Origin of the sequence: Paenibacillus germinis (assembly GCF_013141785.1) — a bacterium.
GTDB lineage: Bacteria > Bacillota > Bacilli > Paenibacillales > NBRC-103111 > Paenibacillus_E > Paenibacillus_E phytorum.
This window is the reverse complement of record NZ_WHOC01000058.1, coordinates 1-57,671: the sequence shown is the minus strand read 5'-3', so window position 1 is coordinate 57,671 and position 57,671 is coordinate 1. Positions and strand designations below refer to the sequence as shown.

The 57,671-nt window shown below is 43.3% G+C and carries 53 protein-coding genes and 2 pseudogenes (1 of these 55 running past the window's edge); 5 read left to right on the top strand and 50 right to left on the bottom strand.

Translation table 11 applies throughout. The annotated features are described in order from the left end of the window. The 13 genes from GC102_RS11180 to GC102_RS11120 all read right to left on the bottom strand — a co-directional run. Positions 1 to 110, bottom strand: partial view of a sialidase family protein gene (locus GC102_RS11180; protein WP_171689595.1) — the start only. The gene continues 910 nt to the left of window position 1, outside the view; 110 of the gene's 1,020 nt are visible here — the first part of the coding sequence; it begins with the start codon at positions 108 to 110; its stop codon lies off the left edge, out of view. Between the two features lie 19 nt (positions 111 to 129). Next, positions 130 to 1,014 (bottom strand): carbohydrate ABC transporter permease, encoded by an 885-nt coding sequence (locus tag GC102_RS11175; RefSeq protein WP_171689594.1) that lies wholly within the window; start codon positions 1,012 to 1,014, stop codon positions 130 to 132. Between the two features lie 14 nt (positions 1,015 to 1,028). After that, positions 1,029 to 1,997, bottom strand: a complete 969-nt coding sequence (locus GC102_RS11170) for an ABC transporter permease (protein WP_312883232.1) — start codon at positions 1,995 to 1,997, stop codon at positions 1,029 to 1,031. Between the two features lie 88 nt (positions 1,998 to 2,085). After that, on the bottom strand, positions 2,086 to 3,630 hold the full coding sequence (locus GC102_RS11165) for an extracellular solute-binding protein (RefSeq protein ID WP_171689593.1): 1,545 nt from the start codon (positions 3,628 to 3,630) through the stop codon (positions 2,086 to 2,088). Between the two features lie 200 nt (positions 3,631 to 3,830). Further along, on the bottom strand, positions 3,831 to 6,203 hold the full coding sequence (locus GC102_RS11160; RefSeq protein ID WP_171689592.1) for a helix-turn-helix domain-containing protein: 2,373 nt from the start codon (positions 6,201 to 6,203) through the stop codon (positions 3,831 to 3,833). A gap of 124 nt (positions 6,204 to 6,327) precedes the next feature. Beyond that, positions 6,328 to 9,276, bottom strand: coding sequence for a sialidase family protein (locus GC102_RS11155; RefSeq protein WP_171689591.1), 2,949 nt, complete (start codon positions 9,274 to 9,276; stop codon positions 6,328 to 6,330). 62 nt (positions 9,277 to 9,338) lie between these two features. Further along, positions 9,339 to 10,355, bottom strand: coding sequence for a sialidase family protein (locus GC102_RS11150; RefSeq protein ID WP_171689590.1), 1,017 nt, complete (start codon positions 10,353 to 10,355; stop codon positions 9,339 to 9,341). A gap of 75 nt (positions 10,356 to 10,430) precedes the next feature. Beyond that, positions 10,431 to 12,074: an extracellular solute-binding protein gene (locus tag GC102_RS11145; RefSeq protein ID WP_171689589.1), complete on the bottom strand. Its 1,644-nt coding sequence runs from the start codon at positions 12,072 to 12,074 to the stop codon at positions 10,431 to 10,433. Between the two features lie 77 nt (positions 12,075 to 12,151). Then, entirely contained in the window at positions 12,152 to 13,018 is an 867-nt protein-coding gene (locus GC102_RS11140; RefSeq protein WP_171689588.1) for a carbohydrate ABC transporter permease, read from the bottom strand. Positions 13,019 to 13,038: 20 nt separating this feature from the next. Beyond that, positions 13,039 to 13,803 carry an ABC transporter permease gene (locus GC102_RS11135; RefSeq protein WP_216628024.1) on the bottom strand — a complete coding sequence of 255 codons (765 nt, stop codon included), beginning with the start codon at positions 13,801 to 13,803 and terminating at the stop codon, positions 13,039 to 13,041. A 354-nt stretch (positions 13,804 to 14,157) separates the two neighbouring features. Further along, entirely contained in the window at positions 14,158 to 16,902 is a 2,745-nt protein-coding gene (locus GC102_RS11130; RefSeq protein WP_171689586.1) for a sensor histidine kinase, read from the bottom strand. Positions 16,903 to 16,926: 24 nt separating this feature from the next. Beyond that, complete coding sequence (locus GC102_RS11125) at positions 16,927 to 18,531, bottom strand: response regulator transcription factor (RefSeq protein WP_171689585.1); 1,605 nt, start codon at positions 18,529 to 18,531, stop codon at positions 16,927 to 16,929. Positions 18,532 to 18,629: 98 nt separating this feature from the next. Beyond that, complete coding sequence (locus GC102_RS11120) at positions 18,630 to 19,697, bottom strand: GntR family transcriptional regulator (RefSeq protein WP_171689584.1); 1,068 nt, start codon at positions 19,695 to 19,697, stop codon at positions 18,630 to 18,632. A gap of 206 nt (positions 19,698 to 19,903) precedes the next feature. On the opposite strand from GC102_RS11120, the gene GC102_RS11115 reads away from it, so the two are divergent. Together GC102_RS11115 and GC102_RS11110 are read left to right on the top strand one after the other, a co-directional pair. Next, positions 19,904 to 21,076 (top strand): CapA family protein, encoded by a 1,173-nt coding sequence (locus GC102_RS11115; RefSeq protein ID WP_171689583.1) that lies wholly within the window; start codon positions 19,904 to 19,906, stop codon positions 21,074 to 21,076. A gap of 150 nt (positions 21,077 to 21,226) precedes the next feature. Next, complete coding sequence (locus GC102_RS11110) at positions 21,227 to 22,033, top strand: hypothetical protein (RefSeq protein ID WP_312883231.1); 807 nt, start codon at positions 21,227 to 21,229, stop codon at positions 22,031 to 22,033. 115 nt (positions 22,034 to 22,148) lie between these two features. Here the strand turns inward: GC102_RS11110 and GC102_RS11105 are convergent, their stop codons facing one another. Together GC102_RS11105 and GC102_RS11100 are read right to left on the bottom strand one after the other, a co-directional pair. Then, complete coding sequence (locus GC102_RS11105) at positions 22,149 to 22,535, bottom strand: VOC family protein (protein ID WP_312883230.1); 387 nt, start codon at positions 22,533 to 22,535, stop codon at positions 22,149 to 22,151. An 18-nt stretch (positions 22,536 to 22,553) separates the two neighbouring features. Beyond that, entirely contained in the window at positions 22,554 to 23,033 is a 480-nt protein-coding gene (locus GC102_RS11100; protein ID WP_312883229.1) for a DinB family protein, read from the bottom strand. A 424-nt stretch (positions 23,034 to 23,457) separates the two neighbouring features. Between GC102_RS11100 and GC102_RS11095 the strand changes: the two genes are divergently transcribed. Beyond that, positions 23,458 to 24,324: an EcsC family protein gene (locus GC102_RS11095; RefSeq protein ID WP_171689581.1), complete on the top strand. Its 867-nt coding sequence runs from the start codon at positions 23,458 to 23,460 to the stop codon at positions 24,322 to 24,324. A 280-nt stretch (positions 24,325 to 24,604) separates the two neighbouring features. On the opposite strand, the gene GC102_RS11090 is transcribed toward GC102_RS11095, so the two are convergent. The 20 genes and pseudogenes from GC102_RS11090 to GC102_RS10995 form a co-directional block, all read right to left on the bottom strand. Continuing rightward, positions 24,605 to 25,408, bottom strand: coding sequence for a serine/threonine protein kinase (locus GC102_RS11090; protein WP_171689580.1), 804 nt, complete (start codon positions 25,406 to 25,408; stop codon positions 24,605 to 24,607). A 114-nt stretch (positions 25,409 to 25,522) separates the two neighbouring features. Then, on the bottom strand, positions 25,523 to 26,128 hold the full coding sequence (locus tag GC102_RS11085; protein WP_376769361.1) for a hypothetical protein: 606 nt from the start codon (positions 26,126 to 26,128) through the stop codon (positions 25,523 to 25,525). A gap of 29 nt (positions 26,129 to 26,157) precedes the next feature. Continuing rightward, the gene (locus tag GC102_RS11080; protein ID WP_171689579.1) at positions 26,158 to 26,742 is read right to left on the bottom strand and encodes a TetR/AcrR family transcriptional regulator; all 585 of its coding nucleotides are present in this window, start codon (positions 26,740 to 26,742) and stop codon (positions 26,158 to 26,160) included. Positions 26,743 to 26,960: 218 nt separating this feature from the next. Continuing rightward, entirely contained in the window at positions 26,961 to 28,178 is a 1,218-nt protein-coding gene (locus GC102_RS11075; RefSeq protein WP_171689578.1) for a M24 family metallopeptidase, read from the bottom strand. A 42-nt stretch (positions 28,179 to 28,220) separates the two neighbouring features. After that, the gene (locus GC102_RS11070) at positions 28,221 to 28,973 is read right to left on the bottom strand and encodes an amino acid ABC transporter ATP-binding protein (protein ID WP_171689577.1); all 753 of its coding nucleotides are present in this window, start codon (positions 28,971 to 28,973) and stop codon (positions 28,221 to 28,223) included. 14 nt (positions 28,974 to 28,987) lie between these two features. After that, the gene (locus tag GC102_RS11065; protein ID WP_057302250.1) at positions 28,988 to 29,632 is read right to left on the bottom strand and encodes an amino acid ABC transporter permease; all 645 of its coding nucleotides are present in this window, start codon (positions 29,630 to 29,632) and stop codon (positions 28,988 to 28,990) included. Positions 29,633 to 29,813: 181 nt separating this feature from the next. After that, the gene (locus GC102_RS11060) at positions 29,814 to 30,683 is read right to left on the bottom strand and encodes a transporter substrate-binding domain-containing protein (protein ID WP_171689576.1); all 870 of its coding nucleotides are present in this window, start codon (positions 30,681 to 30,683) and stop codon (positions 29,814 to 29,816) included. A gap of 32 nt (positions 30,684 to 30,715) precedes the next feature. After that, complete coding sequence (locus GC102_RS11055) at positions 30,716 to 31,297, bottom strand: TetR/AcrR family transcriptional regulator (protein WP_171689624.1); 582 nt, start codon at positions 31,295 to 31,297, stop codon at positions 30,716 to 30,718. Positions 31,298 to 31,632: 335 nt separating this feature from the next. Continuing rightward, on the bottom strand, positions 31,633 to 31,869 hold the full coding sequence (locus GC102_RS11050) for a tautomerase family protein (protein WP_171647210.1): 237 nt from the start codon (positions 31,867 to 31,869) through the stop codon (positions 31,633 to 31,635). Positions 31,870 to 31,922: 53 nt separating this feature from the next. Then, positions 31,923 to 32,660 (bottom strand): SDR family NAD(P)-dependent oxidoreductase, encoded by a 738-nt coding sequence (locus GC102_RS11045; RefSeq protein ID WP_171689575.1) that lies wholly within the window; start codon positions 32,658 to 32,660, stop codon positions 31,923 to 31,925. Between the two features lie 3 nt (positions 32,661 to 32,663). Beyond that, positions 32,664 to 33,341, bottom strand: coding sequence for an NAD(P)H:quinone oxidoreductase (gene wrbA, locus GC102_RS11040; RefSeq protein WP_171689574.1), 678 nt, complete (start codon positions 33,339 to 33,341; stop codon positions 32,664 to 32,666). A gap of 97 nt (positions 33,342 to 33,438) precedes the next feature. Further along, positions 33,439 to 34,071 carry a DsbA family oxidoreductase gene (locus tag GC102_RS11035; RefSeq protein ID WP_171689573.1) on the bottom strand — a complete coding sequence of 211 codons (633 nt, stop codon included), beginning with the start codon at positions 34,069 to 34,071 and terminating at the stop codon, positions 33,439 to 33,441. Beyond that, complete coding sequence (locus GC102_RS11030) at positions 34,068 to 34,610, bottom strand: NAD(P)H-dependent oxidoreductase (RefSeq protein ID WP_171689572.1); 543 nt, start codon at positions 34,608 to 34,610, stop codon at positions 34,068 to 34,070. Before GC102_RS11030 ends, GC102_RS11035 begins: the two co-directional genes overlap by 4 nt. 66 nt (positions 34,611 to 34,676) lie before the next feature. Continuing rightward, a complete protein-coding gene (locus tag GC102_RS11025; protein ID WP_171689571.1) occupies positions 34,677 to 34,997 on the bottom strand; it encodes an NIPSNAP family protein in 321 nt (106 codons plus the stop codon). Positions 34,998 to 35,047: 50 nt separating this feature from the next. Then, complete coding sequence (locus GC102_RS11020; RefSeq protein WP_171689570.1) at positions 35,048 to 35,371, bottom strand: NIPSNAP family protein; 324 nt, start codon at positions 35,369 to 35,371, stop codon at positions 35,048 to 35,050. Positions 35,372 to 35,431: 60 nt separating this feature from the next. After that, positions 35,432 to 36,175: pseudogene (locus tag GC102_RS11015) on the bottom strand (SDR family NAD(P)-dependent oxidoreductase). Positions 36,176 to 36,244: 69 nt separating this feature from the next. Next, positions 36,245 to 36,814, bottom strand: a complete 570-nt coding sequence (locus GC102_RS11010; protein WP_171689569.1) for a TetR/AcrR family transcriptional regulator — start codon at positions 36,812 to 36,814, stop codon at positions 36,245 to 36,247. Between the two features lie 367 nt (positions 36,815 to 37,181). Beyond that, positions 37,182 to 38,153, bottom strand: coding sequence for an oxidoreductase (locus GC102_RS11005; protein ID WP_171689568.1), 972 nt, complete (start codon positions 38,151 to 38,153; stop codon positions 37,182 to 37,184). A gap of 3 nt (positions 38,154 to 38,156) precedes the next feature. Beyond that, positions 38,157 to 38,537, bottom strand: a complete 381-nt coding sequence (locus GC102_RS11000) for a MerR family transcriptional regulator (protein WP_171689567.1) — start codon at positions 38,535 to 38,537, stop codon at positions 38,157 to 38,159. A 205-nt stretch (positions 38,538 to 38,742) separates the two neighbouring features. Next, complete coding sequence (locus tag GC102_RS10995) at positions 38,743 to 39,906, bottom strand: YbfB/YjiJ family MFS transporter (RefSeq protein ID WP_171689566.1); 1,164 nt, start codon at positions 39,904 to 39,906, stop codon at positions 38,743 to 38,745. 133 nt (positions 39,907 to 40,039) lie between these two features. On the opposite strand from GC102_RS10995, the gene GC102_RS10990 reads away from it, so the two are divergent. After that, positions 40,040 to 40,909 carry a LysR family transcriptional regulator gene (locus GC102_RS10990; protein ID WP_171689565.1) on the top strand — a complete coding sequence of 290 codons (870 nt, stop codon included), beginning with the start codon at positions 40,040 to 40,042 and terminating at the stop codon, positions 40,907 to 40,909. Positions 40,910 to 40,965: 56 nt separating this feature from the next. Here the strand turns inward: GC102_RS10990 and GC102_RS10985 are convergent, their stop codons facing one another. The 5 genes and pseudogenes from GC102_RS10985 to GC102_RS39420 form a co-directional block, all read right to left on the bottom strand. Then, positions 40,966 to 41,463 (bottom strand): spore germination protein, encoded by a 498-nt coding sequence (locus GC102_RS10985; RefSeq protein WP_171689564.1) that lies wholly within the window; start codon positions 41,461 to 41,463, stop codon positions 40,966 to 40,968. A 194-nt stretch (positions 41,464 to 41,657) separates the two neighbouring features. Then, complete coding sequence (locus GC102_RS10980) at positions 41,658 to 42,335, bottom strand: DUF7002 family protein (protein ID WP_171689563.1); 678 nt, start codon at positions 42,333 to 42,335, stop codon at positions 41,658 to 41,660. A 66-nt stretch (positions 42,336 to 42,401) separates the two neighbouring features. Then, positions 42,402 to 43,328 (bottom strand): LysR family transcriptional regulator, encoded by a 927-nt coding sequence (locus GC102_RS10975; RefSeq protein WP_171689562.1) that lies wholly within the window; start codon positions 43,326 to 43,328, stop codon positions 42,402 to 42,404. 556 nt (positions 43,329 to 43,884) lie between these two features. Then, positions 43,885 to 44,868, bottom strand: a complete 984-nt coding sequence (locus tag GC102_RS10970) for an SLAC1 anion channel family protein (RefSeq protein WP_171689561.1) — start codon at positions 44,866 to 44,868, stop codon at positions 43,885 to 43,887. Between the two features lie 302 nt (positions 44,869 to 45,170). After that, a pseudogene (locus GC102_RS39420) lies at positions 45,171 to 45,293 on the bottom strand (acetolactate synthase small subunit); the annotation flags it as partial. Between the two features lie 293 nt (positions 45,294 to 45,586). On the opposite strand from GC102_RS39420, the gene GC102_RS10965 reads away from it, so the two are divergent. Then, on the top strand, positions 45,587 to 46,153 hold the full coding sequence (locus GC102_RS10965; protein WP_171689560.1) for a TetR/AcrR family transcriptional regulator: 567 nt from the start codon (positions 45,587 to 45,589) through the stop codon (positions 46,151 to 46,153). Between the two features lie 194 nt (positions 46,154 to 46,347). On the opposite strand, the gene GC102_RS10960 is transcribed toward GC102_RS10965, so the two are convergent. The 10 genes from GC102_RS10960 to GC102_RS10915 all read right to left on the bottom strand — a co-directional run. After that, positions 46,348 to 47,244, bottom strand: a complete 897-nt coding sequence (locus GC102_RS10960; protein ID WP_171689559.1) for an ROK family protein — start codon at positions 47,242 to 47,244, stop codon at positions 46,348 to 46,350. Between the two features lie 5 nt (positions 47,245 to 47,249). Further along, positions 47,250 to 47,948 (bottom strand): N-acetylmannosamine-6-phosphate 2-epimerase, encoded by a 699-nt coding sequence (locus GC102_RS10955; RefSeq protein ID WP_171689558.1) that lies wholly within the window; start codon positions 47,946 to 47,948, stop codon positions 47,250 to 47,252. A 33-nt stretch (positions 47,949 to 47,981) separates the two neighbouring features. Continuing rightward, a complete protein-coding gene (locus GC102_RS10950; protein ID WP_171689557.1) occupies positions 47,982 to 49,652 on the bottom strand; it encodes a response regulator transcription factor in 1,671 nt (556 codons plus the stop codon). A 38-nt stretch (positions 49,653 to 49,690) separates the two neighbouring features. After that, positions 49,691 to 51,424 (bottom strand): sensor histidine kinase, encoded by a 1,734-nt coding sequence (locus tag GC102_RS10945; protein ID WP_171689623.1) that lies wholly within the window; start codon positions 51,422 to 51,424, stop codon positions 49,691 to 49,693. A 42-nt stretch (positions 51,425 to 51,466) separates the two neighbouring features. Further along, on the bottom strand, positions 51,467 to 52,351 hold the full coding sequence (locus tag GC102_RS10940; protein ID WP_171689556.1) for a carbohydrate ABC transporter permease: 885 nt from the start codon (positions 52,349 to 52,351) through the stop codon (positions 51,467 to 51,469). A 30-nt stretch (positions 52,352 to 52,381) separates the two neighbouring features. Next, positions 52,382 to 53,287, bottom strand: a complete 906-nt coding sequence (locus tag GC102_RS10935; protein ID WP_171689555.1) for an ABC transporter permease — start codon at positions 53,285 to 53,287, stop codon at positions 52,382 to 52,384. An 82-nt stretch (positions 53,288 to 53,369) separates the two neighbouring features. Continuing rightward, positions 53,370 to 55,058, bottom strand: coding sequence for an extracellular solute-binding protein (locus GC102_RS10930; RefSeq protein WP_171689554.1), 1,689 nt, complete (start codon positions 55,056 to 55,058; stop codon positions 53,370 to 53,372). Between the two features lie 339 nt (positions 55,059 to 55,397). Beyond that, entirely contained in the window at positions 55,398 to 55,820 is a 423-nt protein-coding gene (locus tag GC102_RS10925) for an SMI1/KNR4 family protein (RefSeq protein WP_171689553.1), read from the bottom strand. 48 nt (positions 55,821 to 55,868) lie between these two features. Next, on the bottom strand, positions 55,869 to 56,543 hold the full coding sequence (lepB, locus tag GC102_RS10920; protein WP_171689552.1) for a signal peptidase I: 675 nt from the start codon (positions 56,541 to 56,543) through the stop codon (positions 55,869 to 55,871). A 926-nt stretch (positions 56,544 to 57,469) separates the two neighbouring features. Beyond that, positions 57,470 to 57,671, bottom strand: a 202-nt coding sequence (locus GC102_RS10915) for a hypothetical protein (protein WP_171689551.1), incomplete at its 5' end; no start/stop codon positions are given.

Sequence of the window (57,671 nt, the reverse complement as noted above, 5' to 3'; positions counted from 1 at the left end):
GCCTCACAGAAGGCAAGCACCGTTCCCTCCCGTGTAACAAGCAAGGATGGAATGCGGAAAGTATGATATCCGTACTCTCCCGATGTGAATAGATTTTGTTTATCAAGCACCTTATGCGCTCCTCTCAAACTAGCCTTTAATGGAACCAACCATCATGCCTTTGACGAAAAATCTTTGGATAAATGGATACACAAACAAGATAGGAAGCGTGCTTATGATAACGACAGCCGACTTCAAAGACGCCGCCGGCGGCGGGTCTCGGATGTACTCCACCTGCGTTTCATCCTGTAAAAGTCCAGTTAGCAGGATATTGCGCATCACTACTTGGATCGGAAGTTTACTCTGACTATTGATGTAAATAGAAGCGCCGAACCAATCGTTCCAATGATGAACCGTGTAGAAGAGGCCGATGGTGGCAATGGCCGGCATGGAAAGCGGAATGATGATTTTCCATAGAATCACCGCCGGAGTAGCGCCGTCAATGATCGCAGACTCCTCCAATTCTTCCGGCAGCGCCAAGAAGAAATTTCGCATAATAAATAAGTTCCATGCGCTGATAAGTCCAGGAATGACCAGCACCCATAACGTATCCTTCAAACCTAATTTATCAATCAACATATAGGTTGGAATGAGACCGCCATGAAAAATCATCGTGATAAAAATAATCAGCACAAACACGTTGCGGCCAGGAAGCGTTCTTCGCGACAATCCGTATGCCAAAGTCGCGGTAAACAACAAGTTGAGGAGCGTGCCGACTGTAATCCGAAACAATGTCACTTTATAAGCGTTGTATATGATCATGCCGCGGTTCAGCAGCATGTCGTAAGCACCAAAATCAATCTTTTCCGGAATTAGGACGAACGCTCCCCTTCTCATCGATTCTTCGGCGCTGATGAAAGAAGTAGAAAACACGGCCAAAAAAGGGATTAGAAACAACAAAGACAAGACAGCTAGGATTATGATATTAAACACATCGAATGTGCGTTCGCCGATGGTAGGTTTGATAGCGCTCATTGCCCCGTCACCCCCTACCAGATTCCTGTCTGGTTCATTTTTTTAGCCATATAGTTTGCACCAAGAATGAGGAACATCGCCAGAACATTTTTGAACAAACCGACCGCCGTAGCGAAAGAGTAGTCTAACTTCGACAATCCTTCCCGGTACACATAGGTGTCGATAATGTCTGCCACTTCGTAAACGGCTGGAGAATACAGCAGCAGTACCTTCTCGAACCCGGCATTCAGCAGACCGCCGATCGAAAGAATGAGCAAAATGACGATTACCGGAGCAATTCCTGGGAGCGTAATATGCCAAGCTTGCCTCGTGCGACCAGCGCCGTCCATCTTCGCCGCTTCATAAAGCCCAGGATCGATCCCCGTCATGGCGGCCAAATACAAAATGCTTCCCCATCCGATCGTCTGCCACACATGAGAAATAATCAAAACACTACGAAAGTAAGTAGGATCCCCTAGAAAATGAATCGGCTGTCCGCCGAATTGAACGATTATCGCATTCACCATACCACCGTCGGTGGACAACACCATCATCGCCAAACCAGCTACGACGACCGTGGAAATGAAGTGCGGAAGATACGAGATCGTCTGCACGATTCTTTTGTAGACTGCATGTCTCAATTCATTCAAAAGCAGCGCAAGAAGAATAGAAGCGGGAAAACCGAACAGCAGCTTATAACCGCTGATCAATAATGTGTTCCGCATCACATTCCAAAAATAATAGGAGTTCCAAAAACGGATGAAATGTTTAAAGCCGACCCATTCGCTTGTGAAAATCGCACTTACGCCCTCAAACGGAGAGATATCCTTAAAAGCGACAATGATACCAAACATAGGAATATAGTCGAAAATCAAAAAATAAAGCATGCCGGGTATGATCAAATAATAATAAAATCGATGCATCTTGATAGCCGACCATCGCCTCTTTTTGGCAGCGCGTAGGCGGCTAGAGGATTTTAATATCGCTGCATTTGTTGATGTCAAAAGCGCTCCTCCTTCTAGAACGTTAACGGCAGCCTACACACGAAAACGATAGCCGCAGGCTGCCATACAACGATCTCTTCTGACGTTTTTACTTCTTCTTTTCGTTAAACTGCCGCGTATATTCAGCAATCCACTTTTCAAGCCCCGCTTTATTCAGCTGGTCGATGAATTTATCAAACTCGCTGAGCGGTCTAGCTCCCGTCACGAATTTAACCAATTCTTCGTTTCTCAAGCGTTCAATATCCCCAAGCGTCGGTATGTTTTCCTGCAGCTTTTTCTTGTCGTACAAAATGGTGGCGTCTACCGCTATTTTCGCAACATCGAGCTTTAATGCTTCTTTGGTTAAATAATCGGCGTGCATTTTCTTTACTGGGTCCTGGAACGCATATTTCAACTCCGTGGCCGTGCCCAGAGAAACGAAATATTCACCTCCGTACTGAATGTCTTTGCTTTTCAATTCGATATCAAACTTGCTGTTTCCGATATAGCCCCAGTTCGTACCGAATGCCGCCGTAAGTGAATTAGTCGGGATGTCTTGATATTGATGGTTAATAAATTTCATGACCGCTTCTGGATTCTTTGCCTTTTTCGTAATCACCATGGAGGCGGTGTTTCCCGAGGTAGCTGTCATCAGTTTCCCTTTAGGGCCTTGAATACCCCGGATCATTTCATAGTTGGCGTCGGCTGGCAAATTCGGCTTAATTTGCGGGAACAAGAGCGTAACCCGCGAATACCACATGGATGAAGTGCCGACTCGATTCGTTTTCAGCAATTCCATTGGATCGAACTTGGCGAATGCTTCTTTATAGATGTAGCCTTTCTGGTACCAATCGGCCAGCTTCGCGACATAATCTTTGAAACCGGGAGCGAGCTCTACAGGCTTTAGCTTTTGATCCGCGGGATCGACCCAGTTGCTGTTTCCGTGCTCGACGAATCCGCCCATAAGAGCGTTCCTAATACCGGCCAAATCCGTCATCATCGGAATCGTATCGTCTTTCCCGTTCCCATCAGGATCCTTTTCTTTAAATGCTTTCAAAACGGCTTCCAATTCATCGATCGTTTGCGGCATTTTCAGATCCAGCTTCTTCAACCAATCCGAACGGATCCAGATCGGATAGTGTACGGCTGGTTCTCCCCTCGGAATGCCCCATATTTTCCCATCTTTATCCTTCATATACTCCCAGGCTTTCTCGCCCCATGCCTTCTTGATGTCCTGTCCGTATTTATCTAACAAATCATTAAGCGGAATGATCGCTCCTTTCGAGGCATAATCGTCCCAATTTGCTTGGAAAGTATCGACTTCGTCGCTGGAGCCGCCCAAGAGCAGGTTAAGCTTTTCCTTTGAGGCATCACCACCTTGGGGTGGAATGATGGCGATGGGCTCGATACCCAGCTTTTCTATATACATTTTTTTCATTTCCTCAAGCTTTTCCGGCACACTCCCTTCCGGCTTCTGGTTCAATGCCCCCGTGTTCTGGTAAATGTAGATTTTAGGAGTTACCTTTGACGTAGCCCCCTTTGGAGTTTCATTCGCAGACCCCTTTGTGTCAGTGGTAGTGCCACTTGAGCATGCCGCCAGTGTGAACGCGGATAGCACTACGATTGCGGTAGCGCTGACAACTTTTCTAACCATTCCTGTTCCTCCCTTGTAATCCTGCGATCCCCAGGTCCGATCATCTAAACCTTGAGTCAGAGCTAACGATAGCAGTGAATGTAAGCGTTTTAAATAATAATGTTTCTACATTCATACAACAATTTATACATGTCAAAAATATATAATACGAAGATATCCCAGCTACCGCAGATCCGCTACGGTTACCTGGTTATCGCTAATTAGCTGTTCATTTTTTTGTATTCGCCAGGCGTTAAGCCCATCATATCTTTAAACACTTTGATAAAATAATACGAATTGCTATAGCCGACCTGTTTACTGATCTCATTGATTTTCAAATCGCTTTGGACTAAAAGCTCTTTGCTTCTTTCGATCCTCACTTTTTTTAGAACATCAACAAAAGGTTGTCCGGTTATTTGTTTGAAAAGCCGGCTGATGTAGGCCGGGTTCAAATTTAATTCCTCCGCTACCGAATTCAAGGAAATGTCTTGGCAGTAATTCCGTCCAATGATATCAATCACTCTGGTAATATGATGGTTACCTTTGGCATTCATCTCTCGTTCGATATATGCCGTCGTTAAATAAATGAGCCTGTGAAACCACTTCCCGATTTTATCCATGGAATCTTGATCCAGAAGCTCCCGGTAAGGGTCCGTTTCCCCACCCAATACAGCCCTCATATCTGCTCCCAACTGGGTGTATGCGTTCATAATTCCTGTTAGAAGCTGCATGAACAGCGGCCTAATCTGATTGTAGTGCAGCTTGTTTTTATGCATATTGATTTCGGACACAAACTCGTCGAACGCTTGGAGCGCTTCTTCCGTACGGGCTGTTTTAAGGTGGCCTAGCAGAAGCTCTTCTTTTTGCTTTGGGTAATGAAACCCAGTCTTATTGTCGATACGGATATCGTCGATGGAAATGACATAGCCATTCCCGTACAAGATTCGATACTTCAATGCTTCTAGAGCGTCCTCATAGGCTTGGGGTAAATCAAGGATAGAACTGCAAACCCTGCCAATCCCGATGGTGCAAGTACTCCGCAGCTTCAAACTCATTTCGTCAAGAAGCTGCTGCCCGATCAGGAACAACTGTTGTTGGTCCATCCCACCGCGACCCATCACGATTGCGATGATATCCTTTTCGGCATCAACGAGATAATAGGGGGTTTGGATAACTGGACTTTGGATGATTTGATCCATGATCCGAAGCTTAAAGAGATCGTTCGTAAAATTCGTAATCATCCCCCTCTCCATACCACTGATATTGTGGTCGTCCAATGAGAGTGCGAGAACAACAAGATCGCCCAGATCGATATGAACGCCTAAATAGTCTTTCTTACTCCCGATTTCCTCCAAATTCATGGAATGCTGACGCAGAAGCGAATACTTGAATTGCTCCCGTTGAAAAGGCAAACTTTCATCAAGTTTCTCCTTGTAGTAATCCCGATCATGGATGGCCGACTGCATGAAGATACCTATCGTGTCAATTTCGTCTGTTTGCTCCGTTTTCCTCTCCGATTCCCCACCGATCATTGCCTTAAGCCGGGATATCGGTTTGTATAAGCTTCTCGAGGACAAGTAAGTCAACGTTAGTGTAAGAAGAACCAGAACCAAGGCGGATAGAACGATCGTTTGCTTGATCGAAGCTGTCCCTTTGGATAGTGCCTCCATATCCGATATGTTCACGAAGGTCCACCCCAATAAAGGAGAAGCGGAATGGCTGATCAGCTTATTTTTACCCGCCAGTTGTTTCACGAATGAACCAGATCTCCCAACAATATCTTTTTCCTCAGGCAAAATAAGGCTCAGATGCTGATGCATGCTAGCTGGATTGCTGTGAAACAAAATCTTCCCGGCCGATGAAACAACGTAAATATTATCCTGATGGTTCAGCTTGTTAATAATTTCATTGTAAATAACAGAAGCGTCCAGATTGATGATAAAGGCATTGTTGTCTTTATTCGTTTTATAGATGATGGATAGCAAGTTTTTTTCTTTTGAAGAATACGCTTTGGTGATTCGGGTATCCATAAACACGTAATATTCTTTCGATTCAATTAACGTGTCGTACCAGTCCCGATCATAGAAATCATCAAGATCAAATTGCCGGTTGGAGCCGCTATTGTCCGAAGTAATAACAAGATTTTTACTGCTATCATAGTAATAGACGGAATCCACAAATTCATTGGATATTCGGAAGGTATTAATCGTAGAGATGGAATTGGTTTTGGCTGCTAAATATCCGTACAGGGTAGGCAGGTCCTCTTTACCAAGCTCACCCTGCAGGTCTTCGTAGTAGCTGCCGTTCGGAAACTTTTCAAACTCCACAAAGGCTTGGTTCAGTGCAAGCAGATTGGAATTTTCCTTGATCCGTTTCAATACAATTTCGAGGGCATTTCGCGTTTGGTTCAAATATTGCTGTTTCGTTTTCCCGGTCTCTTCTTCAAAGGTTTTGGAAACTTTGTAATACGCGACTACGTCGGAAAGCAGATTTGGAATGATGGCGATCAAAGCCGTAGTCATAATCAATTTGATGAAAAATGTGTTTCTCATCCTCTTGTTCAACCAAGCAAAACGGCTGTTATTTTTGAACATGTCGTTCTTGCCCCCTTTAACCTCATGCAACCGCTTGCAATTGCGTTGGGAATTTATACAAATTATATTTGAAATTCGAAAGAGCCAGACATTTGTCCAGCTCTTATTATTTCTATAAATGGAATTATTGATTATACAACCCCTGAATTTCCTTGGAGCTTAAAGACCTGTCATACACACGCACTTCATCAATCATGCCGTCCCAGTAACGTGTAGTTCCATTTTTGTCCTTACCTATTGCAAGACCATTGGATGCACTCGTTACATCAGGTACATCGCTAGTATATATACCCTTAGTTTCTAGGCCATTCACATAAATCCTTATTATTGAATCTTCTCGTGTCACTGCAATGTGCTTCCATACTCCGACCGACAGCACGGCAGTATCTGTTACCACATAATTTCCGGTAGGTGCTGATGTGCCATCAATCAGGAAAGAAACTTTGCCCGAGGATTCCATTTGTACCCACCATGACGGTACAGCAGTACCCACATCCCCATACCAGAAAATGAACCTGTTTCCAGTTATGGTATCGGTATTCACCCACGCAGCCGCAGTAAAATCGCCTTTGCCAAACTGCACGCTTGTTTTATTGCCTGCATCTACATAATCATTGGTTCCGTCAAATGTCAGCCCGTTGTTTAGATGGCCCACAGCCCATGTTGCGCCATTGGTCACCGTCCCCGTATTTCCATTGCCAGATAAATCCGACGCTATAGAGCCGCTTGTTTCATCGAATTTCAAGTAGCTAACAGGACCTGACCCAGGCAAATCTGTGTATAGCCTTGTGTATTCGACGTGAGTATTTACTGCATCCGAACTTGTGCCTAAGACCCAGTGCTGCAATGTATCGCTATAGTTGCCAGACTGCAAAGAGAAACTTCCCTGGAATACCCCGTCCATGAATACTTCGGCATAACCATTAGTCACCCTTACTTTCCATAGATGCCAGCTACTATTCAATGTCACTGCTTTTACTTTCGTCCAGACGCCATAATTGGTTATTGCGTAGATTCCGTCCGTTCTGAAGTCCAGCATCAGCCTGTATTTCCCATCCGCGACCTTCGTCCCCAAGGATGCAGGAAAGGGGCTGACCCCTATAGCTCCACTGCTGAAATCATCTATTTTTGCCTTAAATTCAAGCGTATAGGTTTGAGGAATGCTTATGTCCGTCCGGCTAACAATAGTGTTGGTACTATTGTTATTAGTCAAGTTCAGCTGCCCCGCGGGACTGATTGAAGCGCTTCCAATTGGAGTCCAGACTGACAAGCTGTTCCATTGCTCATCGAGATTTACTGTGGCAACATCCCATGTAACAGGTACATCTGTATACAATTTTGAGTACTCAACATGAGCATTTGCTATATCCGTGCTTGTGCCCAGAACCCAGTGCTGCACAACATCGCTATAGTTGCCAGACTGCATGGCGAATTTACCCTGAGATATTCCGTCCATGAATACTTCTGCAACACCATGATTCACAATTACTTTCCATGTATACCAGTTGTTAGTTAGAGTCACTGCTTTTATTTGCGTCCAGACACCATAATTGGTCATTGCGTAGATTCCGTCAGTCCTGAAGTCCAGCATCAGCCTGTATTTCCCATCTCCTATCTTCGTCGCCAAGGATGCAGGAAATGGACTAACCCCTATGGCCCCACTGCTGAAATTATCTATTTTAGCCTTGAATTCAAGCGTATAAGATTGGGGAATGCTTATATCTGTCCTATTAACAGAACTGATGGCGCTATTGTTACTATACAAATCCAACTGTCCCGCAGGACTAATTGTAGTGTTGCCAGCCGTTGTCCAGGCCGATAGGCTGTTCCATTGCTCATCCAGGTTCACTGTAGGTATTGGCGGATACGTTGGAGAAGGTCCTGATAACGGATCTAGACTCTGTTCGCCATCCGTTAGCCATTCCAGGTTAAACCTTGCCAACACCATATAATGATATTTCAGAGTACCATTCCATTTCTCATAAAAGCAATAGATGGTCTGTTTATCATTACTGACCGCAAGGTCTGAATAGGCAGAACCTTCCGGGGCTATCACTTTGGAATAGGTCCAGTTATCTCCCTCATCCATGGACATCTTAACCGTCAAATTGGATCGATCGCTAGGGTTATTTGTATTAGTAAATAGAAGCCTGTTGTTATAATAATCGTGTTGGTCCGTAAAATGTAAAATACTTCCATAATCATTCGGGTCATTTAATTCCCTGTCCAATACCGGAGTTGACCATCCGCTGCTGCCGTTTAAACTTGTTGATACAGATCGCGCTGGGGAGACCTTTGTGCTATTTCTCATATTGAGCATGACTGAACCGTTATAAAGCTGTACAGCTGTTGTTTCATTGGGACTCGGTATCTCCGGAGTGTCCGAGATGATTTCGCCTCTATTCCATGTAACCCCGCCGTTATCGCTGTAAATGGTAGATACAACTCCGGGTGCATGGGATGTGTTTAAAGTAAGCCAGACGGGTACAAGCAGCCTTCCATTTTCTAGTTGAATCCCATGTCCGGGACCTGTTGCAAAGGCTGCCCAGTTAAACTCTGATTTAAACTGATTGAATACAGAGGTTATTTCCACAGGGGCAGACCAAGTAGCGCCGTTGTCCGTACTCTTCCTGTAAAAGGCCTGGCTGTATTCTTTGCAGTAAAGGAAGTGCACAGTGCTGCTGTTCTTTTCCGCAATCATGACTGGATTGTTGATCGTATTCGCTGTAGACACGCCATCTACTAGCTTGACTCTGGACTGCCACGTGTTTCCGCCATCCGTGCTTCTTCTCATATAAATATCGATATCTGCCCAGTCGGATGTAGTTTTCCTTGCTTCCATGTACGTAATAATGGTGCCATTCCCAGTAACGACAACACCCGGTATTCGGTATTGGGCATATCCATCCACTGTTGCCTCATAAAGAATGGTTTCGTCATAGAAGGGTACAGCTGCTTTTGCCACATTTCCCGAAAGGAAGACGGCAACGGATGCTAATAGGAAAAATGCACATAACAGCGTAAGAATTTTAGCTGATTTTCCTTTAAATATACGTATACGACGGTTCGACATATCATCACTCTCCTGTTTAGGTTCAACCTCAAAATCAATTCTTAAAACCCACCCCCTTCTTATTATTCCGCTGCCAGCAAAAAGTCGTCCTCCCTGAGGCTGTATCCCCGGATTTGCCCCTTAGGCGCATCATCCACAATATATTGCACTACATAGATTTCCCCATCCTCAAACTGTACCCATCCGGAGTAGCCGAGATCGGCCACCGGACTGCGGTCAAAATCAACCGGCAAGATCCGTGTCCATTGATCGCGCCGTTCCTGCGCCTTGGCCGATTCCTGATCCGTCAAAGCAGCAAAGAAATTTTGCGTCCATGTACCAAGCCACCCCTTCCCGCCCTGCATGAACCGGTAGGTGATTAGGACGCGCCCGCTCTGCAGTAGACCAGATACAGGGCGATGGCATCCCGGCAGCGGTATCCGAAATAGCCCGCTCCAACTTTCTCCCTGATCGTAGGATATCGATTTATAACAATCCCAGCCTTCACCGGAGTTTTCCCGTAAAAAGGCCACTAATGTACCGTCTTCTAGTGGAAGAATGCTCACTTCACACAACTTCAGTCCTTCCTGTGCAGCAACCAGCACTGGCTCCGACCAATCCTTCCCTTGATTATCGGAATACCGGAGCCATTGCCCGTCAGAGGAGTGAGCCGACAGCAGCCATCGGCCAGATGGGAGCTCACAGAGTTTGTCGGGGACGATCCCCTCCAGCGGAGTCTCGATTGGTCCCTTCCAACTCATTCCTTCGGCGTCACCTATCCATAAGTAATTATGGCCGCCACCTTCCCGCTCCTTCGTTATTTGGTCCGCGACAATGATAAGCCGTCCATCACGGAGCCGGGATATACGGGCACAGTTCCAATACGGCTGGCCGTTTGTCAGTTCGGTGAATGGCCTCTTGTTCCCCCAGGTTCTTCCCCGATCCGTGCTCTCCGTGATCATCAAGCGTGTAGCCGACCTGTTCCCATGGTGGGTGCATTGCGAGAATACACAAACCAGCTTTCCGCCAACTGTCAATGTCACATCCGGCCATGCCTCATACCACTCATCATCGCGACTTATTGCAAATTTTTGTATCACCGTTTCTCCATCCTCTCTTGTTAAAGAAGAAGCCAGACCTGCATCTGGCTTCTTCTATTAAAAAATTGAGTTATGTTATTTGTTTTTCTTATAAAATTCCTGTCCGTTGGTGATAACATCCTGACCGCCTGCTGCCAGCCACTTCTTCTGAAGTTCAGCCCAAGTGCCGTCAAAGTCGTCGCCCATGATAGCCTTTAGCCAACCTTCTCCAAAGGTTGATCTTAGTTTGGTTTGGTCACCAAGAATTTTGTCATCAAAAACGTTCATTAACGGCGGAGCCATTGTATACTTAGCGTTAGTAGCAAACCAGTCTGTGAAAGCTCCTTCTGCCATATCTGTAGGAATCCATGGCTGCAGCTTCTTAAACGCCTCATCATAATTAAAATTGTTCTCTTTGATCGGGATGTAAGCATATTCAAAGTAATTCATTGCACCCCATGCTAATGGATACAGATACCCATTCTTTTTAGTGTCCCAGTCTTTATCGGCTTCAGCCTTGTTTACGGTAAAGATTCTTTTGCCATTGTCTTCTTTAACATCTGTGAAGTGTGTTCCATTAATTCCGAACAGAGTTAATTCTCTGCCTTCCTTAGTTAGCGTATATTCCATTAATTCCAAAGCCTTTTCAGGGTTTTTAGAAGTCTTTGGAATAATATTCCCTCTCCAGAAGCCGCCTGAGTGGCCTAAGTTAGCAGGTACGCCATTCAAACCTTTAAGTGGCGGAAGATAGGCAATTTTAGCATTAGGATTAACAGACTTAGCCTTTTGCAAGAATAAATCAGGCTTTGTTGTAGCAGCTATACCGTATTTCCCTGCTCCAAAATCATCGGACTCAGGACCTTGGGCACCATCGGGTTTTAAGCTAAGCCAATCCTTGTTAATCAGGTCTTCTTTTACTAGCTTTCTAAAGAAAGCAGCCGAATCTTTCGCAGCTTGTGATACTTCATATCTTGTAATGCTTCCATCTGGCTGGGTCACCCAGTTGTCTGTCCTGCCTGCTATAGCATGTGCTCTTGATATAAACTGTCCAAGCTGAGTAATGGAAGGATCAGACATACCGCTTGCCCTAGTATAGACGCCATAGGTGTCAGGTTTGCCATTTTTATCCGGATCTTTTTCCTTAAAGGCTTTTGCAACGTTATAAAATTCCTCGAGCGTAGTAGGCATACTTAAGCCTAAATTCTCCAGCCAATCTGTACGGATAACCCAGCCCCACTGCATGGGAGCAAGTCCCAGCGGCTTGTAATAAGACTTTCCATCAATCTTAAAGCCTTTGTAAACTTCAGAGTTAACAATAGCATTGATGTGCGGGTACTTACCGCTTTTTAAATAGTCATCATACGACATGATCAAGCCATTCTTAGCCCATTCGTTTAAAGTTTTGCCGGAGTCAACCGTAGCGATGTCAAAATTTTCTCCCGAAGCCATCATAAGGTTAATTTTGTTTGCAAATTGATCGCTTGGGATGCTTACAATTTCAATCTTCGTATTCGTTCTTTTCTGGAGTTCCAGAAGGATACGATCCTTTTGGGGGTCCTGCTCGTTGGCTGCTCGCACCCAGCGGATTGGAACGGGTTCACTCGCTTTTTGCTCTTTTTGCTCTTTTGGCTGGCTGCTTCCTGTTGCTTGTGGCTGCTCTTGCTGTGAACAACCGCTTAATACGGTAGCTGCAAGCAGCAGTGACATAGACAAAGGCTTGATCATGCTAAGCTTTTTCATCTTTTTACCTCTCCCTTTTTAATTTTCTCGTTAACATAATGTCATATTTATGTAATCCGCCTAGTGGTGGATTGCCATTATTCCTTTACTGCACCCATCATGATTCCTTTTGTAAAATATCTCTGTATGAATGGATAAATGATGAGTACAGGAATCATTCCAACGATAATGCAAGCCATTTTAAACTGCTCCATATTAGATCCCGACGTCATGACACCCACCTCCGCCGTAACCATATCCTGAATAATCATCTGGCGCAATAAAACTTGCAGCGGAAACATATCATTGGAATTGATAAATAATGTGGCTAAAAAGTAGTCATTCCATAAAGCTACACCGTAAAATAAACTAATTGCAGCAAATACAGGCTTAGATATTGGGATAATAATTTTAAACAAAATTTGTATATCATTATATCCATCAATTCTTGCGGCTTCTTCTAGACTTGGCGGAATACTGGCAAAATAATTTTTCATAATAATCAAATTATAGGTTGAGATAGCCGTAGGTAAAACCAACGCCCAAATTGTATCTATGAGGTGTAGATTTTTAACTAGTACATAAAAGGGAACCAAGCCACCACTGAAAAACATGGTAAACACGATTAAGCGAAATAACATTGCTCTACCTGGAAGATCCTTCTTGGATAGTGCATAAGCACCACAACTGGTGAGTATCATGCTTATGGTTGTTCCAAGCGCCGTTATTTCTACTGATCTTAATAAGGCTCTTACAATTCCCCCAATGCTGCCCAGAGCTCTCTTATACTCTGTAAGACTGAAACTCTTGGGAATTAGGTGATAGTGGTCTGTTAAATATACTTCCTGCGAGGAAATAGATATAATCAAGATTCTCCACAATGGCAGTATGATGATTAGGGCTGATAGACCGAGCATTAGATATATGATCGTATCCGTCAATGAAAACCTTTTTTGTATATACATGATGGAAACTCCTCCCCGTGTTAGTAGATACCCTCTTGACCAAATGCCTTTACAATCCGATTTGAAACGATAAGTAATACTGCGCATATTACAGACTTCAGTAGACCCGCTGCTGCTGCGAAGCTAAATTTGTTGTCTCCTAAAGCGGTTCTGAAAATGTAGGTATCCAGAATATCACCTGTTGAATAGACCATAGGATTGTAGAAGTTATATACTTGGTCAAAGCCCCAAGTCAAAACCTTTCCGATAATTAAGATAAACATGATTAGGATAACATTACGTATGCCAGGTATTGTAACATTCCATACAAGGGACCATCTTCCGGCGCCATCCATGACACCCGCTTCATAATGTTCTGGATTGATGCTTGCCATAGCCGCAACATAGATGACAGTGGCAAATCCCGCCTCTTTCCAAATATCTGTTAAAATCAAGACCGGCCTAAAGGCAGCTGGATTTGTCAGCATATCCGTAGCTCCGTCTTTAAAAATGGCTGCAAGAATCCCTGTCTCTGGACTGAAAAAAGTGATAAATATGGAAGCAACGATAACCCACGAAATAAAATGCGGTAAATAGATAATCGTTTGAACCGCCTTACGGAATTTACGATGTCTTACTTCGTTTAGAAGCAAAGCAATAACGATAGGAATGGGAAACTGAGTAAGAATACGGTATATCGCAATAATAACGGTATTCCAAAATGCCCTCCAGAAATCTTCCTCACCAAATAATTCTTTGAAATGCTTCAATCCAACAAAGGGGCTGTGAAAAAATCCTTTACTCATGGAAAAGTCCTGAAAAGCCATGGTTATTCCATACATAGGAACATAACAGAAGATCAGATACCATATGAGCAGAGGGATGAGCATGAAATACATATATTTATATCTCAATATAAGTTTCAGTTTTTTTTTATAACCATGCTCCTTTGAGTTTTGCTTAATAAACAGTTTGGAGGTTTTTATTACTTCAGTATCCATTTATCTTCTCCTTAACATTTTCGTATTGGACATCCATTGCTGTTACTTCTTGTGTTAATTATAAAGCGTTTACAAAACCATAAGGTAGGACTCTAACTTAACATTTGTTCCGTTTTTTTAACTTAATTCCATCTTTGTTATGAAAAATAAGCAGCACGGCTACTTAAAAAAGTAACCTTGCTGCTCTATTTGAGGAAAATAAATGAAGACCGTGGTGCCTTTTCCTAAAGTACTATCTACTTCAATTCCATATTCATCTCCAAAATATAATTTTATTCGTTCATGAACATTAATGATCCCAATACTTTCTCCTTTTGTTTTCCCCTCAAGCCTCGCCTTAATTTCCTTCAGCTTGTCCTCTGTCATTCCCGCACCATTGTCACAGATGGATATTTTCAACTTATCCTTCAACTTTTGAACCTTTATGGCGATAGTGCCTCCATGCTCCGTTACCTCCAGGCCATGATAAATGGCATTTTCCACGATTGGCTGAAGCGTCAGCTTCAGAACCGGAATTTCTAACATATCTTCACTTACATCATAGATTACCTTAATTTTGTCCCCAAACCGCATTTGCTGTATATCTATATAGGTTTTCACATGAGCGATTTCCTCACTAAACTTCACTACTTTTTCTCCCCGGGTGATGCTGGTTTTAAACAATGCAATAAGTAATTTTATCATTTTCTCTGTTCTGGGATCCTTCGCAAAAGCCATATATTGTGCTGTTTTTAAGGTGTTGTAAAGAAAATGAGGGTTGATTTGTGACTGTAGCAGATTTAATTCATATTCCTTGGCCTTAAGTTCCGCGTCTTTTACCTTAACCTCGGATATATATTTTTCTTCAATTAGTAGACTTATACGCTCAAGCATCTCATTAAAGCTATTACCTAATTCATATATTTCATCTTCCGTTGCACTCTTAAAACGGGTTTGCAGGTTTCCTCTTTTCACGTTTCTTACTGTTTTCATTAATGAAGATATGTTCAATGAAAGTATAGAAGAGAATCCATAGGAGAACCCAACGCTTAGTAAGATAAGCCCTAAGAGAACCACTATACTGTAAAAAAGTATGTATTCATTCTCATTAAAGTTCTTTAAAAGGAATACTAAACTCCACCCATTTTCAGCGAAGTACTTAGAAATCATTAGATAGTTATTTCCCCCTTCCCGAAAGGATACCCTTTCATTCTGTTCTAAGGAAGGTTTATTGGTTTTGAATACCTCTAACAAGCTTTTCTTTTGACTTCGGCCGATATCACTGAAGATATCTTTGCCTGTTTGGTCCACAAGGTATAAATCCAAATAGCTGATCTTAGAAAAAACATTTAGCATCTTCTCAATATCTTCCCCGTTGAAATCAACTAAAATAAACCCTAGTAGTTTTCCAGCCTCAATCCCATCTGCAACACCTCTTATTTGCATGCCGATACGTATACCTTTCTTATTAAAAGGTGAATCCGTATAGCTTCGCCATAAAAAAGTACTAAAATGATCATTGATATAATCTAGATCCGTTTTGGCATCGGGACGCATCATGAATGGCCTGCCGTAGGTAGAGGAATATACCAGACGCTTATCTGCGTCATAAATGGTTATATTCGATATGCCTTTATCAAATAAATTTCTGGAAAGAATGATATTATTCATCTCATCCCGAATCTCTTTATCCACATTATTGGAAGTTTTGCTGACATCCAGAAGCTTTTGAACCTTCTCATTGAAAGAGGAAGTCTCAATTGTCATCCTACGATAATTATTGTAAACAAACTCCATCTGTTGATAGAGAATTTGGGCACTATATTCAAAGACAGACCCTACCTTGCTTTCTACCGTGTCCTTGGCGGATACATATGAGCTGCCTGTTATTAATACAACTGGAACAGTTACTACAGTGGAATACAAAATTAGCAAAGTCAATTTAAAGCTAATTCTCCGCCTAGACAATGCTATTGGCTTATTTTCAATGTAGCTGTGATTGAGTGAACTTATCTGAACTTCCATATTTTTAATTGGCTTAACAATTTTTTTGCCTGTAATAGCTAGTACAATGATCGATAACACCAGACATAATAACCCAATCTGAATATTGGTAGTCAGATTTTTATTAATGGACTTTTGAAGCTTGTCAAAAGTGAACGTATTCGTTATCGTCCACCCTTCATAGTTTAAAGAATTTTTAAATGAGAATTTTTGTTCAGCCAATTCGCCTGCTTGTTGATTGTAGGAAACTTCAGCAGTGTTCCCTGCATGATCCGTAATAAAAATGCCATTCCCTGCAAACTGCATCTCCTCAATAACTTTTGTACTCAACACCACAACCATATATGCCTTTATTTCATTGGTAAATGGCTCAGATATAGGACTTATGATAGCTAACCTTTCATAGATCCCCTCTCTATATCTATCAAGGAAAAACTGACTTTCAGCGTTTTGCAGCAATGGTTTCTTTAAATGGTTATAAAATTCTGCAGATCCGTATTTGTCATAGCTTTTTCCTACTGAATTACTAGCCTTAATAAAAATATTTCTATTATAATCAACAACAAGTATGGAATCCACCTTATCATTACTAAGAATAAGACTATTCAGAAAATCCTCATAGTCCTTTTGTGCTTTTATGAGTACATATGGGTCTGATTCATTCGAACTGATAATCTTGTCAAAATACTCATTTTTCATAGACAAACTAACGATATTGGCAATTTCGCCCAAATAGGTGTTGGCCTTTTCAACTGCTGCATCTGTAGCTATTTCATTTACGCGTTCGAACTGAAACAAAATAAATCGATTAGTGACCATATAGCATGTTAAGGTCGTTAATGCGATAGACATCACAGAAAAAACAATACCGAATATAATAATTTTCTTTTCCAGAGACTTTTTAAAGTTAAATTTAATCATGCAAACTCCCCATAAGTTTTATGGTTACCCTTTGTATTTTTCTCTGTATTCTAATGGCGTAAAACCTGTGACGTTTCTGAAAAGTTCACTAAAATAACGGGGCTTCTCATAACCAACCATACATGATATCTCATAAACTCTATAGTTGATATCCTTTAGAAGCCTTTTTGCTTCTTCAATTCGCACTTCAGTGAGTATAGACTTAAAGGTTTTTCCTACATCCTTACTGAAAAGCCTAGAAAGATGAACAGGATGAACATTTACATACCTTGCTAAATCCTCAAGGCTTATTTGACCGGAATAATTTTTCCTTATATAGTCCAAAGCTTCATCAACAATCCTTCTGTTTTTCAAATTGTTCTCTTCATTAAGTAAATCAAATGCCTCTACAATAAAAGCTTCCAACTTCTTAAAAATCATCACAATCGTCTCACAATATCCGATTTCCTTTATCATATAGTTTGATTTGTCTAAAAACACATCTGTTTTTTTTCCCATTTCGCTCAATTCGTTAACTATAGTTAAAACTAGTTTAACAGCAAAACCTGAAATCATATCGATTTCGGTTAGTTTGGCATCTATAAATTGAATTTTGAGTGTATCGAGATATTCTATTAATTTTACATGCGCCTTACTATTAACAAGTAACATGATTTCTTTCATCCACCGTTCTTCTTCCGTGAAGGTAAATATCCGCTTGCTGTTAGTATCTAGTTCACTATAATGGATCATACAGTTACCAATATAAGCTTTGTTCAGGAAGACCTCTCTTAAACGTGTATACGAATTACAAAGTTCTTGTAAATTAGCTGCCATATTTCCAATCACACAAGAAATCTCAAGGCATTCTTCTTCGTTTTTTTTATACATGCCTAGCTCTTCCTTCAAATTCTCATATACTTCAGTTACAGTTCGCACAAAATCTTCTTCAGGAAGCGTCCATAAAACACAGCATATATCATTTAACGAAATAACCGTCCCTTTATTTTGAATTTCAATATGTTCATATAAATACCCTCGGATGAATTCATGGATACTACGTACTCTGTCTGCCCCAGAATAGAAGGTCAGATGCTTATATTCATCAATTCGAAACAAAGTCATGCGGTAATCTCTATTTGTACCAAAAATACCTACTTTTCGAATCATTGCAACCGCTTTCTCATCCATTTCTGAATGACTTTCCATCATTTCTTTAAAGAGGTTTTCCCGCTTTCTCCAAATATCTTCACTATCCATACTGATATGATTTTCTTTATGTAAAACTCCTTTAAGCTTTGTAAAATGATTAACAATTTCATCTTCCCCATCAGACTTTAAAATATATCCGTAAACCCCACACTCGATGCCTTTCTTTGCATAGTCAAATTCATTGAAAGCACTGAATAGCGTTACCTTCGTTTTTGGAAACCTGCTCTTCACTTCCATAGCCAATTCAAGACCATTTAATACGGGCATACGTATATCTGTCAGAATAGCATCTACTTCTGTTTTGTCTAATAACTCCAGAGCCTTGTATCCATTTTCACATACCCCCGCTACTTCAAAACCAATGGAATTCCAGTCAATAATTGTTGGCAGAACTCTCCTGAAAATCTCTTCATCTTCAACAATAAGCAGCTTGTACAATCTCCTTCACCTCCTGAATCTGTAACCGCTTGCATTTCCTCTGAACGCTCCGTAACAAGATTCTCCTTGTCATAATGGAGTGCCACTAAAAGTTCAAATTATAAAGAACTTTCCCTGATGATTAATTCCGGCTGTAACACAACGATCGTATGATCACTTGCAGCTCCCTTCAGAAGCAGCTTAGCGGCTTGAATGCCTGTCTCAAAGGTTTGAAATTTAACGGATGTCAGCTTCGTCGGAAGACTTTCACATAGGTTGGTATTGTCGCAGCCAACGATCCCAATATCACTCCCAACTGTTAAATCCATTTCTGCAGCTGCTTCATAGGTCCCTTTGGCGATCCGGTCGTTAAAGCAAAAGATACCGTCAGGCCTCTCATCATGCTGCATCATCCTAAGGGCACTATCGTAACCCTCTCCATCGGACTCAAAGGCGGATTCGAACACAACCCACTCTTTTCTTACTGGAATGTTCGCTTCCGTCAGAGCACTAACATAGCCCTGGTATCTATCGGATGATGCAGAATAAACAGGTCTAGATATGAAGGCAATCCTCGTGCGGCCAGCAGCGATCAAATGTTTAGAAGCCATGTAACCCGCAAGAAAATTGTTGGAAATGACCCTAGGCGCCTGTATACCTTCAAGCATTCGATGGCAAAAAACAAAAGGAATACCAGCTTCCTTAAGCTTATAAAAGGGGGTGAAATCCACTATACCGTCTATCGCCGGAACGATCATGACCCCATGCACCCTGCTGTCTATTAACTTTTGTATGTGTCTTGTTTGCTTTTCATAACTATTATCAGTATTACAGATCATTAAATTGATATCATTCTCACTTGCCACATCACTAGCCCCCCGGACAATATCGGGGTAATTGTAATGAAGGATATCAGGAATTAGCAGTCCCCAGTTTTTGATTTCCCTGCCCTCATGGCTATTTCGGCCATTTATAGGTTCGGAGACATAGGTTCCGCTTCCATCCCGTGCATAGAGTAGCCCTTCGCCAATTAATTCCGATATTGCTCTTTCGATGGTTGTGCGTGCAGCTTGATAAGTTTCAGATAATACGGTTCTTGAAGGCAAACGATCGTGCGGTTTCAAGGATGAAATATTCCGCATCAGTTGATCCTTTATTTGCCTATATCGAAGTGAATTGAAATTCATTAGACCAGCCTCCGCCCAATAATCTGTATGTCTGATTTATCCATGCATACTGATTATACGTTAGCTTGATAGCGTTTTCCATACTTTACTTTACCTAATTTTTATTTTCACTAACTCATCGTTCGATAACATCTGCATTTACTAATTATTAATATATATAAGAAATAACGGTAAATGTATCGATTCGATTGAAGGAGTGGGTTTAGGTGTCCCGAAAGCATGTGCCTTTCCTTTTAACCGCGTTAACTGCATTTTTGTTGTACGGTTGTCAAACAGAATTGTCTCCCGAACAGTTAACTGCTGACCATTTATCAACAACACCCGCTGAATCACAAGAGCCTGCGTCTACTCCTATACCAACTTTACTTCCAATTTCAATTGCCTCACCAGAACCTCAACCCCTTTTGCAAGAACCAATAACGATCCTATATGCGGGAGACGCTATGTTTGACTGGTCTGTTAAAGAAGCAATCGCCATGCACGGCCCTGATTTTCCATTTGTGCATGTTAAAGAAGAAGTAGAGAAAAGCGACTTCGCATTCATCAATCTGGAAAGCGCTGTTACGCTTGAGAATGACAAAGATAACAACCAGATTTATAATTTCAAATCCAATCCGGAATCACTAATAGGGCTAAAAAATGCAGCATTTGACATGGTTTCAGTCGCCAATAATCATTCGATGGATTTTTTACAGAAAGGTTTCCTGGATACACTCGATAACCTGGACAAGGCTGGATTGCTCTATGTGGGGGGCGGTCTTAATGCCAAAGAAGCATACAGCGCGAAGAGCATCATTCTTAAAGGGAAAAAGGTGAAATTCCTGGCATTCTCTCGCTTCATACCAACAGGAGATTGGTTTGCTGGGACGAATAAGCCGGGGATCGCTCAAGCCTACGATAGGAAACCGGTGCTGGATGCCATAGCCCATGAACGTGAGGACGCTGATTATGTGTTGACTTACATCCACTGGGGGGTGGAAATGAAAAACCAACCTGAAAAGTGGCAGCGCGACTTCGCTCGCCAAATGATCGATGCTGGAGCTGATGCGATTGTTGGCAGTCATGTGCATGTGCTGCAAGGGTTTGAGTTTTACAAAGGGAAGCCTATTGCTTATTCCATTGGCAATTTCCTCTTTCCGGACTATGTTAGCGGTCCGAAGGCGGATACGGGACTACTCTACCTAACGCTGAATGGCGACCGTATCGATATGTCCTTTCACCCTTATTACATCGAGAAAAATCAAATTGTTCCTAAGGGAGATGCGTATGTCAAAAAGCAGCAAACATATCTGGAGACAATTTCCTACGGTGTGACCTTGGATGGACCGAAAGTGCTAATGCAAGAAGAAATGGCAAGCCTTCAAGCAAGTACTAAGTAAAGTTCTTTTTCAAACATGTAGTTATTAATAGGAAAAAAAGGAATTTAGAGGTATTTATAGAATAGCTTATCCTAGTCTTTCTTTACACACTAACTCCACAGCATATTGTGTTGTAAAATATTTCCCACAAAATCGACAAGGAGTGTACTTGTGAATTATTCAACATTAACGAAATTCTTGCCTTCTAGATTCAATCGTTTTCATGTAATTCTTATTTTTATTACCACCGCATTGCTTGTCTCGTTAATTGGATATATTCAAAGGGATATTGCGAATCCTCGTGATTATCACTATGAAAAACAGAAGGCTTCCAACGGCGTCGTCTTGCATACAATTCAGACTACTCCGGATAATGTTCGACTGCAGGCGATCGATAAGAATGTAACGAAAACTCCTTATTACGGTATTAATGGGGGCTTTTTCTGGGAAGGAGCTCTGCTCAGCATCGCAGTTATTAATGACCAACCTTTGAAAGGAATGCCTGGCGATTACGGATCTGGCTGGTACAACACTGGCATTGACACTAACTTAAAGCGAGGAACTCTTGTTTGGGATGACGTCACTAAACGATTCTCGATTCAAGTAGTCACGCATGCCGGTGAGCTGACCGTAACAGATAAGCGGCGTTATTGGGCACAGGGTGGTGTCAGTATGAAGCTTAACGATAGCTTTGGCTGGGAGAGTGATATGATATTAGAGCAAATGCCAGCCTATAACGAAGGTCATATGCGTACGGCAGTTGTTTATGATAGTCAAGAGAACATTTATATGATTGTAACACCTTCGCACTGTACGATTGGAGAGTTCCGTGCTGCCATTCTCGAAAGCTTTAGTGATCGAAGGCTGGTAGACGGCATCTATTTGGACGGAGATGGTTCCTCTCAATTGAAGTGCCGCTATGTCCGTTTGAAAGGTGATCAACGCCAAGTCTATCAGATGCTAACCTTAATCAAATAAGATGCCCAATTACTCTGTCAAAATGACCGAAAACAAGACCACCGATACACCGGCAGCCTTGTTCTCGGTCATTATTAAGTTAAAGTTTTTTCGTTAGTTGAAGTCCTTATTGTCTTTATGCACCGAATGCGATGCAGTAACCATTAATATCACGGATAGTCATTTCACTCCATCCTTCGGACCAATGAGGTCCATTAACGATTTCCACACCTTTTGATAGAAATTCCTCATATAAATGTTTCAATCCCGCTGGGCTTGTATAGCAGAAGGCATCAAAATATAGTCCACCTTCAACGGACGAATTTGGTCGAACATCGCTGATCTGTTTTGCTTCGTGCAGAATAAATGTCACCGCTCCATGGTTCATATGAATATGACCACCAACATTTTCTTCGGTGAAGCCTATTCCTTTGTAATAATTAATTGATTCCTGTAAATTAGCAACAAGCAAAACAATGGACGGTCCTTTCAGGTTAACCGAAACTACACTATTTTCTCCCACGTTAATCCCCTCTCCCATTTATGATTGATATTTCTGTACTTGCTTTTTCAATAGCATCATCTGTCCAATATGGTATGCGTTATGGATACACAAATTTGATATTACACCCCACCACTGAGCATTGGAGTAGGTTGGTATTCTTTTTTCCAGTTTAATATCGTCACAGTTCGTAATAACTTCTCGCAAGTGTACGAATCCATTGCTTAACCTCTGAATGGTTTCATTCCAACTTGCTTCATTCTGCTTCAGGAGATCCAATTCAAATGTTTCATCGTTCGTTGTATTACTTTCAAGCAAATCATCGTTAATAAAGCGATTTAGCCACATTTCATTCCAGAAAATGAGATGGTTCGCAATCTCCCAAATGGAATGCGGCTGGTCTTTTGCTTTCCAAACTGCATCATTTACAGATACATCATTTAAAGTCGTTTTAGATGGTTTAAACCAACTTTCATCATCATGACAAGCGGCTAGTTGATCAAGTAATACTTCCTTCACACTAATCAGTACTACCACCTCCAGAGTTATAATGTGCTGCAACAGACGTATTAAAGCTTCCTTTTATCTTCACATATCATTAGTAAATTGTCGTCTGGATCTCTGAGGGTGAAGAACGATATGTTATCATGTACTTCAATTTCTATTATGATTTCAATTCCCTTTTCCTTAGCAAAAATATATGATTCCTCTAGGTTTTTCGTTTCAAAGAACAATTGAGTCTTAGAAGAATTTTTATTGTCCTTTTTATGATTACTGTCTAATAACAAGGATGAACCGCCATTATTGTTGAAGTCTGACTTCATGTGAATTCAATGTTACCATAATATGGAATATGGGTGAAGTGTCATTTAAAAATAATCTGAACCCTTGCATCCAAAAGCGATTATAAACGTATACGATGATGAAAGGAGTTGTGAATAGCATGAAAAACCCTGAGCAAGATCACCTTCCGGAAACAAGAAATGAGCTGCTTCAAGCACTTTATGAGATAGAATTATGGGAAGCTGAACAAAAAGACCTATGGTTTTGGGAAAAAATCGGAAGATTTCCTTTCCAAGTGTTGGACCGATTAACGCCGAAGTTTTTGAATAAAAAAATAGGTGAAGCACTGGACGAGCTTGGGAATTATTTGCAGGCAGGAGGCAGCTATCTTATTTCTGAAAAAGGAACATTGCGGGACATTGAAGATGTGCATCTTCGCAATAGGGTCGAGGGAGACCTAACAGATCTTACAGAGGGGCTTACGATAGAAAAGGTAGGAACATTACCTCTTCTTGTGATGGATCAAACGGCTAATGAAATTGTCCAAAATCGATCAAATCTGGCTACTATTCAAGGTGCAACAACTGGCATTGGCGGGATTCTGACACTCGCCATTGATATTCCGGCCATTCTTGGCCTGTCTTTGAAAACCATTCAAGAAATTGCGATCTGCTATGGTTATGATCCCAAAGAAAAGCAGGAGCGGATATTCACGATCAAATGCCTGCAATTCTCGTCCTCCGACATTGTCGGTAAAAAGGCCATTCTCGAAGAGCTGGCGGACTACGCCTCCACAGATAAGAAGGATGTACAAATAATCTCTCAGCTTCAGGGATGGCGCGAGGTATTCGCCACTTACCGCGATAATTGGGGTTGGAAAAAGCTGTTCCAACTCATTCCTATTGCCGGAATCCTCTTTGGCGCTTGGATCAATCGCGGAACGCTGAAGGACGTTGGCGATGCTGCGAAAATGCTGTATCGCAAGCGACGTATTCTTGAACGTTTGCACGCCCAAAAGGATGGCTAGCTGAAACCATTGGAATACCTTTTCGTACTAAAAAGAAAAAGCCAAAGGAGGAATGATCGTTGCTCAAATATTTGTTTCGCAAACTATTAGGATCTTTTTTCCATTCCAAACGACGCAGACATTATCAACATAGTAGTTCTAATTACAATGCCTATGATAATCGCCGATACTCCTCTAGTGACCATGCGGGGTATGGACACAACTCTCAAGGACATCGTTACTATAAAAATAGTCATAGAAGTTCCAGCTAATCCAAAGCCGCGAAAGTGGCTTTTTGTTTTTAATCCTTTAATATCGCGTCCAGATCCTCGATACATGACTGCGCGTTAACGTACGGCGGATCGATTTGCAATAATTTACGAATCACTTGCTTCGTCTGCCTTGTTACCGACAGTTCCTCCTCCCATCCAATTGTGGAGTCCTCCTGATCATCGATCGATTCAAATGTCGAATAGAGCATAAATAGTAAAAAGTGACCGATTGCATACAGATCTGAAGAGACAGCTACGGTTCTTCTCCGTATTAGCTCTTCACCCGGTCCAATTTCTAACAGAGATGGCTCGCCTAAGCGGGCGGCTAAACCAAAATCAATCAGGGTCATACGTTCCCCGTATAAAAGGACATTCGGAATTCGAATATCCAAATGGACGATGCCTTTCTCGTGGATGAAGCGCACGATATCCAGTAAACTGCGTATAAGGCAAAGCGCATCCCTTTCTCCAAATCGAGCTCCCCGTTCAAAAATTAAGTCCTCCACTGTCCGACCTTTTATATATTCGGTTATCATATACAATCGATTAGATTCTTCGAAAGATGTGTAGCACCTTGGAATAGAGGGATGATCTAACAGACTCAAGATCTCTATTTCCCGGCGCAAAAGGTTTTGACCTAAGCGCCCTTTACTCGGTTTAGCTTGCTTAGCGACGACTTCCTGATTTGACTTCCTATCCTGACATAAGTATGTTAATCCATAGCTTCCCATCCCCAGGAAACGTTCAATCTGATATTGATCTCGAATTACCTTATCTAAGCATAAAGGATAGTCGATCCATGCTTCATATACGCGTTTCAAATATGCCCACACGGTTAAGAACCCTCCTTCCTGCTATCTTAAAAAATACCATAGGAGGGTCTGGTTTAGCTATTCAATATCTGCTCCCTTGATCGGTGAGAATGAGCAAGCGTTATTTAGCCTGCTTCATTCCACCCGAAAAACTATTTCTATACCTGTCGGTCTGTTCTTAAAGGGAGCACTATATTCCTTGAACATTAATTCAATTCCTGAAATATCGTCAGTTAGCGGCGGAGATACTACGTAGTTATAGGACGAATGTCCTGATGTACTTCCACCATTAGTCATTCGGCAGTCGTATTTTTCTCCTAGATACAGCTCAAAATGACTGTGTTTATGCGGATTTGATGGAAGGTCAGTTGTCATGTCCCAATCTATACTAAAAGTTATTACACTTGCATTGTTATATTGTCGTATTGAGGTTACCGAATAAAAAATCGCACCTTTTTCAATTGATTGTAATACTGGAATATGCTTTCTGAATCCAGATGGTTCAACCATAGGTTTAAAATGTTCTTCACTTCTCAAAGATCCAAATACTGCTTTCAAGAAGTCCTCGTAGAGTTCAAAAGCACTTGCCCATTTAGAGATATACTCAAATGGCGGAAAACCTGGATTATTGCCCGAAATTTCCTTCCGTTGTTTTAGCAATGAACAAATTTGCTCATCAATATTAAAAATTCGTTCATCATAATGTTCGGTTGGACGTTCAAATGGCATCCGTTTCATCATTGTCCTCCTTATACAGGTCTTTCACCTTATTATTTATAAGAACGCAGCAAAGTGAATTGCTTGGCAAGATAAAGGGGCGTATAGGGCATGTCCTTACGAAGCCAAGAAACGATCGTACCGATCAAGGCCGAAGATCCGTACCAAATGGCAATATCCTTTTGAATACCTGCTGTAGAAAGGAAGGATTCATCCCCCATTCTCTCTACTCTTGCGGTTATCATTTCCGTCAGCAGGTTTAACAATCGATCCGTAAAGATCGGGGTACGTTTCGACGCAAGAATGATTTTATAAAATTTAGCATGTTCGGCAATATGTTCAAGCAAGTTCATAAGTACCGGCCAATCCTCTTCATCTGTGGAATTCTGATTCCCAGGTGCGCATTTCAAAATTCCATTAATGTCCACGATCATATCATCCGCCATCTTCTCCAGCATATCCGGAATGTCCCGATAATGAAGATAAAAGGTAACACGGTTGATGGTGGCGCGCTCTGCGATGCGATTTACCGAAATTTTCTCGATATCCATTTCCTGAAGCAATTCCACAAAAGCGTCTTTAAGCAATTGACGCGTGCGGAGTATGCGGGGATCGGTGCGGGACGTTCTATTATCCATATATCCCTTTCCTTTCCTTTTATTTAGTATGCCACATCTAATTAATATTGTGTAAATTATATTACAAACTGTAAATTTAGTCCACGACAGACTTATAAGGATCTTTGACCTTATCACGTGGGAGTTTAATAATAAACAGCGACGGTCTAGGACTTTGTATCACGTCCTCGACTGCCGCTGTTTATTTTACGCTTTGACCAGAAAGCTTCTTATATATGTTAAATCGAAATAAGATCCGTAGTTAGCTGGTTAAGCCGCTCACAGCCATTATCTGTGACAAGAACCATATCCTCAATCATGATCGAGCCTAAACCGTGGCCATAGTATGGCGTCTCCAAGCAAATCACCATGCCTGGACGAAACACTGCGGCCTCGGATGGACTAATGAAAGGCGCTTCTTCTGCGGCGAGGCTTAAACCCGCGCTGTGGCCGAGATGGCCGCGGTTGTAATTCGTAAGCCCCGAGGAGCGAATCAGTTTCATGACCTCCTCAAAGGCATTCTTCATCGGCATCCCTGGCTCGATGATCTGTAGAAGACGGTCGTGTCCCACCCTTAATGCGCCGTAAATTCGCTTCGCCATATCCGAAGGGGGACCCAGCACGAAAGTGCGTGCGATGTCAGAGCCATATCCGGCCACATCGACACCCACGTCAAATTTTATCAGATCGCCCTTCTCACTTGGACGTGTGTCAAATACATGCGCAGGAGCAAAATTGGCTCCTACGGAAACCATATGAAACCGTGCGGTCGAACCATCCGGATGTCTCATCAAGGCCTTGCGGAAGGCTTCAACGATCTCCGCGGCGGAGGTGCCTACCTCAATTTCACGTACCGCGGAAACGATGCCTGCCTCTGCATAAGTGCAAGCCTTGCGCAGCTGGTCGATCTCCCAAGGGGTTTTTATCGCACGCAGCTTGATAAAGATTGGGCTAGCCTCCACCAGCTCGGCTATTCCGGGGCAGGCTTGCCGTAATGCCATGACAGACGGGTATCGCATCGAGCTTAGCTCGACAGCGATTTTCCCATGGGAAGCTCCATTCTCTGCGAGCACCTGACTGAGCACCCCGAACATTTCCTCCGCTTGGGGTGAGACTGGCCGCTTTCCTTGGAATTTGTATTCGATCAAACCCAGCGGGTCATCAACATCCACCCAGGTGGGATACGTTCGGACCTCGTATCCTGAAAGATGGTTCGCGACACCGGCCGCTTCAAAATCATTCATGATCAAGATCGTCTTACGGGTAGGATCACGAAACAGGACGACGAGTCCAACTTCACTCATACGCAGCGTATACATGAATGCGCTTTGGTAACCGGAAAGATAATAAAAATTTTCACAGCTAGAGGAAACTAGAGCGTCGATCTGTTGGTTCTCCATGATCAATCTCGCTCGCTCTGAAATGGTTTGTAAATGATCCTGATCAATATGGACCATGGGTCTCAACTCCTTCGGATTAGGCTTTCCTATCTCCGTATGTTAAACAGGCTCCTGGGCCATCTGTCGCAAAAATTTGCGCGCCCGCTCGGTTTGCGGCTGGACAAAAAATTGCTCCGGGGCACCCTCCTCCTGAATGACGCCTTCGCTCATAAAGATAACTCGATTTGCCACTTCTTGCGCAAATTTCATTTCATGCGTGACCACAATCATCGTCATGCCCTCGTCAGCCAGCTGCCTCATAACCGACAAAACTTCACCGGTCAATTCCGGGTCAAGTGCCGAGGTCGGCTCGTCGAACAGCATGATTTGAGGCTGCATCGCCAGAGCACGGGCTATCGCAACCCGCTGCTGCTGACCGCCGGAGAGCCTGGAAGGATATTCATGCTTCTTCTCTGCCAAGCCCACTTTATTCAGTAATGATTCGGCCAGCTCAATCGCCTGCTCCTTAGGCATGTTTTTCACGGTCACTGGAGCCGTGATCACATTTTCCAGGACGGTCAAGTGCGGAAATAGATTAAAAGATTGAAAAACCATACCGGTTAAGTTACGAAGTTCCCGGATGGCTTTTTTCTTCGTCGGAGCATTCATCGAGTCATCCCACAGGATGTTGTCCACACGAATCGATCCCGAGTTAGGCTCTTCAAGGCCGTTCAGGCATCGAAGCAGAGTACTTTTCCCTGAACCACTAGGACCTAAGAGGACCACAATTTCTTGTGAATGAATGCGGAGGTTAATATCCTGCAGCACAGTCAAAGCATCGAATCGTTTACTAAGATGGTTTACTTCTATCAAGCCCACTCACACCCTTAATAAGCCTTTGATAATTTTTTCTCGATGCGGTTAAGAATATTAGAGAAGAACATGCTCATTAGCCAGTACATGAGAGCAATGGAAATGTAAAAAGGCATGGCAATATAATATTGCGCAATAAGCAGTTGGGCTGAACGCAGCAGCTCAGTTACTGTCACAATGGAAACGAGCGAAGTCTCTTTCAGCATGCCTATAAATGTATTGCCCATTGGGGGAATTGCCACTCGGGCTGCCTGCGGAAGAATAATCTTGCGCATCGTTTGCCAAGGGGACATGTTCAGGGATAAAGCCGCTTCCGTCTGACCCTTAGGCACAGACAGGATCGCGCCCCGAAATGTTTCAGATAAATAGGCGCCGATATTAATACTAAGTGAAATATAGGCCGCTGTGAGCGGCCCCAGGGTAATACCGTAATCAGGTAAGCCATAATAAATAATGAAGATCTGCACAATGATCGGGGTTCCGCGGATGATGGAAACATACCCTCTGGCCAAATTGCTGATCAGCCGATTTCCTTTTAACCGGGCGATGGCTACGAACAGAGCGATAAAAAATCCAAAGAACATCGAGACGATTGTGATAAGCAAGGTATAGTATGCGCCTTTGAAAAGAAAGCCTAAGTTATCTAAAACGAGTTCCATTCTTGCGGCCTCCTAAATTCACCCCACAAAGTGACGTGTTGCTTCGAAGCTTAGTCCGTCCGCACCGAGTGCTAGCTCGGTCGGCGTTTAAACTTTCCGCTTAAAGCGGTCAAGCTTCTTCGGCTAACTTCGATAAGTGTTTATACATTACTTTGCGGGGGCCCCAATATATTCCAATTCCTTAAAAATTCGGATCGACACCAAACCATTTTTGGTGAATTTCCTTCAACGTTCCGTCCGTTTTCATTTCGCTTAAGGCTTTGTTGATAGCTTCCACCAACTCTGGATTGTTTTTGCGGGTAGCTACGCCTGCGAAGTCTTCCTTGATCGGCGCTCCAACCGCTTTAATATTAAGCTTGTTTTTATCCATTAGAGGTTTCAGTGCAAAGATATTGTTGATGGTCGCGTCAATTCTTCCAACGTTCAGGTCCATCAAGGATGAAATGACATCGTTGTACGTAGCGATTTCAAAATTTCCGACCTTCGGCATAGCCACATCACGCAAATATTTTTCATCGTTCGTACCGAGACCGATTCCGATCTTCTTACCTTTGAAATCCTCAACCGCTTTGATTGTGTTGTTATCACCCTTTACAACGACATTCACCGAGTTCTTAATATAAGGATTGGAGAAATCCATTGTTTTCTTACGGTCTTCCGTAATGGTCACCTGGCTTATCAATACATCGTATTTCTCTTTTTGCAAACCTTCAATTAAGCCAGAAAATTCACCAGTAATGAAATCGGCCTGTACACCAAGCTTCTTCGCAACATTCTTAGCGATGTCGGCATCATAGCCGTCTACTTCTTTCTTGTCATTCAAAAAGTTGTAAGGAGCATAGGTACCCATCAAGCCCACTTTGATTTTGCCGTTTTTCTTGATTTGCTCAAGCAGGTTTGCTGAAGCCGGAGACACGGCTGGTGTGTTTTTAGTATCGGTTGTGGGACTTGCCGCCGGCTGTTGTGTTGTTTTTCCGCACCCGACTAACGCTAAACCAACGATAGAAAGTAACGATGCCGCTTTGAATACTTGTTTAACCTTGAATGTCATTTTCAATACACCCCTATTTGATTTTTTACTTGTTAACCTAACAATCCTCGGAATTCGAACCGTGCCGTTTCCTCGGCTATTTCCGAGGGCTTGTATGCGGATGTATAATCAACACCGTGCATAGGTCCGAACAACCATTTGGTAAGGACTCCTGTAATTAAAGAGACGAGTATGTTTACACGAAGAGTTACGTCCGAGAAATGCGGAAGCATCTCCAACTCGATGGCTCGGTTTACATTGTTCTTGAAGGCTTCCTCGAATGCGATCCACGTTTCCGAAACAGCTTCCCTGACCAAGGGGTCTGCGCCCTGGCCTTTGATAAGTAAAAATGCCATCAAATTCCGGTTATTATTGGCGAACTCGAACAAATCCGTCAGCAATTTTGCAGACGAGCTAACCATATCGTCTACAGAGCCTGCATGCTTGCGATAGCCTTGTTCAATCACTTGTGTTAGCTTCTCTTTACCGTTCTCGATCAGACGGACCGCGAGCTGCTCTTTGCTTTTAAAGTACCAGTAAAACGTTCCCTGAGAAACGCCCGCTGCTTTGACAACGTCAGAAATCTTCGTATTGTGATATCCTTTGCGTGCAAATAGCTCTAATGCAGTGTTCATCAGAACCTGCTCTCGCTGCTGTTCGTCATTCAATAATGATGCCAGTTTCAAGAACCCCTTCCCACTGACTGACGAGTCAGTCAAGTTAATTCCGATTGGTTTACTATAGTATAAGAAACTCCTGTAGTCAAGTCGTAAATATATACTCATTCAATTTTTTTGAAAATTTGTATGATGTGTTCGGGAATGATATCACATTCTTGTTAAAATCGGCAATGAGAAAAAGTTCTTGTCATCACCGAATGACAAGAACTTTTTCTCATAAATCAAAGATCGGCAATTTTAACTTATGGATCATATCTAACCGTTAATTTATAAACCGATAATGTAAGTGATTACTTCTTTTTTGCGGCTAGCTGCTTGCGATACTCCAAAGCTGGTAGTCCACCCCAACCCCAATTCTCGGTGTCGACCTCTTCAATAACTACGAAGGTAGCTTCTAACGGCTTGTTCAGAACGTTGAGCAAAAGCTCGCTGGCTCCTTTAATGAGTGCAGCCTTTTCTTCCGCCGTAACAGACTGGCGATCTGGTGCGGTACCCTCACGGGTCACTTGGATCGTAACAATTGGCATGGATATTCTCCCCTTTTGCATTGGAATTGTTTGTATCTGCTGCTATGTTTTACTTAGTGACCAGCATTCTGCCCACCATCGACATGAAGGATCTCTCCAGTTACGAAGTTGGCTGACTCCAGATATAAGACTGCTTCGACAATCTCATGTGACTCGCCCATGCGTCCCATAGGATGAAGCTTAGCCAGGGCATCGTGGGATTCTACAGGATGCATCGGCGTTTTAATGACCCCTGGGGAAACTGCATTCACGCGGATACCCCTAGAAGCATACTCGATCGCTAATGATTTCGTCGCCGAGCTCAGACCGCCTTTCGTCAGTGAGGCGAGTACGGAAGGAACGCCAGCAGACGGTTGGTCAACCAGACTCGTTGTAATGTTAACAATGTGTCCCGTTCCTTGTTTCAGCATCTCAACCACCGCGCGTTGGGTAACGTGGAAGAAGCCAACGACATTCGTGGATAAATACGTTGCAAAGTCTTCTTCTGAATACTCCGTAAATGGCTTAGCCATGAAGATTCCCGCATTATTAACTAGCGTATCGATGCGTCCATAGTGAGCCAATCCTTCGTCGATTAAGCGCTGCGCAATCTTAGGCTCTGAAATATCACCGGCAATAAACCGCACTTGTTTTCCTGTAGGATCGATTTCTTTTGCAGCATCAGACAACGTTTGTTCACGGCGTCCATTGATAACTACATTCGCTCCTCGTTTCACCATCTCAATCGCCATAGCTTTCCCTAAACCGCTGCTGCCGCCAGTTATTACTATTACTTTCCCCTGAATATCCATGAGTTATTTCACTTCCTTGTCTTGTTCTAAACCGTTTTTAACCGATTTAGCAACCGATATGGTGCGTTTTGCTTGATGTACTGCAGCATCGCGCACGTCTTCCTTCATCGCTCCATTTTGATCCACGGTGACACTTGTACCGTATGGATTCCCTCCAGCAACAAATACCGATGGATCAGTAAATCCGGGAGCTGCCACAATCGCACCCCAGTGGTACATTGAAGTGTACAGCTGAAGTATCGTTTGTTCCTGTCCAGCATTCGGATTTTGAGCGGAAGTCATGGCACTCACGACTTTATTCACCGTTTTGCCTTGGGCCCAAAGACCACCAGTCGTATCGATGAACTGTTTCATTTGAGCAGGAAGATTACCGAATCGGGTGGGCATACTAAAGATGATCGCATCTGCCCATTCCAAATCTGCCAAAGATACAGTAGGAATATGTTTGGTTGCCTCAAGATGAGCTTTCCAAGATGGACTACCATCAATAACGGATTGTGGCGCAGTTTCTGGCACTTTTAGAACTTTTACATCTGCTCCAGCTTGAAGACCTCCTTCCGCTGCCCATTGAGCCAATTGAAAGTTAGTTCCATTGGAACTGTAATAGATGACTGCTAAATTCACTTTTGATGATGACATTTGTGTAGTCTCCTTTTTAAATAGTTTTTGAAATATATTCATTGGTATCGCTCCAAACTTTTTATATTGTCGGCTTATATCTTTATACATACAGGTCTGTCTAATTATGCTTAGATTCTGCTGTGAATCGAAATCCAACTTAATTATTTTCAAAAAGTTTAATAAATTCATTAGGAGATTGTAGTCCAGATATGCTGACCTTCTCATTAATTACAAAGTAAGGAACCCCTCTGATCCCTAACTTTTGCGCGTTGCGTTGTCCTAATTCAACCTTTTCAATCCCATCGCCTTTAATAAGTCGCATTTTGAGTTCAGCAGCATCGCCAGTGATCCCGTTTGTTCTTGCTATTTCCACAAGTTCATCCACATTACCGATATCGATGCCATTTTCAAAATAAGCCGTATATATCTTCTCAATCAATTGCTCTTGCAAGTTCTCTGGCGTAATAGCTATTAACTGATGGGATAAGGTAGTATTCGGTGTATATTTCACAATATCCATATTAAATGTAAGGCCGAAATGAGCACCGGTTTCATTATACTGCCTCATTCTTGCTTCGAATTGCGCAGTCCCGCCTAATCTGCCAATCATAACCTGCCGATAATCTTCTCCTTCAGGGCGAATACCGGGATTAAGCTGAAAAGCATGCCAACGAACGGTTGCCTTAGTGCCTTCTGGCAATTGTTTCAAAGCGGTCCGCAGACTGGTTGTTCCCATGCGACACCAGGGGCAAATCGTATCCATGTAAACGTCAATGGTCAATTTTTTCATTTTTCAACCACAACTGGCTTTACCGTTTTAATATGATTAATGTAATCGATGCTGCTCTGTGCTAATCGTTCATCCGTAACGTTAGAAGTGTCATTTAGTGAAAAGTGAGGCAGATAAGAGGCACTGATAAAATGAGCAAGCGCTTCTAATGGTCGCAATATTTCTTGCAGGGTAAAGCGATTGAACCCGGTTGCTTGATACGACTCTTCCGTACCATAGGTCGAGATCGCAACACCGATTTCTTTACCTGCTGTTTTAGTGCCATCTGGTCCATAAGCCCAGCCGTATAGCAATACGGAATCAAACCACTTTTTGAGTAATGGCGGTGTGCTGTACCAATAAAGCGGATATTGAAAAATAATTCGGTCATGCGACTCAATCAACTGCTGCTCTCTAGAAACATCGATATTTTCGTCTGGGTACGCCTTATATAATTCATGAATCGTGATATCGCCATGCTTTTGCAATTCCTCCACCCATGATTTATTCCAGTGGGATGCTTCGATGTTCGGGTGAGTAACGATTACTAAAGTTTTCATTTTAATTGCTCCTTTTCATAATTGTTATTAAAATCTTTTTAATTTATGGACAGGTTTCCTGTATTATTAGTTCTCGAAAAATGCTGCGTTTTTCATGAATATACTTTCTTGTTTGTTAATTAATGGCCCATCTAGTTCTGAAATTCGTTTAACTTCAATCCATTCAGGATCGTTGCGGAAACGATCATAGTTAAGGTTTCGAATTTCCATATTAGGATGCTCTACAACATAATATAGACGGTTATTTGCTTCATCTAAATCCTCCCAAAATTGCGTCACTTTCATGCCATGATTCATAAATAATTGAATAACATGATCTCTGAACCTATCTTGGACAACCTTCATTTTCCCTGGATTCATATGATAAATTCGCAGTTCATACAACATCTCTTCCCTTCCCTCCTTCATTTGTAGTGCGACGACAAGCCTACAGCCTTTTACTCGATTTGGAAAAAAGGCGCTTTTTTCATATAGACAATATCGATTTTCTCATGTAGGGGACCGTTTTGCTCAGTTCTCCCCTTAACTTCCAGCCATTCTAGATCTTCCATAAAGGCCTGGAAGTTCCGTTCACGCGAAGCCGCGTCCGGATGCTCAAGCACATAATACAACCTATCCTTTGATTCATCCGCGTCTACCCAAAAATTCGTCACCCTCATATCATGTTTAGCAAAAATTCTTATCATATCATCCCGAAACCGATCCAGTATCGCTTGCATACGGCCAGGTACCACTTGATAAATCCGCAGTTCGTACAGCATGAACGCCATCCTCCTTTTCTAAATTCCGTATTTGTCCGCATTCAAAAAATTATATACAGCTTACCACTGTCCGGCGTTTTGACCGCCATCGACATGAAGAATCTCTCCGGTCACGAATTGTGCGGATTCTAGATACACAATAGCGTCAACAATGTCCTGAACCTCGCCCATTCGGCCCACTGGGTGCAATTGAGCCAAATAATCATGTGTCTCAACCGAATGCATTGGCGTCTTAGTGATCCCCGGCGCGACTGCGTTCACGCGAATGCCCTTGTCCGCATACTCAATCGCCAGCGATTTTGTTGCCGCGTTCAAGCCTCCTTTGGTCAGTGCGGCAAGTACAGATGGCACGGCTTTAAGGGGCTGCTCTACGACTCCGCTTGCCGTGATGTTGACGATGTGGCCGGAACCCGCCTTCAACATCTCGGTCACCGCACGCTGAGTAACATGGAAGAATCCTGCCACATTGATGGACAGTATCGATTCAAAATCCGCTTCAGTGAAGTCCGTGAATGGTTTCGCTATAAAAATGCCGGCATTGTTCACCAGTGTATCGATACGACCAAAGCGCGAAAGTGCTTCGCCGATTAAGCGTTCAGCTATTTGGGGATCTGAAATGTCGCCGGCAACATATGCGACATGCGCACCTGTCGGATCGACCTATCTTGCAGCCTCTACTAACGCTTTTTCGCGGCGGCAATTGATGACTACATTGGCTCCTCGTTTCACCAGTTCAATTGCCACTGCTTTTCCAATACCGCTGCTTCCACCTGTAATCACTGCTACTTTACCTTGTAAACTCATTTCCCCATTCTCCTTTTGTCTACCTACTAAAAGGTAGAATTATATTTGTAAAAAAATCCGCCTTCTTTTTTAAGTTAAAGCGGATATTAATCCATCGGCAATCCTATCAAATCTACTTAAATCCTGAAAAGTTCTTGCAAGTAATTGCGCACCTTGGAGCGAAGCAAGCAGTTGATGGGCTTGCACATCCGCGGCACCATCAAAGTTTAGATGCCCTTCACGCCGCCCCTGATCCAACACTCGTTCCAACCACTCTAAATTGGCGGTGAAAAGCTGAGCTAGCCCTTCTCGTGTCTTACCTGATAAAGTAGCCAGGTCAGTTGAAAGCATAACGCCTAGACAAGTACAATAATCTTGAACAGGGCCACTGTATAGCAATGTGAATTTTCGTAGCTTTTCCAAATTGTTCTGTGTCTCGGTATCGATTTGAGCAATTGCAGAAATAAAATGTCTATGATACCGTGCAATCAGCGCTTCTCCTAAATCCTCCTTGTTTGGGAAATGGTAATGAATACTAGCAGTTCGTATCCCTACTTTTTCTGCAATGTGTGTATAGCTGAATCCGTTAAACCCGACATCCTGAACAATCGACTGAGCAGTATCCAAAATAGCCTCTGCTGTATTCTTGGTTTTTGTCATGGCGTTATTCTACCTTTTAGTAGATAGTGTGTCAACCCCCTCTCCTCGCACCCTCGGCAGAGAACAGATGGAGATCCATCATCATCGGGAGGATAGGAGTAAAGGGGAACCTTCCCATTCCACAGCAACAGTCAGTGCCGTTATGCCTCCGACCAAAACGATCAACGTACTACTCACCAAACGCTTTCCTTTTGTCTTTACCTTGTCTTGCTCACTCATCATACACTGATTTCTGTAATCATGTATAATACAGAATACTGATATTGAGTATCTCATTTTCAGATATCTAAACCTAAATATACAGGAAGTCTATATAGAGATTCAGTTGCTCAAGTTGATCATTTCAATTGTTAATATAGTGTCACGCTCAGGTCCTGAACTTCACGCCAGTCATCTCCTCGCTGAGCAACCAAAGCCGCTCCGCAAAGCTAGGATCGATCGCCCAAGGAAGTACACCGGACATCACTTGACCAAGTCCCTGCAGTGCTTCGGCCGTAATGACCTCGGCAATATCGGCATCCATGCAATAAACGCCGCCTTTGCCCTCAAGCTGAGGACTCGTCGCACACCATACGCTAGTTGAAGCTCCCTGCTCAGTGGTCTTCAATACCCCACCTGCTGCGCTCTTCTCTTCATCCGACATATAACGTACCAAATCTGTCATAATTCTGCCAGGATGGACAGAAAAGGCGCGCACGCCGTACTCATTACCCAAGCGGTCCATCTCGACAGCAAATAGCGCATTGGCAGATTTAGACTGTCCATAGGCCTTCCATTTGTTATACTCCTGACGTTCGAAGTTTGGATCTTCAAAATCAACGCCTCCGAAGCGGACACCGGTTGAGGAGACGGAGACAACACGCGCATCTCCTGCTTGTTTCAAAGACGGCCAGAGCCGAGCCGTCAACTGGAAGTGTCCCAAGTGATTGGTCGCGAACTGGGATTCATAGCCGCGTGCATCGCGCACTAGCGGTGGAGCCATGATGCCTGCATTATTAATGAGCATATCCAACTGCCGGCCAGTGTTTAGAAACCGCTGCGCGAATGCGTCGATGGAATCGGGGTCTATAAGATCCAGCTCCTCCAGCTCCACTCTCGGGATATCAGCAATCAAAGCGCGGGCTTTCTCCATCGTACGCGCGGGTACAATTACCGTCGCACCTGCTTCCGCCAGAGCGCGGGTTGTCTCAAGTCCGACGCCGGAGTACCCGCCGGTCACGATGGCGATCTTGCCGCTTAGGTCATGTCCGGCTAGCACTTCCCGCGCTGTTGTTTGCGGCCCGAAGTCCGATGGGATCGGTGCTTGAGGTGTAATCTTATATGTGTTATCTGTATGCATAGTTCATTCTCCTCCTAAACCTGAACGCTTCATCAGGTCCTTAAAGTGGTCTAGCTTGTAATTCATCATTTCCAAAGTAGTGTGCATTTCCGCCATCTGCGACTCAATTTTGAGTTTGTGCTCACTAAGTACGCTATAGCAACTCTCGTAATTTCGAGCGGATGCCAGGGTCATATACCGTTCAATTTCCTTCAGCGGCATATGGGTTCGTTTTAGATGGGTAATGAATACGAAACGGTCGAGATGGACCTTGTCGTATTCCTTCTGCCCGTTTTCCTTACGCTTCACTGGCGGCAGCAGCCCGATTTTCTCATAATAACGTATCGTATCATAACTGAGACCGGTTCTCTTGGAAATTTCTGCAATTGAAAATGTAGACTCCATCCCTCACCCTCCTCCCAATTTATTGATTAAGCGAATAAGCTTGTTCGTTTTCATTTGTATCGTAAGGTATGGAGTTTACTCCATGTCAAGCGATTTTCTTCAGCCTCACCATCATATAATTGTCTGTTTTGAATTATTGTCGTACCAACACATTCCCCTAAATGTAAAAAGTGAATGTTCACAAAAGTGAACATTCACTAACGTACTACAGTTGTTTGAACTGTTTCCTGTCGGAACGGCCGATACCCAGCGGCAAGCTAAGCGCCCCCAAGAAGACTATGAAAGCCGCACCGATTAAAGCGGTGAGGTAGTTGCCATTTCCCGAGATCAGAATACCTGCAATGAGCGGTCCGATCATTTGTCCCAAGCCAAAGAAGGTGGTCAGCAATCCTATAATCTTTCGGTTGTTCTGCGGATATAAATCCTTGGCAAAAGAGATGGACAGCGTCGTTATCCCCATAAAGGTTATGCCGAACAGAAGGGCGCCAGCGAATACGGCGATTGAAGAAGGAATAAGTGCCGGAATCGCAATGCCTATGGATTGCAGCAGCATGGTGACGGTCAATGTCCACTTTTTTCCCCATCGGGAGGCAAGCATAGACCAACCGACGCACGAAGGCACCGCGGCAATACCAACCAGCATCCAACTGAGTGACGCAATATTGGGGATGCTCGAAACCGCTTTGGCGAAGGCTACAAGATAGGTCCCGGTAACAATGTAGCCCAAGCCTTCCAAGCCATAGGCAATCATCAAACATATCAAGACCCGGCGAACAGCCGAAGGCTGATGGTCATGAGGAGAGTTTATCGTCTTCGTACCGGTATGCCTGTCCCGCAACGAATACCAGGCTACCAAACCTAAGATCAGACTGATCATTCCCAGTCCCTTCCATACTTCGATCCAATCGCCGTTTCGGGCAAGCAACGGAACCGAAAGTCCGGTCAGCAGGATGCCCGCTCCCACGCCTCCGTAGAAAATTCCGGCTTGGAGCGCCGTTAAACGATCCAGTACGATGCTGGATGCGATAATTAACACGACCGCGCTGGCTAAGCCCGACAAAAAGCGGAGCACGAGCCAGGCTTCGAGGTTATGGAATTCACCCATTCCCCATGTGGTCGCAATACTAACGATTAACCCGGCGAACAGCAGCATGGATCGGCTTTTAACCTGGACCAGCGTCAGGACAAACGCGCCGATCAAATACCCCAAATAATTGCTCGAAGTCAGATAGCCTGCACCCGCGGCAGAGAACAGATGGTGATCCATCATCATCGGGAGGATAGGAGTAAAGGCGAACCTTCCGATTCCCATAGCAACCATCAGTGCCGCTATGCCTCCAAGTAAAACGATCAACCTCCTTCTCCCCATACGCTTTCCTCCTGTCTTTACCTTGGTCTGCTCATTCATCATACAATGATTCCTGTTATCATGTATAATACAGAATAATGATGATGAGTATCTCAAGTTCAGATATATAAACCTAAATATACAGGAGGTCTTTATGGATATTCAGTTGCTCAAAGTGTTTTTTACCACGGCGCACGAAGGTAGCATTTCCAAAGCGGCTCATAAATTAAACTTTGCCCAATCCAACGTCACCCATAAGATTCAACAACTGGAGGCCGATTTGCAAACCCAGCTTTTTTACCGCCACAATCGGGGCATCACCCTTACCCCTTCCGGTCAAATCCTAGTTTCCTATGCAGAGAAAATATTGCATGTCATTCAGGAAGCCAGACTGGCCGTCGGAGACTCCTCCGTTCCCGCAGGACCGCTTCATATAGGGTCTTTGGAAACAACCGCCGCTGTTCGTCTGCCTAAGCTGCTTACCAAATATCATACCGACTATCCGGCAGTCGACTTCTCTTTAATCACCGGTCCTACCGAGAAGCACATTCATGCCGTTCTTCACTATGAGCTGAACGGGGCATTCGTGGCCGGTCCCGTAGAGCATCCCGAATTGATTCAGGAAAACGTCATCGATGAGGAGCTGGTTCTTGTCACCTCGGTCTCCCATCCGACCGTCAATTCCATCCATGATGCAGAGCTGCGTACGCTTCTCGTATTCCACAGCGGCTGCTCCTACCGGGCAAAATTAAATCAGCTGCTCCATGAAGAAGGCATAGTGCCCTTTAAGCTGATGGAATTCGGATCGATTGAAACGATAATCGGCTGTGTCGGCGCTGGCCTAGGCATTTCTCTTCTGCCGCGTTCTATCATAGCCGAGTCGGAACAGCAAGGCCGAATCCGCTGCCATGCGATCCCCGGCAAGCATGCCATTGTCACAACTGTGTTCATCAGGCGCAAAGACGCTTTAATCACGCCCGCATTGTCAGCCTTCTTATCAGAGATGCGAGCCCATTTTAGCTAAGGTACTGAAATTGAGCTTATCTATGATTTGGCTTCATACTCAGTTCTTTAATCTACTTAAGTACATTGCTTGCCACCTGTATACATGTGGTAAAGGAGGGAATACTTGGAGAGAATCCGAATTGAAACCGTCATCACATTGCTGCTGCCTGTCGTTAGAATGGCGGCATTACCCTCTAATACGTTACGAACGGTTTCCGATACTTTTGTAGAGCTATTCGTGGTTCCAATGGAGACTATCTCACTTTTAAGATCTCCTGCTTCCTCCGGAAATGTATCCCTTTTTACGCTCGCAATCATTGGTTTAATTACATGTTCTTCAAGCATTTTTTTATCAATCAAGTTATCTATGTAAACAATGAGCCAATGAGTGTTATGGTTAACATCTATCCTTCGGTATTCCAAGTCAGAACAATCCTGAAATGTTTCTTTTAAAATCTTTTCGTTTTGCAAAATATCCGAAGTAAACTCTTTATTATTGTATTCCTCCAGAAGAGTGCTTTTTTTAGGAAGATTTTCATATTTATTGAATTTATCTCTTTTTATCCAACTCATGAAAGCTCCTCCTAGTTAAAACAGTCACTGCTATTATTCCAAATAGAGTAAAACGTATACGAAATGAATACGACTTCGATGATTTTCGAATATATAAAATTAAACCCAGCGCCAACACGGCACTGGGTTCATTTACTTATTTATTACCCTTTTGTCATTAGAGCGGTTCTATCATTGTGCTGATGACTCGATTCTTAAAATCCTTGAAAAGATTGTGCATACTTCCTCCATTTTTCGGGAATCTCCTTAATATTATTACAATAAACGGCCTCTAAATAACTGGACAAGTTCGTTACTTTCTCTTCCACAAGGACCTCGCGTATCTCAGAAGGTTTTGATGGCACATAATTTTCCCGCATAATCTCGAATTGGTCTAATGGCAAAAACATTTGCAGACTTTTTTTATAGGAACAACGAGTTGGGTAACGAGGTGAGCTTCCTGAATCGTACTTAGACAACTTAACAGTGTCATAGAAGTCATCAAGCAACGATTCTGCATCCAATTGAAGGATAGCAAAAGCTTCATCTGGTTCTCTTTTTGAATAAATCTCCAGCATTTTTTGACAATCTCTTTGCGTCGGCCAAAAAAATACGTGCTGATCCAGATAATTATGAAATTGTCGATGAGTTGTTTTTGCATCCATAACTTGATCTGCAATTCGTAGATGAGCGTTTGCTACAAAAACATTTCCGTGAAAATGAATTTCTCTACTCACTATCCGTCTTTCATTCGATAAAGTAGGATCAACCTTATTACATGAATACAAAGCATCGAGATGCGCAATTGAAGGCAAGTTTCGGACTCTCGTAAAATGAAATAATGACTTCCTTTTTGAACTGTTCGTTATTTTTTTTACAACTAAATTGTTCATAGCGTGATACCTCTTGTCCGATCTCATTTCTTTGTAAATTTCGTCAGACATCCCTTAGATAACTCATCAAGGCTTCGCTTCCTGATCGCAATATGCTGTAGGTTCTTCCTTCTTAATAGAATTAATGTAAGAAAGAACCAGATCGATAAATCCGCTTGCTGTCCGCCCCAGATACTTATCTTTATGATAAACGATCCCTACTTCTCGGCAGAGTGTTGGGTTTAGGATTGGAATGATGATCAAATCCTCATAGTGATACATCTCGATTAATGTTTTAGAAAGAATAGTGGCCCCTATTCCTGACCTTACTAAATTAAATAAAGAATCGACCGTTGTCGTTTCAATAAAAGGTTTTAATTCCAACCCTGCTATTTTGCATGTGGAATCAATCAGTTGCCGGCATCGGTGTGTTTCAGGAAACATCACAATCGGGGTTGTTACTAATTCTTCAAAATCAATTTGAGGGTGACCTGCCAAAGGATGGTTGGCGTTAGTCACGAAAAAGAAGGATTCTCTATAGAGAGGCTTAATCGCCAATTTGTCATGTTCTACAGGTAAAATAGAGATGGCAAAGTCCAGTTCATTTTGCAGGACCCGTTCAACGATATCTTCATTAGCAATTAACTTTATGCGTATATTCGGATAACTGCGATGATAGTTGATTAATAATGATGAAACGAGTTCATTTAACTCACCCGGCAAGGCGCCAATCGATAAAGTTCCGCGTTCTACTTTCTGCAGCTCTTGAATTTGCTCGCGTGCAATTGCCAAGAATCCTATAGCTTTATGGGACTGCTGGTACAAGATCATACCCGCTTCTGTGATCATCGTCTTCTTACCGATTCGATCAAACAATCGAACACCAAGCTCGTTCTCAAGCGCCTTAATTTGATGACTTAACGTAGGCTGTGTAATACCAAGTTTATCTGCAGCCCGAGTAAAATGTAGTTCTTCGCAAGTCGTCATGAAATATTCTAGTTGTCTTAATTCCATCCTCATTCACCTCGTGTTTACAGTATTGGTGGATCCGATTTTCCCTATATTTTATTTGGCAATAGTCTTCGAATACATGCAAGTAATGGTTGTTATTATTTGTTACTGACAGAAGGACAATACATGCGAAAATCTCACTATCACGATAAGGTTTTGGTGCTAAATTGCTGTTTGTCCAACTGGTTCTTATTGTGATGTATTGTAATTATATAAATCAACATATCAACGATCAATGTTCCTTTTTCTATCATAATGATGCACAATTTCTATAGTAACCTGATCCGGACCAAACGGTTGCTAATTGGAGAATCCTGACGCTTTAATCACAACCGAAAGGCCGCAGTTTATGATCGGAAGTAAAAAAAGGAAAAAGCCAGCACGATTGCATCCTGCTGGCTTTTAGAAGGTAATTAAACTCTTACGTATAGCGCAAAGGAAAATATCTCATCTGATTCATTATTCTATGAATACGATTGATGACATTTATGTAATTCTCAATGATCCCTAATTTCGCATTCGTTGAGAAAAACAATTATTAACGTCACACTTACCAAAATTATCCTCTAAGCAATTTGCCATTGAACAGAATATTCAGCGTTCGAATAAACAAAACGATCAGAACGATACTAAGCAGTGTCAGAATGACCGCGGCGATGGCGATTAACAGCCAGGAATGCACCAACAGTGCATACTCCAAAGCAGCGTTGCTAAGCGCAGCCATCGGAAAGCTTACACCCCACCAAGAAGCGCCGAACGGTACAGACTTTTTGAAGACTTTAAAGAACAGGACGACGAATAAAAACAAACCAAAGTAAAACAAGATAGATGCGAACTGATCAATTTGTTGCATGAAGTTCGTATAGCTAAGAAAGCCGACCTCAAATGGTGCAATCAAAATGAGCATGGAAGGTGTTAATCCAGCAGGCATTGGAACATGATGTATTAATCTGGATACGATTATGACGAAGTAAACTAGAGCAACAATTCCGCCAATCGCTAAGCACAACAGATTGACTTCATGAGCCCAAGGAAATGGCATCGTTCCGCCGGCTACGCCAACGTCGAGTGTAGCCACTACAGGAATAATCCATGCAGGAACCGCATTTGCTGGTTCTTGATTCCCATTTAACAATCGCGAAACGAAGACAAAACTAAGCACTAAAGTGGTCGCCGTTCCGATGATCCAAAGCGTTTGGCCTAATACTTGACTGTAGGTACCTAGCACGGAAGAAAGCAATAGAATCGAAATCGTGATTGTACCGAAAAAGTTCCCTAAGATAGGATGCGTAAATTCGCCTACCACTTTCTGAGGGTATAGAACCCATTTTGAAATATAACCTATGCTTAATGCTATAAACATAAGAACCGCAATGATTCCAATAATATCACCGATGACGGGGGAAGTGCCAAATAGCTTGCTCGCTTGTTGCCAAGCCAAAGATAAACCTGAAATACCCATAACTGACGCAAATAAATTAACTGGCAAGAATTGCACTGAACCGATGCTTCTTTGTTTCTGTGTGGCAGCTGTTGTCTGCATAAAATCTTCACTACTTTCTGTTTATTTTATTATCTAAATAACTCTCCAATTACCCCCACAAATAACGGCTAGCAATACACTATGGCAAGCTCATATTCAGTAGATACCAAATATCCATGCTTCCACCCTCCTCTAAGGATTTCCCTTATGTTAACCTTGTCCAAAAAAATGATCAATAACGTTGTTTCTATTATTCCTATAGATAGGACTATATTAATTAATAGAGAGTATATCTACATACAAGTAAAGGAGCTGCTGCGGCAGCTCCTTTATCGTTTCTATAAAGTCCTTTATTTAACCACAATTGGCTTTACAGTTTTACTTAGTTTATTAAGCTGCTTTTGCACTTGTTCGAGCATTTTATCATTCCCAGATGTCACAATGATGATACGGGACAATCCAGGTTCTTCTGACTGGCCTACAGTTTTACGAAATCTGGACTACCAGAGAGGTCCATATGACTAAAACGATTATCGTAAATGATTTCTTGCCATTGCTGCATTATACATATAGGTCTGTATAGAAAAACGATCATTTTTTATATTTTTTAGAAAATAATTAACAGTGGAAATCCGCAGCATTCTTAAAATAGAGACTATCTATTTCAATTATTCTTGATATTCATTAATAGAAAGATTACAATTATTATACCGATCTGTATAATTCATTCGAATCACAGTTATAATAAAACAGAAACTTGTAAGAACGGAGTGAAAGTATGAGTACGAATAAGAGCAAAAAGGAGCATATATTGAATGTTGCTTCAGATTTGTTTAATAAGCAGGGAATTCGAGCAACGGGTGTTGACCAAGTAGTAGCTGAGTCACATATAGCCAAAATGACGTTATACAATCATTATGAGTCTAAGGATGAATTAGTCTTGGCTTATTTATTAAGACAAGATGAAAAGTGGAGAACTTGGTTTAGTTTTTCAGTAAACCAATTAAGCATAACCCCAAAGGGGAAATTATTAGCCATATTTGATGTGCTTGGCCAATGGTTTCAGGAGCCTGATTTTAATGGATGTGCATTTATTAAAACAGCTTCAGAGTTTGCGGATCATTCTCATCCCTACAATGAGGCAGCTCAGAAATATAAAACTTATTTAAAGGATTTCATTACAGATCTAGTCCATCAAGCCAATGTGAAGAACGAAGAAGATTTAGCTAATGGCATTTATCTCTTAGTTGAAGGCGCAATTACGATTGCGATGCTTCAAACAGATTTATCGGTGGCATTGCATGCGCGTAAAATTGCGGAAGTGCTTATTGAACGTTTAATATAAATAAACCTAACTTTGGAGTTTATAGTAAGAGCGCCTCTTTGATGTTGTTGGGTCATAAACCCGTCGATACATCCATCATAACAAGGCGCTCCTTATTTTTCAAAAAAACCGAAAATGTTCTTGTTACCCGACATTTCTATCGAGCTGAGAAATCGCAAAGGGCAAGCATTCTCCTATCGAACCTATGTTAGGAATTATCCTTCCATTGACGAAAACACCCGTTTGGCTGCACCTATCGCCCCCGCCAGATTGCCAAGTTCCGCCGATTTTACCTCGATGCCAAGCTGTAACTGCTTCACTTTGGTTGTGAGCAATCCCCACCAGTACTCCCGGGAATCGACAAGCCCGCCGCCGATAATAATCACTTGCGGATTAAGGCTAAGATGAATGTTATAGATGACGATCACCAAATCGTCCAAAAAACGATCGACCATGCCTACGAGTTGCGGTTGCCCTTTTATAAAATCTTGTAGTACCTCCACGCCCGTCTTATAAGGAAATTGGGTGACCTCTCGTGCAGCTGCTACAAAAGCAGTACCGGACACATACTGTTCCATACATCCGTATTGACCGCAATTGCAAAGCCGCCCTCGCGGGACCAGAACAACATGCCCCCATTCGCCGCCGTTCCATAGCGCTCCACGGATAAGTTCACCTCGCACCATAATGGCGCCTCCAACCCCGGTGCCTAGCGTTAACATTGTCAAATCGCGGTATGGTTTACCAGCACCAAGCCACGCTTCACCAATCAATGCCGTATTCGCATCGTTATCTATGACGACAGATCGGCCATATTCAGACTCAAGCAACGGTTTCATATTTAAACCCTGCCAGCCCGGTAAATTATTTGTCGCATATACGATGTCCCCGGTTTCCGTATTGACTCTTCCTGCCGTGCCGATACCGATGCCGAGCACATCATTCTGCGAAGCCAAAAGATCCGCAATGACAGATCTCATGTTGCTTAGAATATGTTCTCTACCTAGTTCAGCGGTAGTCGCAATCTTGGCTTGCTTCAATATTTGACCTTGGTCGTTGATGACGATTCCTTTAATCGAAGTACCTCCGATATCGATACCAATCGCATTCATCTTCCTTACAACCTTTCATTGTCCGATTTTATTTGACTGGATATCGCTTGAACAAATCTCTCGGTAATGTACTGGGGGCGCGTGATCGCACTTCCGATAACTACGAATTGTGCTCCGGCTTCCAAAGCGCGGTTGACTTCCTCAGCTGTAAAATACTTTCCTTCTGCAACAACTGGAACACGAACGACACTTGCAAGTCGAGCGACCAATTCAATATCGGGTTTGCTGGATTGCGAGCTGTATGGCGTATAGCCCGAAAGCGTTGTCGAAATATAATCCACCCCTAATTCAGCTGCGAATAGACCTTCCTCTTCATTCGAAATATCGGCCATAATCGGGATGTTAATCCGCTTGAGCTCCTGAACCGTTTGCGCTAATGTTCTTCCATCAGGCCGTATCCGATTCGTTCCGTCAATAGCAATGATATCAGCCCCAGCTGCATATACAGCCAAAGCGTCCTCAAGAGTCGGGGTAATATACACGTCGCTATCTTCGATTTTCCTTTTATTCAGCCCGATAATCGGCACCTGAATGAATTGTTTCATAACAAATATATCGGCAGCTCCATTCGCGCGAATCCCGATGGCTCCGCCTAATTCAGCCCCTTTAGCCATTTCGGCCATATAATGCGGACCATACAAGGGCTCACCCATGTAGGCCTGACAAGAAACAACGATCCCTCTTTCGGAAATTAATCTTCTCATCCTATTTACCTCCTAACTGACAACCGAATGTTCCTATATTTTCAACCGCTGCATTCTGAATTCTTGAGGCGTCGTTTCATTCTGCTTCTTGAAGAAGCGGATGAAAGCCAGTGCAGAATTGTAGCCGAGTTCGGCGGCGATTTCGTTCACTTTCATGGTGCTGCCAATGAGCAGCTCCTTCGCTTTCAAATTCCGGTAATCGATGATGTAGTCAGATAACCCGATACCGGTCATTTGCTTATACAGTCTGGAAAAATACGATGGATTCAGTCCGACGTGGTCCGCGATCGCATTAAGAGAAATATCCGTGGAAATATGGGCATCGATGTACCGATGAGCTTTTTGCACAACTTCCGCGGGAAGCATCGCTCCTTGGACAGCGTTCCAGTCGAACAGGCAATCAGCCGTTTGCATAAAATATTGCCTTAAGAATAGCCATGAGTTTTTATCGCCGTACTGGAACAGCGGAGCCAAATCATGAACCGCGTTTAAATATGCGCGCAACTCTGTGCTTTTATTGATGTATGCCAGAAATACGGCGGCCATGGAGTGATAAAGCTCCTTTTTCCGCTCGTATGGGCAGTTTTCCTCGCCCCAAATCTCCGTCAATTCCAGATAAAGTTTGTAAAATTCTTCACGGTGACAGTTCTCCAGGGATTTGGTGAGAAGCTGCACGCGGGTATAATGGAAAAAATCGTTCTGCTTATCTGCTGCCGTGCCTTCCTCCGCCCGTCTGATGTCGGAATCGCTCAAAATAACCTCGCTGGACAATCCCATTCCGTATACGAAACCATATTTCAAACTATGAAACCTTTCGAAAACACCGCTCCATGCCGTATGCTCACTGCTTAGAATAAAAGAGACTGGCAGCTGCAGCAGCTTCTTGCACGTACGCTGAATCTTCTCGAGCATGCCGCTTACATACGTGGATGTTTGTTTCCACAGCAAGTCGTATGAAACCTGTTGCTTTGGCGTATCGTTCACGCCTAATGGTTGGATGAACCATACGATTTTGGACTGATCGTACACATAAGAATAACTACGCACGTATGGCGACAAAAACTCCTCGGTAATATTTTGCACGGCGTAAATAAGCAGCGCTTTATCCGGAGCCGTTATCATGTCCTTCCAATCATCGACCCTTCCAAGTAGCAAAATAATCGGCATGTCCGCCCGCAGCGGCATATCGATTTCTTTGAAGTGATTTTCTAATTGGCTTCTAGTTACAGATTTGCCTTGAAGAAGTCCAGAAATGTAATCTTTCTGCAGCGATGGCAGCGCCAACCGCATCCGGTTATTCGCTCTTTCAAACATTTGCAGCTGATCGTATTCCTCTTCGAACTTTTCGATCGCCCGTTCAACCGAACGGATGATTTTCTCATCGCTTTCGATCTTCAATATATATTCGAAGCTGCCGTATTTGACGGCGTTCTGCACATAATGGAAATCGTTATAGCCGGTTAAAAAAATGACTTTACAAGCCGGCCATTGTGCTTTAATTTCCTGCAGCAGCTCGATCCCTTCAAGACCGGGCATTTTAATATCGGAAATGACGATATCGACCCGGTTGTTCTGAAGTACCTCCAACGCCTCCTCGCCGGAATAAGCCTTCAGGATGTCGAGATCCAAATCCGATTGTTCAAAAAGCTCAATCAGACCATCAACGATGATCGGAAGATCATCGACGATAAGCAATCGGTACATACATTCCCCTCCTCAAGCATTTCTGGAAGATCAGCGGCTTAACTGCTGCCGAAATGAATCCTCACTTTCAAGCCGCCAAGCGCGGAACGCGCCATCGTGATGCCATATTCGGCACCGTAGCGAAGCTGGATTCTGCGATGAACGTTGACAAGGCCTGTCGTCTCTTCGAGACGGCCTTCAGAGCGCTGCAAACGGGAGTTCAGCCGGTCGATCTCTTCATCCGTTACGGCGCTCCCGTTATCCTCGACATAGAAAGAGTACCCGTCTTCGTTCTTCTCGCTGTGTACCCAAAGTTCGCCTTCGGTACGCATGTTGCCCAGCGCATACTTGTAAGCGTTCTCGATAATCGGCTGCAGCACTAGGCGCGGAACGGAGAGCTTTGGTACATCGCTGTCAAACCTCACTTGAATGCGATCCCCGTAGCAGACCGTCTGCATGTCTACATACGTGCGGGAATGCTTCACTTCCAGTGCTAGAGGGATTTCGTCCTCGCCGTCTCTCGTAATGAAATGAAAATATTCGCCGATGTACAAGCAAAACTGGTACGCTTTCTCCTTCTGGCGCTCGGATTTGATCAACCGGCATAGAACAAAGAAGCAGTTGTATAAGAAATGCGGATTGATTTGCGATTGCAGCCGCTTCAGCTCCGACCGCTGGTTGCGGATTTGCTGCTCGTAGTTTTCTTCAATTAATGTTCGCAGCGACCGGATCGTGTCATTAAATGCCTGGTATAAATACCCGAATTCGTCATGTCCACGGTCGATGGTTATCGGCATCAACCGGTTTTGCTGGACGTGGCGGAACGAATGAACAAGCCGCATGAGCGGTTTATAAATGAGCCTGAACAGAAAGTATGAGAAAAATAAGCCGACTACGAGTGCGAGCGCGCAAGACCACCAAAACCATACGCGATAGGTTTGAATCGGACCAAGAACGTTCGCTTCGGGAATCAAACTTATCGAATAAGAGTTCCAGAGCGGAGAGTACTTAAAAACCGACAAATAGCTCTTTCCCCCGTATCGGACTGTTTCGTAGCCTTCCTTCTTACCTTCTGCCTGTTTATCCTTGATAAAAGCCTCGACTGTCTCCAACAGGGCCGGATCGTCGACGCTCTGGATATGCCAGCCACGGTCCACGTTAAGCAGGATGCTTCGGCCATCGAGCGAACTGCCGATTTGAGCCAGCGATTCCTTGATTTTACGGGCGGACAACTCAACCCCAACTACGAAAAGCGGCTCACGCCGCGTATTTGCCGGGTACTGCATGGAGATGAACAGCCGATCGTTCCAATAAATGAACGGTTCCTCGTAGGGCCTGTTTTTCGGCTGCATCGCCGCATATTCCTGCTTGTCGATCGACGTGTCGAATTTGATGCTCAACAGCGTTCGATCGATGGAAGGAACGTACGCTTTCGCTTCCTGAATAAACGGGCTGGAGTCCTTCATCAACACAAGCCGCTTCTGAATGTCCAATATTTTCTCCGCCCGTTCGTAGTGAGACAATTCATTGCCGGTAGCAGCTAACTCGATCAAGTCGTCGTCCGTCACATATTTGGGCAAATATCGCACGATCCGGTCTGCCTCCTTTTCGAGCGAGTCCAGGTAATATCCCGTCGTATTTAGTGTCGACTGAGATATTTCCTTGCGGATGCTTTCCACGCCTTTCTCGTTGATCAGCCATGTAATCGCCATAAGAGGAAGCAGTACGACCATGAATGCGGCCATGATTTTTTTGAAAATGGAAGAGTCCCTCAGTCGGAAAAAGCGTTTCATCATTCGTTCACCTGCTAAGTTTTGGTAGAGAATCCTGAATGTTTATTCTTTGACACTCCCCATCACAATTCCTTTAATGAAGAAACGCTGCAGGAACGGGTAGACGATCAATATGGGAAAAGCCGCAACGAATATTTGAGCCGCCTTGCTAGTCCGGTCGGACAACTTGCTTATCAACTCTGCGTCCTGTGTCTTGAGGAAGCGGAAATCGAGTTTAATAATAATGGTTTGTAGGAACGTTTGCAGCGGATATTTGTCGGGATGGTTCATCAGAATCATGCCGTCGAACCAACTGTTCCAGTGCCATACCATCGTAAACAGTCCGGTCGTCGCGAGCGCAGGAAGAGCTAAGGGAACATAGATTTTCCATAGTGTCGCAAAATGTCCAGCCCCGTCAATCCGTGCTGATTCTTCCAGTTCTTTGGGCAGGTTCCTGTAAAAGTTAAGCAGCAAAATAATGTTGAACACCTGAAGCGCGCCCGGTAGCACGAGCGCCCATATTGTATCGATCAAGCCAAGCGATTTCACCGTCAAATACCATGGGATGAGACCGCCGCTGAATAAAATCGTGAACACGAACACCCATACGTAAAATGTTCTTAGCCGAAACTGCCTCTCATCTTTCGATAACGGATAGGCAGTCAGAATCGTCAGAAACATACTGATGGACGTACCAAGAATGAGACGTTCGAATGAAACCCGAAAAGCGCGCAAATATTCAGGCTTGCCGAACACGTTGTCATAAGCTGCCGTCGTAAAGTCGACAGGCCACAGCGTGACCTTGCCGGCGGCTGCCGCCGTCCCGGTGCTGAACGATAAGGCCAATATATGGATAATGGGCATCAGACAGGCAAACGAGATCGCCGCCAAAAATATGAGATTACCGCTCAAGAAAAGCCGCCGGCCGAGTGGCATTTTGTAACGCATGATGTGTCCCTCTCTTCCCCATAACTCTAGTTAAAAAATGCGATAATTCGCAAAACGATAAGCGAGAACATACGAAACCGAGATAAAGATAAACGAAACGATCGATTTCAACAGTCCGACCGCCGTAGCGAACCCGAACTGAGACTGCTCGACACCCATCCGATACACGAACGTATCGATAATGTCGGCGCTTTCGTATACTTGCGGACTGTACAAGTTGAATATTTGATCGAAGCCGGCATTGAGGACGTTGCCAATGTTTAGTGTAAACATCAGCACAATAATCGGCATCATGCCCGGAATCGTAATGTTCAGCGTCTGCTTCCAGCGTCCTGCGCCATCGATCTCCGCAGCTTCATACAGCGACGGATTAATGGAGGTTAATGCCGCCAAGTAAACGATCGTACCGTACCCGAACTCCTTCCAAACGTCCGAAACGACCATTACATAAGGGAACCAACGATTATTACCCAGAAAGTAGATCGGGTCGATCCCAAGAAAGCCAAGCGTTTGATTGAGAACCCCGGTTGTCGGGGAAAGCACATCAATTAATATGCCGCTCAGCAGTACCCAAGACATGAAGTGCGGCAAGTAAACGAGCGTTTGGAACGTTCGTTTGATCCATTGCCTGCTCATCTCGTTGAGCAGGATAGCAATCGTAATGGGTACGAATAAGCCTGCCGCGATTTTCATGACAGAAATATAGATGGTATTGAAAAAAATTCGGCCGATATCAGGATAAACGAACATATAATTGAAGTTTTTCAACCCGACGAACGGAGAACCGAACAGACCTTTGGTCGGTATATATTTTTGGAACGCCATGATAATGCCCGCCATTGGGATGTAACTGAAAACGATGACAAAAATCAGTCCTGGGATCAGCATCAAATGAAGCGGCCATTCACGTTTCCACATGCGCGAGATCGATTTCATCCTGTACCACCACCTGCTTATATTACCCCGCCGAGTTTGAATAGAAAGAGGGATCGTACCTGATCCCTCTCCCTGAGAAGAACTATTTGTTCTTCGCGTACCAGTCATTCACTTCTTTGGTGATTTGGTCTCCGCCAAGCTTCTTCCAATCGGCGACAAATTTATCGAACTCATCAACCGATACCTGGTTCATAATAATTTTGAAAAATACTTCGTCGCGCTTCTTCTCGAGGATCGCATTCTTCTCCACCATCGTTGGCGTCGGTGCCCCGAAAAACTTCGTTTGTTCGAACTGATTGTTCTTTTTCATATCCGGAATAAGGGAGTAGGAACCCTTCGGACCTGAAATCCAATATTCCCACCACATGCTCGTATCGCCGTTTACATATTTCATAGCCCGTTCGTATCGAGATTTCTGATCTTTCGTCTTCGCCATACTCGCGTCTTTGGCTGCGATCGCCTTCGGCAGCACTTCGCCGTTATTGTTCGATAAGCTGCCAACCCTGAGCGGATTAAGCAACCAGTAGTTGTTCTTCTTTTCAACGCGGTCTTTGCCAAACTCATATACTTTGTTATCTTCCGTTTGATTGTTGTCGGCGATGATCCATTGATTAAGCAGCCTCATGACGGCTTCCGGATTTTTCGCTTTCTTTGACACGACGTAATATCTGTCGCCGCCTATCCCGATTTGTGCTTTGGCCGGCTTGTTATCCACGGATGGAATCGGATATACGCCCCACTCCTGCACTTGTTTGCCGTCTTTGATCGCACCGGTCGCAAGGTGCGCCGGCACCCATTCGGCGCCATATACAAGTCCAATGTTGTTACCGAAAATGAGTTCCGATTCCTTTTGCGTGTCTTTCACGGCAAATTCCGGATCGATCAGACCTTTTTTGAACATGTCTTGCAGCGCCTTGAGCGCTTCTTTCATTTGCGGCTGTACGTAACCCTTAACAAGTTTGCCGGTACCGTCATCAATCCAATGATTGGAATCCGCATTCGAGTCCATATAGGCATGGTAGCCATTCATGAAACCAATGAAGCCGGTTGCCCCGTCTTCTTTCATATCCTTGTTGAATGCAATCCCGTAAGCTCTTCCAGTTCCTCCAGGATCCTTCGTCTTAAACGCCTCCGCGATGGTCATCAGATCCTGCATCGTTTTCGGCTCCGGCAAATTCAGCTTCTTGAGCCAGTCGGTACGCACGTATAGAAACTGGGCGTAGTACGGATTGGACGTGCTCGGAATGGCAATCAGCTTTCCGCCAAAAGTGGCCGATTTCATTTGGGTACCGCCGTCCGCTTGCATGAATTTTTTGGTTTCCGGAGTAGCGAACTTATCGTAAACGCTAGTAATATCCATAATCATATCCGCTTCAATTAGCTGCTGGAGCTGAGTAGCATCAACGAGCATAAAATCAGGAATATCGTTCGAGGCAATTGCGATCTTGAGCTTTTCCTTGAACTGGTTGTTATCTGCGGCAACCCATTGGTTCGTAATCTTGACGCCAACGTCTTTCTCGTAGGCTTCATACACGGAATTTTTGTCGAAGCTTTCACCTGCGTCGAATTTCAAATACGGATCGCCTTCTCTGATCGTGGATACTTCAAGCACTTTTTTCGATTCCGGCGTTTGTGCCGCTGTTGCAGATGCTGTCGCGGACGCGGACGGTTGCGGGCTATTCTCCGTTTTGCTGCTGCACGCGGTAGCGGCGATAAGACTGGTAATCAAAGCGGTTGCGAGAACGTCCTTCCCTCTCAGTTTCATATTCATATGACCCCTCCAATTTGACTAACATGTTACTCAGGATGTTGTACGCGTTTCAACGTCCTTTGATAGCTTAAGTATAAGAAAAGAAACACTCCCCTTCCATATACCAGTGTTTACTTTGATATACACCTCTTGACGGCGAATAAAAATCCCAATCTCTCTAAGCACGAAAATAGAAATTGGGATTTATTGCGTATTCCGGAAAAATAACAGACGTCGTGGACCTGTCTAGCAACCTGCCGATGGTGAACGGGTTGCGTTTTCTTTACTAGGAAGCATGTTTCACAAATCGAAGGAGCCTGCCTATATAAAACAGCGGCAGGCTCATAATGATCAGCTCCTTCATTCGCAATTGTAATTAAGTGAGTTCAATATGTTCCAATCCCAAAAAAACGACCCTTGTGACACAACCAAACGTTCAAACCAGCGCTCAAAGTTCAAAACAATGTCTTCCGCATCAGGCACATAAGCTAATCCAACAAAAATATAATCTTCTCTTCCTGCTTTCACTCGTGAGGAATCGATATAGATCAGAGTGGAATCATACTTTGCAATAACATATAAATTGTCAGGGGCTTCTTTCTGTTCAATATAATCCAAGATATCCTCTAAATCGAATATAGCCCAAGCACCATTAGCGTACTCAGAAATATCATTGAAGAGGATAGCACCATCATTCAGCATTAGAAAATCTTTGTAACTTTCAGGTATATGGAAGCCTGTTTCCTCAAAGAATGTTAGAATATTTTCTTCTGTCTGATTCATCTAAACACCTACTTGATCAAGATTTTAATAATTACTAGCCGCAGGTCATCAAGGTTTCCTTTCCCGACCAATAATGACCCACTCAATTTGATCAATTGCAATTGAACCATAGGTTTGACTATCCACGCTCCTAGCCCATGTATCTCCCAGCAGGAATACATGACCCGCCGGTATTTTTATTTCTGGCATGTCCATGTGGAAATATTTCGTCATACTCTTTTGACAGTCGGAGTCGCAGACACCAGAGCCAGGTTTATTCAAATTATTGAAGTAGGATTCTTCGCCCTGACCCCACATGAGCGCTTTCCCATAAAAGGTGTCTAATTTTTTCTCGTCGATATAAACCTGCCCATCTCGGATCATAATTGACTCTTCCGGAAGAGCGACAATGCGAGCAATATCGTAGATCTGTGGTTTCCAACCCGGATTTGCATTTGGGAAGACGTGTTCCATGTTAAGAGATGGCGTCTTATAATACACGACATCTCCTCGTTTCGGAGGTTCATTCAATTCACTTAATACTAATTTGCCACCTAATTTCGTATTATAAGTTTCGTCCATACCATCCAGTTGGTAGGTTATCGTTTCCATTCCTTGCTTAACCTCGACCTCGGGCAAAATAAGAGTGGTTTTTGAATCCACAATGCGTTCTTCATTACATGCCGTAAATGAAATCAGTAGCAAGCAACAAGCCGTAGCCACATTAAACACTCTAATAACCATTAGCTCACTAGCCCTCCTCAGAAGATAAGCTCTTTTAATCAACCACCCATATAATACCATTTTTTTGATTCGTTTTCTCTTTTATTGCGACCAACCTGCTACCCATTACTTGAACGAAATCCAAATAGTGGCTGATTCAAAGCAGCCCCTCCTCCACTAAAGTTTCTTGCCCCTTTCCCCTCTGACCAACTATTCAGTTGTCTGTAATCTGATCTATAATACCGACCAAACGTTTTTGCGATAACTGTTTAATGTCTGAATCACTAATCTTATTTGCTATTAGGCTAGCAAGCTAGGTAATTTTCGATGAAACTAGTCACCGTCGTAATTAGACTCTCTCTTATAACGATTGGGAAGCCATATGGGTGGATTATTTAAATCAGACTTGTTGTTTGTTGATCGACTGAATTCATCATTGTCTTAGGCACCTGTACAGTCAAATAGTTATTAACCCACATAGCATGAAATACAATTAAATTTAAACTTTTTAAAAAGGAAGTGGAATTCAATGTTTTCTATCTCACAACCGCAGGGGTACATGAGACAACCGCAATCTCCTCCACCTGCATTCATCCCTCCAAAACCTGAGATATCCTATGTGGTTGACTGTTTATATGAATACACATATGTCTGGCTTCTGAATGGAGACAATTTCTGGTTTTATCCTACTCGTGTAGAGTATGGTGAAGTTTCAGGTTATAGGTGGAATGGAGCGTTTTGGATGTTTTATGGCATTGATCCAAGAATTATTGATGTTGTTGCGTGCCCCCCAATTCCTACCCTCTACTGAAGTTGATTATTAGGTTGTTACTGTTCATTATATTTACTTTTGCACGACCTCCTGCCTGAGTAGGAAAAGGCAGCCGTCCAAACTGCATCGGCTGCCTTCCTTGTTTATTGAGCTCTTGTTTTCCGTTAGTTTAATGTTATTTATCTGGAACTTGCATACTATGTTCTTCTAATAAGCCATTTGCGTCTTTGTATTTGATAGTCCAAACATCTGAATTTTCATCATAACTCACTTCTTTAATCGCAAGCACGTTTACACTTGAAATATCCTTATTTAATAAGGCTTTTCGAATTACTGCATCTTGAGTAATGTCTGCTTTTTCAGGTTTTTGTATTTTG

Coding starts and splice junctions, on each gene's coding strand:
- GC102_RS11175 (WP_171689594.1), bottom strand. CDS start 1,014: ATGAGCGCTATCAAACCTACCATCGGCGAACGCACATTCGATGTGTTT.
- GC102_RS11165 (WP_171689593.1), bottom strand. CDS start 3,630: ATGGTTAGAAAAGTTGTCAGCGCTACCGCAATCGTAGTGCTATCCGCG.
- GC102_RS11160 (WP_171689592.1), bottom strand. CDS start 6,203: ATGTTCAAAAATAACAGCCGTTTTGCTTGGTTGAACAAGAGGATGAGA.
- GC102_RS11155 (WP_171689591.1), bottom strand. CDS start 9,276: ATGTCGAACCGTCGTATACGTATATTTAAAGGAAAATCAGCTAAAATT.
- GC102_RS11145 (WP_171689589.1), bottom strand. CDS start 12,074: ATGAAAAAGCTTAGCATGATCAAGCCTTTGTCTATGTCACTGCTGCTT.
- GC102_RS11140 (WP_171689588.1), bottom strand. CDS start 13,018: ATGTATATACAAAAAAGGTTTTCATTGACGGATACGATCATATATCTA.
- GC102_RS11135 (WP_216628024.1), bottom strand. CDS start 13,803: ATGAGTAAAGGATTTTTTCACAGCCCCTTTGTTGGATTGAAGCATTTC.
- GC102_RS11130 (WP_171689586.1), bottom strand. CDS start 16,902: ATGATTAAATTTAACTTTAAAAAGTCTCTGGAAAAGAAAATTATTATA.
- GC102_RS11120 (WP_171689584.1), bottom strand. CDS start 19,697: ATGAATTTCAATTCACTTCGATATAGGCAAATAAAGGATCAACTGATG.
- GC102_RS11095 (WP_171689581.1), top strand. CDS start 23,458: ATGAAAAACCCTGAGCAAGATCACCTTCCGGAAACAAGAAATGAGCTG.
- GC102_RS11085 (WP_376769361.1), bottom strand. CDS start 26,128: ATGATGAAACGGATGCCATTTGAACGTCCAACCGAACATTATGATGAA.
- GC102_RS11080 (WP_171689579.1), bottom strand. CDS start 26,742: ATGGATAATAGAACGTCCCGCACCGATCCCCGCATACTCCGCACGCGT.
- GC102_RS11075 (WP_171689578.1), bottom strand. CDS start 28,178: ATGGTCCATATTGATCAGGATCATTTACAAACCATTTCAGAGCGAGCG.
- GC102_RS11065 (WP_057302250.1), bottom strand. CDS start 29,632: ATGGAACTCGTTTTAGATAACTTAGGCTTTCTTTTCAAAGGCGCATAC.
- GC102_RS11060 (WP_171689576.1), bottom strand. CDS start 30,683: ATGACATTCAAGGTTAAACAAGTATTCAAAGCGGCATCGTTACTTTCT.
- GC102_RS11055 (WP_171689624.1), bottom strand. CDS start 31,297: ATGAACACTGCATTAGAGCTATTTGCACGCAAAGGATATCACAATACG.
- GC102_RS11050 (WP_171647210.1), bottom strand. CDS start 31,869: ATGCCAATTGTTACGATCCAAGTGACCCGTGAGGGTACCGCACCAGAT.
- GC102_RS11045 (WP_171689575.1), bottom strand. CDS start 32,660: ATGGATATTCAGGGGAAAGTAATAGTAATAACTGGCGGCAGCAGCGGT.
- wrbA (WP_171689574.1), bottom strand. CDS start 33,341: ATGAATATATTTCAAAAACTATTTAAAAAGGAGACTACACAAATGTCA.
- GC102_RS11035 (WP_171689573.1), bottom strand. CDS start 34,071: ATGAAAAAATTGACCATTGACGTTTACATGGATACGATTTGCCCCTGG.
- GC102_RS11030 (WP_171689572.1), bottom strand. CDS start 34,610: ATGAAAACTTTAGTAATCGTTACTCACCCGAACATCGAAGCATCCCAC.
- GC102_RS11025 (WP_171689571.1), bottom strand. CDS start 34,997: ATGTTGTATGAACTGCGAATTTATCATATGAATCCAGGGAAAATGAAG.
- GC102_RS11020 (WP_171689570.1), bottom strand. CDS start 35,371: ATGCTGTACGAACTGCGGATTTATCAAGTGGTACCTGGCCGTATGCAA.
- GC102_RS11010 (WP_171689569.1), bottom strand. CDS start 36,814: ATGACAAAAACCAAGAATACAGCAGAGGCTATTTTGGATACTGCTCAG.
- GC102_RS11005 (WP_171689568.1), bottom strand. CDS start 38,153: ATGCATACAGATAACACATATAAGATTACACCTCAAGCACCGATCCCA.
- GC102_RS11000 (WP_171689567.1), bottom strand. CDS start 38,537: ATGGAGTCTACATTTTCAATTGCAGAAATTTCCAAGAGAACCGGTCTC.
- GC102_RS10995 (WP_171689566.1), bottom strand. CDS start 39,906: ATGGGGAGAAGGAGGTTGATCGTTTTACTTGGAGGCATAGCGGCACTG.
- GC102_RS10990 (WP_171689565.1), top strand. CDS start 40,040: ATGGATATTCAGTTGCTCAAAGTGTTTTTTACCACGGCGCACGAAGGT.
- GC102_RS10985 (WP_171689564.1), bottom strand. CDS start 41,463: ATGAGTTGGATAAAAAGAGATAAATTCAATAAATATGAAAATCTTCCT.
- GC102_RS10980 (WP_171689563.1), bottom strand. CDS start 42,335: ATGAACAATTTAGTTGTAAAAAAAATAACGAACAGTTCAAAAAGGAAG.
- GC102_RS10975 (WP_171689562.1), bottom strand. CDS start 43,328: ATGGAATTAAGACAACTAGAATATTTCATGACGACTTGCGAAGAACTA.
- GC102_RS10970 (WP_171689561.1), bottom strand. CDS start 44,868: ATGCAGACAACAGCTGCCACACAGAAACAAAGAAGCATCGGTTCAGTG.
- GC102_RS10965 (WP_171689560.1), top strand. CDS start 45,587: ATGAGTACGAATAAGAGCAAAAAGGAGCATATATTGAATGTTGCTTCA.
- GC102_RS10960 (WP_171689559.1), bottom strand. CDS start 47,244: ATGAATGCGATTGGTATCGATATCGGAGGTACTTCGATTAAAGGAATC.
- GC102_RS10955 (WP_171689558.1), bottom strand. CDS start 47,948: ATGAGAAGATTAATTTCCGAAAGAGGGATCGTTGTTTCTTGTCAGGCC.
- GC102_RS10950 (WP_171689557.1), bottom strand. CDS start 49,652: ATGTACCGATTGCTTATCGTCGATGATCTTCCGATCATCGTTGATGGT.
- GC102_RS10945 (WP_171689623.1), bottom strand. CDS start 51,424: ATGAAACGCTTTTTCCGACTGAGGGACTCTTCCATTTTCAAAAAAATC.
- GC102_RS10940 (WP_171689556.1), bottom strand. CDS start 52,351: ATGCGTTACAAAATGCCACTCGGCCGGCGGCTTTTCTTGAGCGGTAAT.
- GC102_RS10935 (WP_171689555.1), bottom strand. CDS start 53,287: ATGAAATCGATCTCGCGCATGTGGAAACGTGAATGGCCGCTTCATTTG.
- GC102_RS10930 (WP_171689554.1), bottom strand. CDS start 55,058: ATGAATATGAAACTGAGAGGGAAGGACGTTCTCGCAACCGCTTTGATT.
- GC102_RS10925 (WP_171689553.1), bottom strand. CDS start 55,820: ATGAATCAGACAGAAGAAAATATTCTAACATTCTTTGAGGAAACAGGC.
- lepB (WP_171689552.1), bottom strand. CDS start 56,543: ATGGTTATTAGAGTGTTTAATGTGGCTACGGCTTGTTGCTTGCTACTG.